This window comes from Streptomyces sp. NPDC091649, assembly GCF_044756785.1.
GTDB lineage: Bacteria > Actinomycetota > Actinomycetes > Streptomycetales > Streptomycetaceae > Streptomyces.
Genome location: NZ_JBIVTR010000018.1, coordinates 114,179 through 159,753 on the forward strand (window position 1 = coordinate 114,179; position 45,575 = coordinate 159,753).

A 45,575-nucleotide genomic window follows, 5' to 3' on the forward strand; every position below is an offset into this window, starting at 1 on the left:
CGACGGGACGGCGGGCGGGGGCGGCGGCCAGGACGCGGCGCCGGGGGGAAGCTCGGGTGCCGCTCCGTAGCCGGGGGCGGCTCCGTACGGGGAGTGGTGCGGCGGCTGCGGCGGCTGGGACGGCGTCGGATGGGCGCCCTGGGCGTACGCGGGCGTGGCCGGGGAGCCCTGGTGCGTGGGGTCGTGGCGCGGTGCGTCGGCGTGCGCCGGGGCCCCCTGCTCAGGGCCTCCCGCACCGGGGGCGTGCGGAGCGGCGTCCGCTGCGCCGCCGTCGTGGGCGGGGAGGCGTGCGGTGTCGTCCTCAGTCCCCCGCGCGGCGTCCTGGGCCGGGGTCGACGACGAGGGAGGTGCGACTCCGCCGTCGGCCGGCTCAGGAGTGGCGGCCGGCACGGGAGGTGCGGACGGAACGGACGGCACGGCCGGTACCACGTGGTCCTCGTTGCCCTCGTTCTCGGTGCTCACAGCTCTTTACTCCTCGGTTCCACTCGGCATCCAGTCGGCATTCGGCAAGAAATCCGCTGTGCGCGTGTCTGCGGTCAGCTTTTCCCACAGCACGTCGGGCCACTGTAAGCAGGAGCTGTGCATCCGCACACCAATCTTTACATCCGACAAAACAGACCTCCAGGGTGACATGTGCTCAGCCACCCCTCCGGCGGTGACACCATGGCGCGGGTGACCCAAGCACGGCAGCGCAGCGCGCACACCTCCATCCAGGTCATCGCCCATCGCGGGGCTTCCGACGACGCCCCCGAGCACACCCTGGCCGCCTATCGCAAGGCGATCGAGGACGGTGCCGACGCCTTGGAATGCGATGTCCGGCTCACGGCCGACGGCCACCTCGTCTGCGTCCACGACCGGCGGGTGAACCGTACGTCCAACGGGCGCGGCGCCGTGTCCGCGCTGGAGCTGGCCGACCTCGCCGCCCTGGACTTCGGCTCCTGGAAGGACCACGAGGAGTCGCCGGACTGGGACCCGGTGCCGGGCGAGCTCACCTCCGTACTCACCCTGGAACGGCTCCTGGAGCTGTTCACCGAGGTCCGGGCCACCGGACGGCAGCTGCAACTGGCCATCGAGACGAAGCACCCCACGCGCTGGGCCGGGCAGGTCGAGGAACGGCTCCTGCGGCTGCTGAAGCGCTTCGGGCTGGCCGATCCGCCCCCCGAAGGGCCCTCGCCCATCCGCGTCATGAGCTTCTCCGCCCGCTCGCTCCACCGCATCCAGGTGTCCGCCCCCACGCTGCCCACGGTCTACCTGATGCAGTTCGTATCGCCCCGGATGCGCGACGGGCGGCTGCCCGCCGGCGCCCGGATCGCGGGGCCCGGCATGCGGATCGTGCGCAGCCACCCGGGATACATCGAACGACTGCACCGCGCGGGACACCGGGTGCACGTGTGGACCGTGAACGAACCGGCCGACGTCGACCTGTGCGCCGAACTCGGCGTCGAGGCGATCATCACCAACCGCCCGAAGCAGGTTCTGTCCCAACTGGGCCGCATCTAGGGGCTGTCCCGTAGGCAAACCGAGCCGCATTCGGCACTGTTTCAGCGTGGATTCAGCAGCATGGGTTCTGTACGAATACCGTACGAACGCGGTACGGCTGAAGGTGCGCCAAGTCCCCCGAACGGCACCGTCACGGGGTGTGCACCGGCGCATTCACCGCGCGTTCGATCGTTACGAGTGCGCCACCGAGAGAGCCTTGGCCGGTTTCCGGTGCAGCTCAGTGGGGCATCCAACCCGTGGCGTGGGGCAAAGGAGGTCTCGGGGGTGGCGTTGGTGATGGCACAAGAGGTGCCTGCGTCGTCGAGCATGGCCGTTCCTCATGGCCCTGCCGGCGTGGGGCGGGCACGACACCGGATGCGTGAGCAGTTGCGCGACCAAGGGGTGTCGGACGCGGTCGTCGACGACGCTGTTCTGATCCTTTCCGAACTCCTCAGCAACGCCTGCCGGCACGGCAGGCCCCTGGGGCGGCACACCGACGTCGGCGACGGAGACGTCCGTGCCGCATGGCGGGTGGACACGGACGGCGCGCTCACCGTGGAGGTCACGGACGGCGGCGGACCGACCCGCCCTGTTCCGGCCACCCCTTCGGTGACGGCGCGCGGCGGTCGGGGCCTCAACATCATCAGCGCCCTGGCCCAGGAGTGGGGCGTCCGGGACGACGCGCCCGGCGAGGTCACGGTCTGGGCCCTGGTCTCCTCGAAGAAGCCACCGGGTGTCAGCGGCAACGGCTCCGGCCCGCGCGGCTCCGACACACAGGGCATCGAGGCACAGGGCATCGAGGCACAGGGCATCGGCGCGCACGGAATCGGCGCGAACCGCCTGGGCGCGAACCGCATCGGCGGGCTCACCGGATTCGAGAGCCTGGACCTCTCCGACGCCTTCGACGACGTGGGCTGAGACCGCGCACCCGTGCGGGCCGAGCGCATACGCGGACAGAGCCCGCAGGGACGACTCGGGCCTGGCGCGCGTACGAGGCCCTGGCCCGCGTAGGCGTACGAGGCCCTGGCCCGCGCGGGACAGAGCCCGTACGGGGCCGAGCCCGTGTCGACCCGGGCGGGCCGAGCGGGTACGCGGGCGGAGCCAGGCTCCCCGGGCGGCTAGGCTCGCGCCGAGTCCGCACTGTCGCAATCGGGAGAATGCCCACCATGGCCAAGAAGCGCCCTCAGTCCAAGGCCGGGAAGCAGCAGCTCAAGGACGGTGAGATCCCGGTCGTCGGAGCCCGTGAGCCCTGCCCCTGCGGATCGGGCCGCCGTTACAAGGCGTGTCACGGACGCGCCGCCGCCCAGGCCGTGACCGAGCTCGTGCACCGTCCCTTCGAGGGACTCGCGGGCGAGTGCGACTGGGTCGCGCTGCGCGAGCTGGTGCCCGCCGCCACCGTCGAGCTGACCCTCAAGGACGGGCTGCCCGAGGGGGTTCCCTCGGTGACGCTCGCGACGGTCCTGCCGATGGCCTGGCCGGCGCTGCGCCGCGACGACGGTTCCGTCCTGCTCGCCCTGCAGAACGACACCTCCTCCGGCGACCTCAGCCGCGACCTCGCGGACACCCTCCAGCGTGCCCTGGAGGCCGAGCCCGGCTCCCCGGTCGCCGCCCGTCGCGTACCGGCCGATGGTCCGCGCCTCCAGGACCTCCTCGCCCCGGACGCCGCGTTCAAGCCGGACGTGCACTCCGGGTTCGAGTTCTGGGTGCCGGACGCGGAGAACGCCACTCCCGAGGTGTCCGCCTCCCTGGAGCGCGCGAACGCCGCCGCGATCCCGACGACGCTGCTGTCCGGCGTCGACGCCGCCTACTGGTGCGAGACCCCGGAGAAGAACCACCTGCGCTGGGTCATGCCGCACCCCGAGGAGCAGCTCCTCGACGCGCTCGCCCGGCTGCACGCCGCGGGCACCTCCTCGATCGGCGACGACACCCGCCTGGTCGGGTCGTTCCGGGCGCACGGGCTCGTGGTTCCCGTCTGGGACCTGCCGAGCTCGATGGGCGCCGAGGCGTGCGAGAAGCCCGCCGTCGAGTTCGCCGAGCGATTGGCGGCGGCGCTCGCGTCCGACGCCCCGCTCACCGCCGAGGAACGCCGCGCCCGGGGCGGTCTCACCAACCGACAGGTGACCCTCAGCTGACCGTCACGACGAGTCGTCGCCTACGGTGACCCGCGTCACAACTCGCCGTACTCGTAAGTAAATCGGCGTCCCCAAGGGCGAGATCGAATTTGCGAACGGCAGATCTCTTGTTACGGTTCTAGAAGCCCGGTCGCTGGTGCATCCCCCGTCGCCAGCGACCGGGCGTCCTCGTTTCCGGCTGCGGCCCGCCTGTGAACACCCCGGGCACGCCAGGCCGCCCCGCTCCCGCGACCCTGTCGGTCACCTCGGATTCCGTGCCCGTCGGAGTCGTCCCCGAGGAGCGGCCGGACAGCGTGTGCACGGGTCGGAGTTCCTCACCGTTCGCGCACCGGGCGGCGAGCACGCGCCCGGGTCTCATCGCCCCCGTCTCCAGACAGCGCCTCAGAAGCCTTGACACTCCGGCCTCCTGGCGAACCGCCAAGAAGATTCCACGGCGGCCGGAACACCCATCGGAGTCTCCATCGAAGCGTCCATCGGAGCGTCCGGAGCAACGGCGGTACCCGGGCGTCCGTCGGAGCGCCCCGGGCAACGGCGGTGTCCAGGGAAGCAGCCGGCCGGGCCGGGCGCGCGAACACAGCGGCGACCGGACCGGCCGCGCCGGGGTGCAACGGGACCCGCCATGCCGAGCGCCGTGGCGGCGGCCGTACCGCCTGGTGCTCGGCGGGGTTCCGGACGGACGGGACGGCGACCCCGGCGACGGAGCGCACGCCGGCGCAGGGGACGCGCGGGGCTCAGGGCACAGGGCACCGGGGAACGGCGGGCCCGGTACGGCCCGGACGGCTTCGAGAGCCGGGCGCGTCCCCGGGGCCGCGCGCCCCGTGCGCCGTGTCAGTAGGCGAGCCGGCTGCCGCCGCCCGGGGCGCCGGTGCTCGACTCGACCAAGGCGTCCAGGACGGCTTCGACGTCCGGAAGCCAGGGGGCCGCGGGCGCGGGACGCCCGCCCTTCGCCCGCCTGCGGGGCACCGGGGCAGTCGAGGAGGCTTCCGCCGGCGCGGGGGGCCGCTCCCAGCGGACCTGGCCCGCGCCGATCCGGGACGGGGGCAGGACGAGGTAGCCGCCCTCGCCGTGGAACCGGAGCGAGCTGGGCACCCAGTCCTTGGCGTACAGCAGCTCGCCGAGCCGTTCCAGGGTGTACGGGGCCACCAGCAGCGACCACCGGGTGGGCGTCGCCACCACGGGGCCGAGCCGCATGCCGAGGAGGTCGAGGGCGCTGAGCGCTCTGGCCCCGGCAACCGCGGGCAGGCTCACCGCGCAGGGCGCGCGGCCCCCGGTGGCCAGCATGACGGGGGCGGCCGGCCGGTGGGTCCACCACCAGCGCACCATGCGCTCGTCCGTGGTGGCCGCCAGCAGGCCGGGGTCGAGGGGGTGTGCGCCGGGTACGGCGCAGTCGGGTTCGGGGCAGGCGCAGCCGAGGCCGCCGCTCTCGCCGCGCGGGGCGGCCTGCGCCGTCCCCACTCCGGGGAGCACGGGCCATTGCCATACGGTGGCGCAGGTCAGGGCCGCGTCGAGCCGGGCGGCCCCCTCCTTGCGCCGGAGCCGGAGCCTGCGTCGCCTTCCGAGGATCTCGCGCATGAGCGCTCGTTCCTTTCCGTTGAACGCCGAGTCCACATGACACCACGCGTGCGTGACACCACGTGCGTATCTCTTCGCTGTGCGTTCGTGCTCATCAGTTCTGCGGTACGGGCGTGCCGTCGATGCCGAGCGTGAGCCGAGCCGAGCCGAGTGGAACCGGTCCGAATAGAACCGATCTTGGGTGGAACAGAGCCGAACCGAGCAGAGTCGAGCGGGTCGTACCGAACGGGGCCGAACTGGCCGAGCGGAGTCGTTCTCCCTGGCGGGGTCGAGCGGGCCGAACCGAGCGGGCCGAGCCGGGCCGACGACCGCCGTGCGAGGGTGGCGTGCGCCTCGCCTGCCGTCCCTGGTGCGAACCCCGTCGTCCGGGCGGGGCGTCACCGTCACGGGTAAGGACGCCCGTACCCGCTGCCGGGTTCCTGGTCGATCATCACCGCACCCGCGCGCCACCGTTTAGGTACCCAGCATGCCCCGGATGACGCTCCTCCGGCGATGTGACCCCGGAGGCACCCCTGTGAAGCAGCCCCAGTCGATCGCGAATAGCGTTCATAGGGTGCACTTTTCAGCCAAGTTGACCGACACTGGGAGGGCGCGAATCGCCCGGCCCCCGAAGGGGACAATGCTGGACATCGGGTTACTTGTGCGTGTACATGTGGATGCATTGATAGTGGCGCAGAATCACATGGGGGTTTGCGATGCTATTCGACGAATCACACCGGTCGGAAAGCTGGCTGCCATGAGCGCCCCACACCTGCCGAAAGTGGCTGGAATCGATCCTGAGGTTCCGGTTTCGACGCACACTCCCGCTCCTCTGAGGGAGGTCCCGGGGCCGCCCGGAGCCTTCCTCCAGGACCGGCTGGCCGGCTGGGTCTCGGACCTCACGACCCTCCACGAACTCACCGAGCGGCTGGCCGGGACGAGCACCCTCGACGAGGCCCTCAACGAACTGCTGCGCGCCGGAGCCGCCCTCGTCGGCGCCCGTCGCGGACTTCTCGTTCTGGAACCGGCGAACGGCGAAGGCCCCTCCGCCATCCTCGGCCTCGGCCTCGGCCTCGGCCTCGGCCGCGCGGAGATCGGGCACATCGAGACCGTTCCGCGCGCGTCCACCGCCCTCGGCCGCGTCCTCGACGGCCTGCCGGACACGGCCGACGGGGTCATCACCCCCGATCTGCTCGACGAGCCGGACCTGGACCCCCGGCACCGCGAGGTCGCCCTCCGGCTGGGCTACGCCGCCAGTTACGCCCTGCCTCTCTCCTCCGACGCGGCCGGCCGGCTCGGCGCGGCCGTCTGGCTCTACGACGAACCGGCCGAGCCCGCACAGAAGCAGCGCCATCTCGCCGGTCTCTACGCGCGCTACGCCGCCGAGCACCTCGCCCGCCTGATCGAGCTGGAGCGCGCCCGCGCGGATGTCGCCGCCGTCGCCGAGGAGCTGCTGCCCAGCCGGCTGCCCCGGATCCCCGGCGTCCGGCTCGCCGCCCGGCACCGCACCGGCCCCCGCGGCGGGGGCGACTGGTACGACGCGCTGCCGCTGCCCGACCGCACGCTCGGCCTCGCGGTCGGCTCCGTGGGCGGCTCCGGGCCGAGCGCGATGGCCGCCATGGGCCGACTGCGCGCCAGCCTGCGGGCGTACGCCGTGATGGAGGGAGAGGACCCCGTCGCCGTCCTCTCCGACCTGGAGCTGCTGCTGCGGCTCACCGAACCCGCGCGGACCGCGACCGCCCTCTTCGCCTACTGCGAGCCGGCCGCGCGCAAGGTGGTGCTGGCCGGGGCCGGGCACACCCCGCCGCTGGTGCTCGGCGAGCGGCGCTGCGAGTTCGTCGAGACCACGCTCTCCGCCCCGCTGGGGATGCTCGCCTGCTGGGAGGCGCCGAGCGTGGAGCTCAGCCCCGCGCCAGGCGAAACGGTGCTGCTCTACACGGACGGCCTGCTGCGCCGCACGGGGGACACGATGGACCGCGCTTTCGCCCGGCTGCACTCCGCCGCCGCCTCCGTACCGAAGCGGGACCGGCACGATCCGGCGGCCGTGGCCGACCACATCCTGCGCACGATGCTGCCCGGCGGCCTGGACCGGAGCGATTCGGCCGAGGACGTCGTGATCCTCGCCGCCCACTTCGACTGACCGGCCCTCCCGGTCGGCCACCGCTCCGGCCGACCGCCGCTCCGGCCGACGCCCACCGCGTCCGACGCCTCACGCGGCCGGCGTCCTCGGCGGCGTCACCCCGGTCCCGGCCGGCCCCGGTCGCGGTCGACGGCTCCCGCGACCGAACCCGGTGACGGCCTCCGCGGTAACAGGCCCTTCGACCCTGGGCCCCCTTCCGTACGCCCGTACGATGGGTGATGGTCCAGTGTCGTATCAAGGAGAGACAAATCGTGTCCGAGGAGCTCATTCCGGAGAACCCGGAGCAGGAGACCGAAGAGAACGAAGCGGCAGAGCCGGTCAAGCAGCGGAAGAACGGCCTGTACCCGGGCGTCTCCGACGAGCTCGCCGAGAACATGAAGTCGGGCTGGGCCGACACGGAGCTGCGCGGCCTCCAGCCGATCGCCCAGGCCGAGCACACCGCCGCCCGGCGCGCGGCGCTCTCCGCCCGCTTCCCCGGCGAGCGTCTGGTCATCCCCGCGGGCAACCTGAAGACCCGCTCCAATGACACCGAGTACGCCTTCCGCGCCTCCACCGAGTACGCGTACCTCACCGGTGACCAGACCCAGGACGGCGTACTCGTCCTGGAGCCGACGGGCGACAGCGGTCACGAGGCGACGGTCTACCTGCTGCCGCGCTCCAACCGCGAGAACGGCGAGTTCTGGCTCGACGGCCAGGGCGAGCTGTGGGTCGGCCGCCGGAACTCCCTCACCGAGGCCGAGCAGCTGCTCGGCATCCCCGCGAAGGACGTCCGCGAGCTGGCCGCCGCCCTGGCCGAGGCCACCGGCCCGATCCGGAGTGTCCGCGGCCACGACGCCGGCATCGAGGCCGCCCTCACCGACAAGGTCACCGCGGAGCGCGACGAGGAGCTGCGCGTCTACCTCTCCGAGGCCCGCCTGGTGAAGGACGCCTTCGAGATCGCCGAGTTGCGGAAGGCGTGCGACGCCACCGCGCGCGGCTTCGAGGACGTCGTGAAGAGCCTGGACAAGGCCGAGGCGACGAGCGAGCGCTTCATCGAGGGCACGTTCTTCCTGCGCGCCCGCATCGAGGGCAACGACATCGGCTACGGCTCGATCTGCGCCGCCGGCCCGCACGCCACCACCCTGCACTGGGTCCGCAACGACGGCGCCGTCCGCGCGGGCGAGCTGCTGCTGCTGGACGCCGGGGTCGAGACCAACGAGCTCTACACCGCCGACGTGACGCGCACCCTGCCGATCAACGGCACGTTCACGCCGCTCCAGCGGAAGATCTACGACGCGGTGTACGAGGCCCAGGAGGCGGGCATCGCCGCCGTGAAGCCCGGCGCCGACTTCCGCGACTTCCACGACGCCGCGCAGCGCGTGCTCGCCGAGAAGCTCGTCGAGTGGGGCCTGCTCGGCGACCTCTCCGTGGACAAGGTCCTGGAGCTGGGCCTCCAGCGCCGCTGGACCCTCCACGGCACGGGCCACATGCTGGGCATGGACGTCCACGACTGCGCCGCCGCGCGCACCGAGGCGTACGTCAACGGCACGCTGGAGCCGGGCGTCTGCCTGACGGTCGAGCCCGGCCTCTACTTCCAGGCCGACGACCTGACCGTGCCCGAGGAGTACCGGGGCATCGGCGTCCGGATCGAGGACGACATCCTCGTCACCGAGGACGGCAACCAGAACCTCTCCGACACGCTGCCCCGCCGCTCGGACGAGGTCGAGGCGTGGATGGCGCGGCTGAAGGGCTGAACCCACCCCCGCACGCGCGCGAGGGCGCGCTGCTCACTACACCGTGAGCAGCGCGCCCTCGCGCCATTTCAGGACCTTGTCGAAGCTCACCACCGCGCCTCGGCCCGGCCGGTTGCCGAACTGGACGTGGTCGGAGAGCTGCTGGATGAGGTCGAGACCCCGGCCGCTCTCGGCTTCGTCGTGCGGAGAAGGGGAATGGGCGGCTGGACGAAGCGCGCGCCGGGCGGGAAAGCCCGGCCCCGAGTCGCTGACCTCGATACGGCATTTCTCACCGTCCAGATAGGCCGTGACCCGGTACTGCCCGGAGTCCGCGGCAGGGCGTCCGTACCCGGTGTCCACCGGCTCCCCCGGAGCCGTCCGCTCGCCGCCGTGTTCGACGGCGTTCGCACAGGCTTCGCTGAGCGCGACCGACAGGTCGAAGGAGATGTCCGGATCCACCCCTGCGGTTTCCATGGTGCCGAGCAGAAAACGACGGGCGAGTGGAACGCTCGCAGCTTCGCGCCGCAAATGAAGAGACCACCAGATGCTCATCTTTCAGCCTCCTGGCTGCGGCTCGACGTATCGATACGTATTGCCGCCCTCGGCACTTCGTAAGCACGGACCGGGTGGGAGAGCCCTCGTTCGGCGGATGCGGATATTCGGCCGCCCGGTGTATGGCTCCGGTCGACCGCAGGTCACGGGGGGCGTACGCCCTCGGCGCGGGTCGCGAGGACGCGCCCATGGCCCGCTTCGTCCGCTCCCCGGTCCGTACATCCCCCGCGAACAGGCGCAACAAGCACGGTTGCGGACGGAGCCTGATCTTCCGGACCTGCCGAACCGCGCAGGGGGGTGCAGTGCGATGATGTCCCGGCCATGTCCACGCCTCTCGCACGCGCCGGAGCCGGTCTGCGGCTCATGAGGGCCGCGGTGTTCACCGCGGCCTGCGTCGCGCTGTCCGCGGCCGGACACGCGTTCGCCGCCGGATCGGCCGTCCCGGCGTGGACGCTGCTCGCCGGATTCCTCGGCGTCCTCGCCGCCGCCACGGTCCTCGCCGGACGGGAACGCACCCTTCCGTCGATCGTGGGCGCGCTGGCCGGCGGGCAGGCCCTCCTGCACATGCTCTTCGCGTACGGCGGCCACGGCGGCGCCCCGGCCGCCGCCGCACCTCCGGGCGGCGACAACACGCTCATCCGGTTCGCCGCCGGCCTGGTGTGCGGCGCCGGACCGGACCGGCTGAACACGGCCGACGCCCACCGCATCGTCTCCGACGCGGGCATCAACCCGTCGACGCTCGCGCAGGGCCACGGCCATCTCGCGGCCGGAATGGCCCCGGCCGCCGGGCCGGAGGGCGGGGACGGCGGATCCGGCATCGCGGCGGTCTGCGCCGCGGTGTCCGCGCTGATGCCGAGCCTGCCGATGTTCCTGGCCCACGTCCTCGTCGCGCTCGCCACCGGCTGGCTGCTGCGGCGCGGCGAGATCGCCCTCTTCGGGCTGGCCCGGCTCTCCGCCCACAGCGCCCAGGCGCTCGCGGCCGGCGCCCGGCTGCGGTCCCTGCGGGCCGCGCTCGCCCTCGTCCGCGCGCTGCGGGCCGGGGAGCGCGAGCAGCTCATGGCGGGGCCGCGCGTTCCGCGCTACTCCCACGACGTACCGATACCGGCCGTCGGGGACCCTCTGCAGCACCTGGTGATCAGGCGCGGGCCTCCGCCCCCGTACGCCCTCGCAGCCTGACGCGACGCCTCCGCCCACCACCGCGGGCCCGTCCGTGCACGTCGATGTGCACGCACTCCCACGGGACCGGACCACGAGGTGTCGTGCCGCCGCCGCGCACCCGCGCGCCGGACCACCGTGTTCCGCATCCCCGTGGAGATTCCCGCCATGAAGCTTTCCCGTATCGCCCTCGCCGGCGCCGCCGCCGCGTCCACCGTCCTGCTGGTCGCCGGCCCGGCCGCCGCCCACGTCAGCGTCCAGCCGGTGGGCGAGGCCGCCAAGGGCGGCTACGCCACGCTCAACTTCAAGGTCCCCAACGAACGCGACCAGGCATCGACGGTGAAGCTCGAGGTCAGCTTCCCGGCCGAGCACCCGCTGTCGTCCGTCACCCCGCAGGCCGTCCCCGGCTGGAAGATCACGATCGACAGGAGCACGCTCGACAAGCCGCTCGAGGTGCACGGCAAGAAGATCACCGAGGCCGTGTCCAAGGTGACCTGGACGGCTGACGAGGGAGAGATCGCCCCCGGCTACTTCCAGCAGTTCCCGGTCTCCGTGGGCGCGCTGCCCGAGGACGCCGACCAGCTCGTCTTCAAGGCGGTCCAGACGTACGACAACAAGGAAGTCGTCCGCTGGATCGAGGAGCCCACGGCAGGTGGCGACGAGCCCGACAGCCCGGCCCCGGTCCTGAAGCTGACCGCCGCCTCCGAGGACCACCACGGGGGCGCGGCCGGCGACGCGGAGAAGGCCGACGACCACCAGGCCGCCGGCGCCGAAGCGTCGTCCAAGGAGACCAGGACCGCCGCGTTCTCCTCCTCCAGCGACACCACCGCCCGCACGCTGGGCATCATCGGCATCGTCATCGGCATCGGGGGCGTCGCGTTCGGCGTGCTCGCCGGACGCCGCCGCTCGGCCTGACCCGCCGGTTCCATCACCCGCACCACGTTCAGGAAACCCCTCTCATGCGCACCAGAAAAGCAGTGACGGCCGTGGCGTTCGCCGCCGCGGCCGCGCTGGCCCTCTCCGCCTGCGGCACCGGTGACGACAAGGCGGACTCGCCCGTCGCCGACGTCAGCGCCGCACCGGACAAGGCCGCGACCGTCCTCGACCAGCCGTTCACCAAGCCGGACCTCGTCCTCACCGACACCCACGGCAAGGAGTACGACCTCCGCGAAGCGACCAAGGGCAAGCCGACGCTGATCTACTTCGGCTACACCAACTGCCCCGACGTCTGCCCGCTGACCATGAGCAACATCTCCCTCGCCAAGCGGGAGCTGTCCAAGGCCGACCAGGAAAAGCTCCAGGTCGTGTTCGTCACCACCGACCCCGAGCGCGACACCCCCGCCTCGCTCGGCAAGTGGCTCTCCGCCCAGGACCCCTCCTTCACTGGTCTCACCGGCGACTTCCCGGCCATCCAGGCCGGGGCGCGGCAGATCGGCATCGGCATCGACGCGCCGAAGAAGGAGAAGGACGGGACCGTCGTCTCGATGCACGGCGCCCAGGTCATCGCCTTCTCCCCGAAGACGGACAAGGGCTATGTGCTGTACGGCGAGGACACCACCGCCGAGGAGTACACGAGGGACCTCCCCAAGCTGATCAAGGGTGAGGCTCCGTGAACCACCGGGCAGCCCTCGCCGGCGTCCTCGCCCTCACCACGGGGCTGACGCTGGCCGGGTGCTCGTCGGGGAGCGAGCCTGAGCTGAAGGTCGTCGGTGGGTTCATGCCGCAGCCCGTCAGCGACATGGCCGCCGGTTTCCTCGTCGTCCAGAACAAGGGCGGCACGGGAGACCGGCTCACCTCGGTGACCAGTCCGCTCTCCGACGACGTCACGATCCACGCGACGAAAGACCAGAAAATGCGCGAGGTCTCCTCCTTCGAGGTGCCCGCCAACGGCGAACTGGACCTCGAACGCGGTGGCAACCACATCATGTTCATGAAGCTCAAGCAGAAGCCCAAGCAGGGCGAGAAGGTCTCCGTCGAGCTGCACTTCGAGAAGGCCGACCCGATCACGGTCGACCTGCCGGTGAAGGAAACCACCCACAACCCGAAGAAGCAGTGAGGGACTGAACCGATGTCTGCCGCCGCCCCGTACTCCGGCACCTCCCCGATACGACGGTCCGTCGCCGCCGCGCTCCTCGCCGCGCTGGTCAGCCTGGTGTTCGGGCTGCTGCTGGCCGGCGCGGGCCCGGCGTCCGCGCACGCCGCCCTCACCGGGAGCGATCCGCAGGACGGGGCGGTGGTGGACACCGCGCCCGAGGAGGTCACCCTCAGCTTCTCCGAGACCATCGCCGTGGGCGACGACTCCATCCGGGTCCTCGACCCCAGCGGCAAGCGCGCGGACACCGAGGCCGGACCGCGCGACCTGTCGGCGGGCGGCACCGTCCGGTACGGCGTCGCACTCCACTCCGGACTGCCGGACGGCACCTACACGGTGGCCTGGCAGGCCGTCTCCGCCGACAGCCATCCGATCTCCGGCGCCTTCACGTTCTCCATCGGGGCCCCGTCCGAGACCACGGTGGCCGTGCCCTCCCGGGCGGCCGGCGGCGGCCCGGTCGGCCTCGTCTACGACATCGCGCGCTACGCCGCGTACGGCGGATTCGTCGTGCTCGTCGGCGGCAGCGCGTTCGTCCTGACCTGCTGGCGGCGCGGCGCGGCCGTGCCGCCGATGCAGCGGCTCGTGGTCCGGGGCTGGCTCACGCTGACCGCGGCGACCCTGGCGATGCTGCTGCTGCGCCACCCGTACACCGGCAGCGGCAAGTTCGCCGACGCCTTCGACCTCACCGGGCTCCAGTCCGTCCTGGACACCAAGCCCGGCGCCGCCCTCGTCTCCCGGCTGCTGCTGCTCGGGGCCGCCGCCCTGTTCATCGCCGTACTGTTCGGCACATACGCCCAGCGCGAGGACGAGCAGGAGAAAAAGGACCTCACCTTCGGCCTCGCCGTCGGGGGCGGAGTGGTCGCGGCGGGCATCGCCGCCACCTGGGCGATGTCCGAGCACGCCTCGACCGGCATCCAGACGGGCATCGCCATGCCGGTGGACGTCCTGCACCTGCTGGCCGTCGCCGCCTGGCTGGGCGGACTCGCCGCGCTCCTGATGGCGCTGTACCGCGCCCCGGACATCGGGAGCGCCGCGGTCCGGCGCTTCTCCGCGGTCGCGTTCGTCAGTGTCGTGGTCCTGGCGGCGACCGGGGTCTACCAGTCCTGGCGGCAGGTCGGCTCCTGGTCGGCGCTGACCGGGACACGCTACGGGCAGCTGCTGATCCTGAAGGTGGCGCTGATCGCCGTCCTGCTCGCCGTCGCCTGGTTCTCCCGGCGCTGGACGGGACGGCTGACGGACACCGCCGCCTCCACCTCCGCCTCCGCCGCCGCCTCCGCCTCCGCCTCCGCGAAGAATGGGGAGGAGAACGAAGCGGCGGAGAACGCCGGGGCCGAAGAGGACGCCGCACCGTCGTCGGTGGAGGCATCCGACGGCGTCGCCCCCGAGCGTGCCGCGCAACTGGCCCGTCAGCGGGCCCTCCTGACCGCGACGAAGAAGAAGCGGATACGGGACGCCGACCCGGAGCGCTCCGGGCTGCGCCGCTCGGTCCTGGCAGAGGCCACCGTCGCCGTCGTCCTGCTGGCCGTCACCACCATGCTGACGTCCACCGAACCGGGGCGCACGGAGGAGGAGGCCGCGGGCGGTGCCACGGCGGCGACCGCACCCGCCGCGGGCGGCCCGGTCAACCTGAGCATGCCGTTCGACACCGGCGGCCGGAACGGCAAGGGCACCGTCCGTGTCGACCTCGAACCCGGCCGCACCGGCTCCAACGATCTGCACGTGTGGATCGACGGCAGCGACGGCGAGCCCATGGACGTCCCCGAGCTGAGACTGGCCCTCACCCTGGAGGCGAAGGACATCGGCCCGCTGCCGGTCGTGCCGGACCGGCTGGCCGAGGGGCACTGGTCGGCGAGCGGGGTACGGATCCCGATGGCCGGGGACTGGAAGGTCGACGTGACAGTGCGGACGTCGGACATCGACCAGGTCACCATCAACGAGAACGCGAAGATCGGCTGAGCACGGTGAGCAAGACCAAGAAGCAGGCCCCGGACGAGACCGCTATCACCGGCTCTCCGGGCAGCGGCACCAGCGGCTCCTCGGGGCACGACAGCACCGGCGGCCCCGGCGTATCGCGGCGGCGGCTGCTGGGCACGGCGGGTGCCGCGGGCGCCACGGGACTGGTGCTGGGCGCCGGGGGCGGGGCCGCCGGATATGCCGCCACCCGCCCGGAGGAACCGGTCGCGCTGACGACGGTCGGGGCGACCGAGGCGATGTTTCACGGGAAACATCAACCGGGGATCACCACTCCGCTTCAGGCCAGGGGCCATCTCGTCGCCTTCGACCTGGCGGCGGGCGCGGGGCGCAAGGAAGCGGCGGCGCTGCTGCGCCGCTGGTCAGCCGTGGCGACGGAGCTGATGGCGGGCCGCCCCTCGACGGGCGGGACGGACGGCCCCGGGCACGACACCGGGATCGCCCTGGACGCGGGGCCCTCGTCCCTGACCGTCACCTTCGGCTTCGGCCGTACGTTCTTCGCGCGTACGGGTCTGACCGACCGCCTGCCCGCCGCGCTCGACCCGCTGCCCGCGTTCTCCGCCGACGCCCTCGACGCCAAGCGCTCGAACGGCGACCTGTGGGTGCAGATCGGCGCGGACGACGCGCTGGTCGCCTTCCACGCGCTACGGGCCGTCCAGAAGGAGGGCGCGGGCACCGTACGGGTGCGGTGGCAGATGAACGGCTTCAACCGCACGCCCGGCGCCACGGCCCGTCCGATGACCGCCCGCAACCTGATGGGCCAGATCGACGGGACCGGCAACCCGAAGCCGACCGACGAGGACTTCGACCGGCGCGTCTTCGTCCCGGCGTCCCCCGGAAAGCCGCAGGAGTGGATGGAGGGCGGTTCGTACGCCGTCGTCCGCCGGATCAGGATGCTCCTGGACGACTGGGAGAAGCTTCCGGTGGACCGCCAGGAGCGGGTCATCGGGCGGCGCAAGGCGGACGGGGCGCCCCTGAGTGGGGGGACCGAGACGACCGAGATGGACCTCGACAAGTCGGGTCCGGACGGCAGGCTCGTGATCCCCGACAACGCCCACGCCCGGATCTCCTCGCCCGAGAAGAACGGCGGGGCCGCCATGCTGCGTCGTCCGTTCTCGTACCACGACGGCATCGCGGAGGACGGTGCTCCGGATGCCGGGCTCCTCTTCATCTGCTGGCAGGCGGACCCGTTCCGCGGGTTCGTGCCGGTGCAGCGCAAGCTCGACCGGGGCGACGCGCTGTCGCCGTTCCTCCGGCACGAGGCGAGCGGGGTTTTCGCGGTGCCGGGCGGGGCGGCGGAGGGCGAGTACGTGGGACAGCGGCTTCTGGAGTCGTAGGAACCCGCGCGGCCCGTCGCGGCCCGCGCACCCACTCCCGACCGCATTCCGAGACAGCGCGGCGCACCTCACGGGGCGCATTAGGGTGACCGTATGTCAGCCACGCGCTACGCCTATCTCGGCCCCGAGGGCACCTTCACCGAGGTCGCCCTCCGCACGCTCCCGGAAGCCGCCACCCGGGAACTCGTCCCGATGGTGTCGGTGCCGGCCGCCCTGGACGCCGTACGCGGCGGCGAGGCCGCGGCGGCGCTCGTGCCGATCGAGAACTCCGTCGAGGGCGGCATCACCGCGACGCTGGACGAGCTGGCCGGCGGGGAACCGCTGATGATCTACCGCGAGGTGCTGCTCTCCATCACCTTCGCGCTCCTGGTGCGGCCCGGGACCAAGCTGTCGGACATCAAGACGGTCACCGCGCACCCGGCCGCCCAGCCGCAGGTGCGCAACTGGATGGCGGCCCACCTCCCGGGGGCCCTGTGGGAGTCGGCGGCGTCCAACGCGGACGGGGCACGGCTGGTCCAGGAGGGGCGGTACGACGCCGCGTTCGCCGGGGAGTTCGCCGCCGCCACCTACGGCCTGGAGCCGCTGGTGACGGAGATCCACGACGCGGAGAACGCCCAGACCCGCTTCGTCCTGGTGGGCCGGCCCGCCCGGCCCTCCGCACCGACGGGTGCCGACAAGACGTCCGTGGTGATCTGGCTGGGCGACGACCATCCCGGCGCCCTGTTGGAGCTGCTCCAGGAGTTCGCCGTGCGCGGTGTCAACCTGATGCTGATCCAGTCCCGTCCCACCGGCCAGGGCATCGGGAACTACTGCTTCGCCGTGGACGCCGAGGGACACATCGCGGACCGGCGGGTCGGCGAGGCCCTGATGGGACTGAAGCGGATCAGTCCGAAGGTGCGGTTCCTCGGCTCGTACCCGAGGGCGGGTGTCTCCCCGGACGAGGTACGGCCGCTGCGAGCGGGCACCTCGGACGCCGCGTTCACGGAAGCCTCCGACTGGCTGGCCCGCAGCCAGGACGGCCGGATCTGACGGAGACGCGGGAGAGCTCCTGTGTGCAGCCCCTGGGGGCTTCCGCGCGCTCCGCAGCAGTGCGATCTACAGATAGTCACGCACTCCGGAGAGTTATCCACAGGCAACCCCTCGACCTGGGGACAAGTCGACACGCCAATACGACATCGTCGACAAATCAACCCAGTCACCCCGGAGCCGTCCACAGCGGCACGAGGCGGCACGAGGCGCCCGCGTCCCTTCAATTCTCTTGATCAACCCATTGGGCCGACGAATTCCCACCCGAACGAGCACGCCGAAGGGGTTTGGGCGGGGATTGCGCGGCACTTCGTCCGAGTTCCGGAACAATGCCCTCCGGCATCCACAGAACTTCCACACAGCCTGTGGATAACTATTCCGAAAACTAACCCCCTGTGGACAACGTCGACCGACCCGCCCCCAACTACCGCCCCGCTCAAGGCCGGTGCGTCAAGGCGGGCCGCACCTTCTGCCCTGTTCAGGGGAGTCAACCGCCACTATCGCCCCCACCCCGCTCTCCGATCCCAACGCCACCCGCGATTCCCCCTCAGGAATATCAATCCCGGCAATTCGGTCATAGTGACACGCTCGGCAATATCGGTTCGAGTGCGAGAACCGCGCACCGGTAGCCTGGAGGGGTGATTGACCTTCGCCAGCTCCGTGAGGACCCCGACCGTGTTCGCGCCTCCCAGCGCGCCCGTGGAGAGGACGTCGCCCTCGTCGACGCCCTGCTCTCCGCCGACGAGCTGCGCAGGTCGTCCGGCGTCCGCTTCGACGAACTCCGCGCCGAACAGAAGTCGCTCGGCAAGCTGATCCCCAAGGCCACCCCCGAGGAGCGCGCCGAACTCCTCAAGAAGGCCGAACAGCTCAAGGCCGACGTCAGGGCCGCCGACGCCGCCCAGGACGAGGCCGACGCGGAAGCCAAGCGGCTGCTTCTCCAGCTCGGCAACATCGTCCATGAGGACGTGCCGGTCGGCGGCGAGGAGGACTTCGTCGTCCTGGAGACGCACGGCACCGTCCGGGACTTCGGCGCCGAGGGCTTCGAGCCCAAGGACCACCTGGAACTCGGCGAGGCGCTCGGCGCCATCGACATGGAGCGCGGGGCCAAGGTCTCCGGCTCGCGCTTCTACTACCTCACCGGCGTCGGCGCGCTCCTGGAGCTCGCCCTCGTCAACGCGGCGATCGCACAGGCCACCGAGGCCGGCTTCGTACCGATGCTGACCCCCGCGCTGGTCCGCCCCCGCGCCATGGAGGGCACCGGCTTCCTCGGCCAGGCGTCGGAGAACGTGTACCACCTGGAGAAGGACGACTACTACCTGGTCGGCACCTCCGAGGTCCCCCTCGCCGCGTACCACATGGACGAGATCATCGACGCCGACAAGCTGCCCCTGCGGTACGCCGGGTTCTCCCCGTGCTTCCGCCGCGAGGCCGGCACGTACGGCAAGGACACCCGCGGCATCTTCCGCGTTCACCAGTTCGACAAGGTCGAGATGTTCTCGTACGTCGACCCGGCCGACGCCGAGGCCGAGCACCGCAGGCTCCTGGACTGGGAGAAGCAGTGGCTCACCGGTCTCGAACTGCCCTTCCAGGTGATCGACGTCGCCACCGGTGACCTCGGCGCCTCGGCCTCGCGCAAGTTCGACTGCGAGGCGTGGATCCCGACCCAGGGGAAGTACCGCGAGCTGACCTCGGCCTCGAACTGCGACGGCTTCCAGGCCCGCCGCCTGTCCGTCCGGATGCGCGAGGGCAAGAAGGTCCAGCCGCTGGCCACGCTGAACGGCACGCTCTGCGCCGTACCGCGCACGATCGTGGCGATCCTGGAGAACCACCAGCTCCCCGACGGTTCGGTCCGGGTGCCCGAGGTGCTCCGTCCGTACCTGGGCGGGCGCGAGGTCCTGGAACCGGTCGCCAAGTGACCTTCCCCTACAAGCTCGTCGCGACCGACCTCGACGGCACGCTCCTGCGCGAGGACGACACGGTCTCCGAGCGCACCCGCGATGCCCTGGCCGCCGCCACGGCGGCCGGCGCCGCGCACATCATCGTCACCGGACGCGCGGTCCCCTGGACCCGGCACATCCTGGACGACCTCGGTTACGAGGGGCTCGCGGTCTGCGGTCAGGGCGCGCAGGTCTACCACGCGGGCGAGCACAAGCTGCTCACCTCCCTGACCCTGGACCGGCAGCTCGCCGGTCTCGCGCTGTCCAAGATCGAGGCGGAGGTCGGTCCGCTGCACCTGGCGGCCAGCCGCGACGGGCTGGACGGCGAGGTCCTGGTGGGCCCCGGCTACCGGGTGCAGGAGGGGCCGCTGCCGTACGTCTTCGTGGACGACGCCGCCGAGATGTGGACCGCCCCTCTCAACAAGGTCTACATACAGCATCCGGAGCTGGACGACGACGCGCTGGCCTTCGCCGCGCGGGCGGCCGTGGGCAGCCTGGTCGACGTGGTCATGGCCGGGGCCGGGGTGGTCGAGATCCTGCCGCTGGGCCTGAGCAAGGCGACCGGCCTCTCGCTGGCCGCCCGCCGGCTCGGCGTGAAGGCGGCCGACACGATCGCCTTCGGCGACATGCCGAACGACATCCCGATGTTCGGCTGGGCCCACCACGGCGTGGCCATGGCCAACGCCCACGACGACCTCAAGGCCGTCGCCCACGAGATCACCGCGTCCAACGAGAACGACGGCATCGCGCTGGTGCTGGAGGAACTGCTCCGCGCGGCACCCGTGCAGTAGGACGCCCACCTGGCAGCTCGACAGCGGCCCGGCACCGTTTCCCGCGGTCCCGGGCCGCCGGTCTCAGCGCTGCCCGCTACGGCGGCGCAGATCCTTCAGCTGCCGGGCGAAGGAGTCCAGCCGTCCGTCCAGGCGCGCGACGTCCTGCCGCACATCGGTGAGCCGCAGGCTCATCGCCCCGACCACCTGGTGCGTCAGCTCCACCTTGCGGTCCAGACTGTCGAGCCGCTCCGACATGCGCACCAGCACCGGCCCCAGCTCCTGCAGCGCACTGCCGACGCCGGTGAGGCAGCTCTCGATGCGCGTGACGCGCCGGTCGAGGGAGGCGTACTGCGTGCGCAGCGACTCCTCGGCGTCGAGGAGGTACGTACGCACATCGGGCGATGTCGCTGTCGCGAAGAAGCATGGCGATGTTGAGGACCGTGCGGTGGGTGTAAAGGGTCAACTGCGTCGCCGCCTGTGGATAACTTTCCACTCCCGCCCCCTCCCATAGGGACAACATGTCCCTATGGAAGAGACGCAGCTCAGAGCCTCGCAGCAGAATGAGACCGTTCTCCTCGACCTCCGCCCGGTGCCGCTGGGTCACCTTCTTCACGGCCTCTGTGGATACTTCGAAGTAGCGAGCCACGTCCTCTGTGCGAACGTGAATTCCGTCCGGGAGCATGACCAGGCTCTTCACCTTGTCGAGGACGTCGACGCGCCCCATCTGCTCCCCGCGCAGCGCGCGCGATTCGAGCAGGGCGACTTCCGAGGGCATGGGTGTGCCTTTCGTACGAGGGAATGACGAGGACGGCCCACACCCCGGGCTTCAGGGGTGGAGGACGCTCACGGTTGCCACTCACTCGACGACCGGTCCGGTGGGCTGGGCCTCACCCGGTGCCGGCATTCCCCGATCTCACGATCGCTACGACGCCACGGATTCCAGTTGCCTCCACGCAGCCTGCCCAACGACCCGATAAACGTACGGTCACGCGCACATCTGTCTGCTCATACGACGACCCCCGCCCATGTCCGAAAGGGCGGGGGTCGTCGACGCGCGCGGAGGCTCAGGCCGGAAGGCTCACTCCTCGCCCGCCAGCTTCAGCGCCCGCAGCTTCTGGCCGGCGTACCAGGTGGCGACGACCGTGACCGCGACCAGCAGGACCGTGGCGAGCGGCAGCCCGACCTCCGAGGTCACCGCGCCCTCGCCCGCGACCTTCTGGGCGACAGCCAGGGACCACTGCTGGACGCTGAGCGTCCGCGCACCGGCCACCAGGCTGCCGAAGAGGGCCTCCCAGACCAGGGCGTAGACCAGGCCGAGGACGACCGCGTGCCGGCTGACCGTGCCGAGCAGCAGGAACAGCGCGCTGTACGCGATCGAGGCGACCAGCGCCGCGATCGTGTAGGCGATGGCGATCTGCTGGCCGTTGCCATTGAGGATCAGGCCCGCGAGGAACGTCGGCAGCGCGGAGAACACCATGGTCACCGCGATGGCCACGATCAGCTTGGTGAAGATGATCGTGGGCCGCTTCACGGGCTTGGAGAGCAGGTAGACGATCGAGCCGTCGTCGATCTCGGGGCCGATCGCCCCGGTGCCCGCGATCACGCCGATCAGCGGCACCATCGTGGCGATGGCGAAGCCGCCGAGGACGTTCGCGGCGACCTGGTCATCGGCTCCGGCGAACATGCGCACGGCGGCCGCGATCATCAGCAGCAGTGCGGGCAGGACGAACAGGATGGCGGCCCGGCGCCGGCCGAGCAGGGCCCGGTAGGTGAGCCGGGCGACTGTGGGGTCGTACATGACGGTGCACAGCTCCTTTCAGGCCACTACTCAGGCCGCTACGAGGTAGGAAAAGACCGATTCGAGGGACTCGTCGGACGGTGAGACGGTGAGCAGCCGGATGCCCTGCTCACGGGCCACCCTCGGCAGCAGTTCGGTGAACCGCCCGAAGTCGACGGCCTGGATGCGCAGCGCCTTCTCGGTCAGGTCGACCTCGATGCCCGCCGTGGACGGGTCGGCGATCAGCGCGGCCGCCAGGGCCCGGTCGTCGCTGGAGCGGACCAGGTAGCGGTGCGGCCGGTCCGTCATCAGCCGGCGGATCCTCCGGAAGTCGCCGGACGCGGCGTGCCGGCCCGCCACGACCACCTCGATGTGCGAGGCCAGCTGCTCGACCTCTTCGAGGATGTGGGAGGAGAACAGGACCGTGCGTCCCTCGTCCCCCATCCGCCGCAGCAGTTCCATCAGCTGCATCCGCTGGCGCGGGTCCATCCCGTTGAACGGCTCGTCCAGGAGCAGCACCGAGGGCTCGTGGACCAGCGCGGACGCCATCTTCACCCGCTGGCGCATCCCCTTGCTGTACGTGGAGATCTTGCGGTCCTGCGCGTACTCCATCTGGACCGTGGCGAGCGCCTTCCGCGCCTCGGCCCCGCCCAGGCCGTGGAGTTCGGCGTTGGCGACGACGAACTCCCTGCCGGTGAGGAAGTCGTACATCCCCTCCCGCTCCGGGACGATGCCGATCTCCTTGTAGACCGCCTCGTTGCGCCAGATCGGCCGGCCGTCGAGCGTGACCTTCCCCGTCGAGGGGGCGAGGAATCCGCCCATCATGTTGATGAGGGTGGACTTTCCGGCTCCGTTCGGGCCGAGGAGTCCGGTGACGCCGGGCGCCACGGTCATGGAGACGTCGTTGACGGCGACCACGTTGCCGAACCAGCGCGAGGTGTGGTCGATCTCGATGGTGGTCACAGCCCGACCTTCCGGTAGCGGCGCATGAGGACGGCGTACGAGCCGGCGACGAGCGCGAGAACAACGAGCAGGTAGACCACGCCGGTCCCGGCCCCCGGGCCTTCCCCTCCGGGGAAGGCGGAGGTCGCGCCGAGGAACGCGGTCTGGACGCCGTCGATCAGCGTGATCGGCGAGAACAGGCCGAGCCACTGCACGGCCCCGTCCGAACCGGTCTCCCAGGCGATGGCCTGGACCGTGGAGACGGCGCCGTAGGTGATGGTCAGGAGGGCGATCACCGCGGCGACGCCGAAGCCGCGACGGGGGGTCAGGGCGGCCATCACGAGGCCGAGCCCGGCGAACAGCACGGACAGCAGCGCCACCGACACCAGCCCCTGGCCGAACCACTTGGTCTGATCGGCGAAGTCGAACTTCGCGAGCAGCGAGCCGACATAGAGGACGAGCAGCGGCGCACCGGTGAGGATGAAGAGCGCGGAGGCGGTGGCGGCGAACTTCGCCAGCACGTAGTCGGCTCGCTCGATGGGCCGCGAGAAGTACAGGGGGACGCTTTTGAAGCGGAGGTCCCTGGATACCGCCTGCGGTGCCTGGGCGGCGATGAAGAGGCCGATGACGGCCTGGAGGTAGATCGCGTACGAGGTGTACTCGACCACCAGCTTGGTGCTGTCCGGCGCGGCCATGGAGACCGCCACCAGGATTGCCGCGACCAGCGCCATCACGCCGAACAGCAGCATGGGCAGCACCTTGGACTTGGCGGAACGGCCCAGTCCGAAGGAGCCCCGCAGGGTCTGCGAGAACAGGGAGCGGCGGGCGTAGGCCCGGCCGAGCCGCGGTCCGTCGTAGGAGCGGTAGCCGATGTTGTGGATGCGGGAGGCGTCGCGCCCGGCCGCGGTCCCGGTCTCAGTGCTCATCGCGACCGCTTCCCTTCTGCTGTACGGCCCCGGCGGTGGCGGCCGCGGCCGGGGCGGTGTGCGCCGCGTCCTGTTCGGTACGGAAGACCTCGGCGATGTGGTGGCGGCGCTGCTCCATGCGGACCAGGCCGAGCCCGAGCCCGGCGACGCTGTCGCGGACCAGGTCGTACGTGTCCTCCCCCACCGCCTCGATCAGCAGGATGTGGCCCGCGCCCGGCAGCCCCTCGGTGTCGATCCCGTCGTGGCCGATGAGCGTGACCCCGGCGTCGGTGAGGACCGTGCGCAGCGCGCCGGTGCCGTCGGGGTGGGCGTCGCTGTCGGTCACCTCGACCGCGAGGGTCGCGGTGGTCTGGGTGAAGTCGCTGGTGGAGCTGGAGCGCAGGAGGGTTCCGCCGTCGATGACGACCACGTGGTCGCAGGTGCGTTCCAGCTCGCCCAGGAGGTGCGAGGTCACCAGCACGGAGATGCCGAAGTCGGTGTGGATCCGGCGGATCAGGCCGAGCATCTCGTCACGGCCGACGGGGTCCAGGCCGTTGGTCGGCTCGTCGAGCAGGACCAGCTGAGGGTCGTGGACCAGGGCCTGGGCCAGCTTCACCCGCTGTTTCATGCCGGTCGAATAGCCGCCGATCGGGCGGTAGCGCTCCTCGTAGAGGCCGACGTGGCGCAGGGTGTCCGCGGTGCGCTCCCGGGCGGCCGTCGGCGGGAGTCCCGACATACGAGCCATGTGCACGACGAACTCGGTGGCCGAGACGTCGGGCGGCAGGCAGTCGTGCTCGGGCATGTACCCCACCCGTTCCCGGATGGCGGCCCCGCTGGTCGCTACGTCGAGCCCGAGCACTGCGGCCCGGCCCTCGGTGGCGGGGGAGAGACCCAGCAGGATCTTGATCAGTGTGGACTTGCCGGCTCCGTTGGAACCCACCAGACCGGTCACACCCGGTCCGATGTCCAACGTGAGCCGGTCGAGTGCGGTCACCCGGGGGAACCGCATGCTCAGGGCTTCGGTAGCGATAACGGCTGTCACGGAAACGACGTTAGTGGCGCGGACCACAGGGGTCGTCAGCCCTGACGGCTGGATCCGGGTCAGACTCCAGGCGTACGCGCCCGTAGGGGACTGCGTGCGGGCCGGTGCCCGAACCCCGGGACGGGGAGCGTCCGCGCCGTTGTCCACAGGCGGCCGACCGGGGTTGTCCACAGGCGGTGCAGCCCCCTTGACGCAGCCGTTGGACATTGTCACATTCATCAGTGTCACGTTACGGACGCGTACCGCACACGGCAGGGAACGGACGGTGGCATGACCGGCATCACTTCGGCAGTGCGGCACCAAAAGGCCCCGGAGCTGCGGGGGTTCAGGGAGGTCCAGCGGCTGGCCTACGCCTGCGCGGAGGCGGTCGCCGGTCAGCTGCGGTCGGGGGTGACCGAGCGCGAGGCGGCCCGGATGCAGCGCGGGTGGCTGCGCGAGCGCGGTGTGCGGGACTGGTTCCACCTCCCGTTCGCCTGGTTCGGGGACCGTACGGCGTTCGCCGGGTTCAAGGTGCCCCTGCAGTTCTTCCCGACCGACCGGAGGCTGGAGCCGGGCATGCCCTTCATCCTCGACATGGCCCCGGTGTACCAGGGGTTCACGGCCGACGTCGGGTATGCGGGGTGCCTCGGCCTCAATCCGCTGCACGACAGGCTGCTGGCCGATCTGGAGGCCCACCGCGAGCTGATCCTGCGGGAGGTGCGCGAGCGCCGTTCGCTGCGCGAGATCTACGAGGACGTCGAACGCCTCATGACCGCACAGGGATACGCGAACCGGCACCGGGCCTACCCCTTCGGCGTGATCGCCCACAAGGTCGACCGCGTTCCCGAAGGCCGTTGGTCGCCGACGGTGTTCGGATTCGGCGCCCGGTCGCTCAGAGGGCTGGTGAGTGACGCCCTGCACGGCCATCGGGACGGCTGGTCACCGCTGTGGAGCCCCTACCGCTTCTCCGACCACCCGCCGCGGCCGGGCCTGTGGGCGGTCGAACCCCACCTCGGATTCCGGGGTACGGGCGCGAAGTTCGAGGAGATCCTGGTCGTCACCGACTCCAGGGATCCGGAGCAGAGCGCCTTCTGGCTGGACGACGATCTGCCGCACGTGCGGCGCTGGGCCGAGGAGAAGGTGGCGGCGTGAATCTGTCCCAAGCGCGTGAGCGACGCGTGTCCACAGGCGGCGTCGAGCTGTGCGTCGCCGAGCTGGGCGACGCGGGCCGGCCGACCGTGGTGCTGGTCCACGGCTATCCGGACAGCAAGGAGGTCTGGTCGAAGGTCGCCGTGCGACTGGCGGAACACTGGCACGTGGTGCTGTACGACGTGCGGGGGCACGGCCGGTCCACCGCCCCGAAACCGCTGCGCGGCGGCTTCACCCTGGAGAAGCTGACCGACGACTTCCTCGCCGTGATCGACACGGTCAGCCCGGACCGGCCGGTGCACGTCGTGGGTCACGACTGGGGGTCCGTCCAGGCGTGGGAGTTCGTCACGGTCGCCCGGACCGAGGGCCGGATCGCCTCCTTCACCTCGATGTCGGGGCCGTCCCTGGACCACTTCGGGCACTGGATCAAGCGCCGGATGACCCGCCCCACCCCGCGCCGGGTCGGCCAGCTCCTCGGCCAGGGCGCGAAATCCTGGTACGTGTACATGCTCCACACCCCGGTCCTGCCGGAGCTCGCCTGGCGCGGGCCGCTCGGGAAGCGGTGGCCCCGGATCCTGGAGCGGCTGGAGCGGGTGCCCGCGGACGACTACCCCACCGCCTCCCTGCCCGACGACGCGGCACACGGCGCCTGGCTCTACCGCGACAACGTCCGCGCCCGGCTGCGCAGGCCCCGCGCGGACGCCTACGCCCACGCGCCGGTCCTGCTGATCACACCGACCGGGGACTCCTTCCTCTCCGAGCGGCTCTACGACGGTCTGGAGGACTGGGTCCCCGCGCTGGTACGCCGATCGCTGCCGGCCAAGCACTGGGTGCCCCGTACCCGGCCGGACCAGCTGGCCTCCTGGATCAACGAGTTCGTCACCGCGAACGAATCCGCCGGGCGGGACGGCGCACCCGTGCGGCAGCCCCTGGCGCAGGGCCCCTACGCACAGCGGTTCGGCGGTCAGCTGGTCCTGGTGACGGGGGCGGCCTCGGGGATCGGGCGGGCCACGGCGTTCGCGTTCGCCGAGGCGGGCGCCCGGGTCGTGGCCGTGGACCGGGACGCGGAGGGAGCAGCCCGGACCGCGGAGATGGCCCGGCTGATCGGAGCGCCGGCGGCCTGGGGCGAGACGGCCGACGTCGGTGACGAGGCCGCGATGGAGAAGCTCGCCGCCCGGGTCGCCGCCGAATACGGCATCGTCGACGTCCTGGTCAACAACGCCGGGATCGGACTCTCCGGTCCCTTCCTGGAGACCACGAGCGAGGAGTGGAAGAAGGTCCTCGACGTCAATCTGTGGGGGGTCGTCCACGGCTGCCGGATCTTCGGCAAGCAGATGGCGGACCGCGGCCAGGGCGGCCACATCGTCAACACGGCGTCGGCCGCCGCCTTCCAGCCCTCCCGAGCCCTGCCCGCGTACAGCACGTCCAAGGCGGCCGTGCTGATGCTCAGCGAATGCCTGCGCGCCGAGCTCGCGGAGAAGTCGATCGGGGTGAGCGCGATATGCCCCGGCATCGTCAACACGAACATCACCGCCACCGCGCGGTTCGCGGGGGCCGACACGGCGGAGGAGAAGCGGCTGCAAAAGCGCACGAGCAGGCTCTACGGGCGGCGCAACTATCCGCCTACGAGGGTCGCCGACGCGATCCTGCGGGCGGTCGTGCGCAACCAGGCCGTGGTACCGGTGACCCCGGAGGCGCGCGGCGCCCGGCTGCTGTCCCGGCTGAGCCCCGGGGCCCTTCGCTCCGTCGCCCGGCTCACGCCCCCGCTGTGACCGGGGCGGGGGCGGGGGCCGCCCAGTACCGGATCGAGGACCTGGCGCACGCCAGCGGGGCCACGGTTCGCACCATCCGCGCCTATCAGGACCGGGGGCTGCTGCCCACGCCCGAGCGGCGTGGACGGGCCAATGTCTACCGGGAGACCCATCTGGCCCGGCTGCGGCAGATCGCGGACCTGCTCGACCGCGGCTACACCCTGGCCAGCATCAAGGAGCTGCTGGAGGCGTGGGACGCGGGGCGCGGGCTCGGCGGGGTGCTGGGTCTCGTCGCGGAGGTGCACGGCCCGTGGACGGACGAGCAGGCCGACCGGATCAGCCGCCGGGAGCTGGACGCGAAGTTCGGCGGCCGGCAGGACGACGAGGCCGTCGCCGAGGCGGTGGAGCTCGGCATCCTGGAGCGCGTGCCCGGCCAGGTCGACGAGTTCCTCGTCCCCAGCCCGCAGGAGCTGGCTGTGGCCGTCGAGTTGCACGCCGCCGGGGTGCCGCTGTCCGCCATCTCCGGCCACCTGAGGGAGTTGCGCGGCCAGGTGGAGCACATAGCGTCCCGCTTCCTGGAGTTCACCACCGAGCACGTCTTCGCCCGCTACCTCGGTCATCGGCCGCCCACGGACGCCGATGCCGGCGAGGCGGCATCGCTGGTACGCCGCCTGAGGCCCCTCGCGCAGCAGACGGTGGACGCCGAACTGGCGCGTGCCATGCGGACGTTCGCCACCCGTCACCTGGACCACCACCTCGGCCCGAAGGGGGCCGAGACGGCCGAGGGAGCGAGCCGCCTCGTTCCCGTGCTGCTCCCGGCGCGCACGACTCGGGCCGTGCGCGCGCTGGTCGGTGCGGAGCGGGTGGCCGCCTTCGTGTCGGCGGCAGCCGAACGAGAGGTGCAGGCAAGGACCTTGGACGGCCTGGCGGCAACTCACGCGGAAGACAGCTGAATACGCGAAAGCCACTGAAGCCAGGTCGAGTTGTCCACAGAGCCGTCATCCAGCCTGTGGATAAGCCGTGTTGGCTGTGGATCAAACCTTGCGGAGGAGAAGACCCGAAGAATCACAGGAGAACGAAGAACGGACGGGGCGAAGCTCCGACGAGCCGAAATGCGGATGCGCCGACAAACTGACCGGGGGCACTCTGACGCCATGGACGAACGTCGCACCGTCAAGGTGTCCAAGTACCTCTCGAAACATCTGCGGCACCAGCCGGAACGCATCGGCCTCACCCTCGACGAGAACGGCTGGGTGCCGGTCGAGGAGCTGTTGGGCGCCGCGGCCCGGCACGGATTCGCCTTCTCCCGCGCCGAGCTGGACCACGCCGTCGCCGTCAACGACAAGCGCCGCTTCACCGTCGAGGGCGACCGCATCCGCGCCGACCAGGGCCACACCGTCGCCGTCGACCTGGATCTGCCGCCGGCCGAACCGCCCGCGTACCTCTACCACGGCACGGTCGCCCGGGCGATGGACGCGATCCGGGCCGAGGGACTGCGCCCCATGGCCCGCCACCACGTCCACCTGTCGCCGGACCGGGAGACGGCCACCCGGGTCGGCGCCCGCCGCGGCCGGCCCCTCGTCCTCACCGTGGACGCGGGCGCGATGCACCGCGACGGCCACGTCTTCCGGGTCAGCGCCAACGGCGTCTGGCTCGCCGACGCCGTACCCCCGCGGTTCCTGCGCCTGCGCGGCTGAGCGGGGCGCGTCCGAGGGCCTCGGGCCCTCCGGGGGCCTACGCCAGCTGTGCGGGCGCCTCCGTCGCGATGCGCTCGAAGACCTTCGGGTCGGTGGCGAAGTCCGAGTCCGGGATCGGTGCGTGGACGGCGATCTCGGTGAAGCCCAGTTCCGCGTGACGGCCGGCGAAGTCGACGAACGCGTCCACGGACTCCAGCGGCGCGTTGCGGTCCGGTGTGAAGCCGGTCAGCAGGACCCGGTCCAGCGCGGAGGCGTCCCGGCCGATCTCCGCGCAGGCCGCCGTGAGCTTCTCGTTCTGCGCCCGCAGGGCCGCCCGTGACTCCTCCGCGGTCCCGTTCTCGTACAGCTTGGGGTCGCCGGTCGTGACCCATGCCTGCCCGTGGCGGGCGGCGAGCTTCAGGCCGCGCGGCCCCGTCGCGGCGACCGCGAAGGGCAGCCGGGGGCGCTGGACGCAGCCGGGGATGTTGCGGGCCTCCTCGGCGGAGTAGTACGTGCCGCGCCCGGTCACCGCGTCCTCGGTGAGCAGCCGGTCCAGGAGGGCGACGAACTCGGCGAAACGGTCGGCCCGCTCACGCGGTGTCCAAGCCTCCTGGCCCAGGGCGGTGGCGTCGAAGCCGTTGCCGCCCGCGCCGATGCCGAGGGTGATACGGCCCCCCGAGATGTCGTCCAGGGAGATCAGCTCCTTGGCCAGCGTGACCGGGTGGCGGAAGTTCGGCGAGGTCACGAGGGTGCCCAGCCGCAGGCGGTCGGTGACGGTCGCCGCGGCGGTGAGCGTGGGCAGCGCACCGAACCACGGGCCGTCCCGGAAGGTCCGCCAGGACAGGTGGTCGTAGGTGTAGGCGGTGTGGAAGCCCAGTTCCTCCGCGCGCCGCCAGCGGTCGCGACCGCCCTCGTGCCAGCGGTGGACGGGAAGGATCACGGTGCTCAGGCGGGGACTCATGCCCCTGAGCCTACGACCGCGCGCCTGCCCGGCGGCCCCTCGATGGCGGTGGCATATGCCGGAGGAACGTTCCGCAGATCAGCGTCCTACGCACTCACATGTGCGCCCCTCCGCACGCCCGTGCACCTTCGTGGGCGAGAATGGCCGGGTGACCTCAGTGACCGATACGCCTCTTCCCGCCGCCACCCGGCTGATCGCCACCGACCTCGACGGCACCCTGCTGCGCGACGACAAGACGCTGTCCGCGCGCACGGTCGCGGCCCTGGCGGCGGCCGAGGAGGCCGGGATCGAGGTCTTCTTCGTCACCGGCAGGCCGACCCGCTGGATGGGCGTCGTACGCGATCACGTCCAGGGGCACTCCACGGCGATCTGCGCCAACGGTGCCGTGGTCACCGATCTGCGGACGGACGGCGAGCTGCTCACCGTACGCCCGCTGGACCGGGAGGCCGCCCTGCACGTCGTGCGTACCCTGCGCGAGGCGGCCCCCGGCACCTCCTTCGCCGTCGAGATGACCACCGGCATCAACTACGAACCGGCCTACCCGCCCTTCCACCTGGATCCGGGCGCCACGGTGGCCGTCGCCGAGAAGCTGCTGCACGAGGACGCCCCGGGAGCGGGCGCTCCGGTGCTGAAGCTGCTCGCCCACCACACCGAGCTGGCGCCCGACGCCTTCCTCTCCCTGGCTCGCTCGACGGCCGGCGACCGGGCCGCCATCACCCGGTCCAGCCCCTCCGCGCTCCTGGAGGTCAGCGGGTCCGGCGTCTCCAAGGCCACCACGCTCGCCGCCTGTTGTGCCGAACGCGGCATCTCGGCCGCCGAGGTGGTCGCCTTCGGCGACATGCCGAACGACATCGAGATGCTCAGCTGGGCCGGCGCCTCCTTCGCGATGGGCAACGCCCACCCGGACGCGCTGGCCGCCGCATCGGGCCGCACCGCCACCAATGAGGAGGACGGGGTGGCACTCGTCATCGAGCGGATCCTCGCCGCCCGCGCAGAGGCCCGCTGAAACCGTTCACCACACCGGCCCCGGGGGCGGGCCGCGGGATGCCGAGGGCCAGGCGGCGGGAGGCCGGCCACTGGACCGCAGGACGCCGGGCACCGCGGGGCGCCGGCCACTGAGCCGCGGGGCGCCGGGCACTGGACCGCGGGACGCCGGGCCGCAGCGCCCGGCCCGCTCGCACCACCAGTCCTGGCGGGCCCCCACCGCCGAGTCGAAGCGCACCGCGGGCCGCTGTCACAGCGGCGCTTCCCACACCACGGTCGTACCGCGGCCGTCCTCCCCGATCCCCGGGCCGATCCGACTCGATCCGCCCAGGGACTCCGCTCGGCGGGCCAGATTGCGCAGTCCGCTGCGGCGGCCGCCCTCCGGGACGCCCACCCCGTCGTCGGCGACCGAGAGCCGCACCGCCCCCCGCCCGTCCGGCAGGGCCACCGTCGCGTCGACGACCACGTCGATCAGCGACGCCCCCGCGTGCCGGAACGCGTTGGAGAGGGCCTCGCGCAACGCTGCGACCAGGTTCTTGCCGGTCAGCTCTCCGACGAGCGAGTCCACCGGCCCCAGGAAGCGGTGCGAGGGCCTGAAGCCGAGCGGGACGGCCGCCATGTTGATCTCCCGCAGTACGCGGGTGCGCAGCCCCGAGGGGGCTTCGGCCGGTTCCTGCTGGAGCGCGAAGATCGCCGTACGGATCTCCTGGATCGTCACGTCCAGCTCGTCGACCGCCCGGCCGACTCCGCTCCGCACTTCGGGCGCCACCGATCCGCGCTGGGCGCTCTCCAGCATCATCCCGGTGGCGAACAGCCGCTGGATGACCAGGTCGTGGAGGTCGCGGGCGATCCGGTCGCGGTCCTCGTACACCGCGAGGCGCTCCCGGTCGCGCTGTGCCTCGGCCATCATCAGCGCGAGCGCCGCCTGGGAGGCGAACTGGGTGGCGAGGGTCCGCTCCGTCTCCGTGAACGGACGCGCGCCCCGGGACCTGGGGGTGGCCAGCGCGCCGAGCACCCGGCCCCCGCTGTGGAGCGGCAGCATCATGCTGGGGCCGAACCGGTCGGCCAGCCTGGTGACCATCCGGCTGTCGGTGGCCGAGTCGTCGATGAACACCGCGTCGCCGGCGAGCAGTCGCGCCGCCACCGCGCTGCGGGGCGGGATGATCACGCCGAGCGAGGACGCGGGGTCGTCGGACGAGACGGCGACGATCTCCAGACCCCCTTCCTCGGTGGGCAGCAGCACGATCCCGGCGGCGGAGTCGGCGAGCCGGCGCGCCTGTTCGGCGACCACGGACAGCGCCTCGTCGGCGTCCCCGCCCGACAGCAGCGCCGTGGTGACCGCGACCGAACCGTCGATCCAGTGCTCCCGCTGCCGCGCCGCCTCGTACAGCCGGGCGTTGCCGATGGCGATCCCGGCCTCCGTGGCGAGCACCCGGACCATGTGGAGGTCGTAGTCGCTGAACTCCGCGCCCTCGCGCTTCTCGGCCAGATAGAGATTGCCGAAAACCTCCCCCTGGACCCGGATCGGCACCCCCACGAAGGTCCGCATCCGGGGGTGCCCGGCCGGGAATCCGGCTGAGCGGGGGTCGGTGGACAGGTCGGCCAGGCAGAGCGGGGCGGGCTCGTGGATCAGCGCGCCGAGCAGGCCCCGGTGGCCGTCCGGCCGTCTCCCGATCTCCTCGGCGACCTCCTGCGGTACGCCGTACGTCACGAAGTCCGAGAGCCCCTCGCCCAGCTCGTCGACGACGCCGATGGCGGCGTACCGGGCGTGGGCCAGTTCGGCGGCCGTCTCGCAGATCCGGTCCAGGGTGGAGTGCAGTTCCAGCCCCGCCCCGACGGAACGCATGGCCTCCAGGAGCTGCGGCACCCGGGCGGTCAGCTCGGTGGACAGCCCCTGAAGGCTGCGGGTGGCCCGAGTGGCGGCGTCGAGGGAGTCCTGCGGGTCGGGCTCTGCCATGGCCTGAGCCTAGTTAGTGCCGATAGGGGGCGAAAGTCGAGAATGCGCGGGATGGCCGGAAGAGGACCCGTCGTCCGGAGCCCGACCCCGGCCGCCGACAGCCCGGAGCGGGCGGACCGGCACCCCCGGTGCCGCTGAGCCCGGAGCGGGGAACTGGCAACCCTGGTGCCGCCGACAGTCCGGAGCGGCGGACCGGCCCCTACGCCGGCGCTCCCGCCGTCTCCCGTTCGCGCTCCAGCATGCGGCGCAGCGGGCCTTCCTCGGCGGCCAGCTCGGCGTACGCCCCGCGCTGCACGACCCGGCCCGCGTCCAGCACCAGCACCTCGTCGACCGCGTCGAGGCCGGTCAGCCGGTGGGTGATCAGGACCGTCGCGCGGCCCCGGGTCGCGTCCAGCAGGTCGGCGGTGAGGGCGTCGGCGGTCGGCAGGTCGAGGTGTTCGGCCGGCTCGTCGAGGACGAGTACGGGGAAACCCGCGAGCAGGGCGCGGGCCAGGGCGAGGCGCTGGCGCTGGCCGCCGGAGAGCCGCGCGCCGTGCTCGCCCACCGGGGTGTCGAGCGTCTGCGGCAGGTCCAGCACCCAGTCCAGGAGACGGGCCCGGGAGAGCGCCTCGCGCAGTTCCGCCTCGGTCGCCCCGGGGCGGGCCAGGCGCAGGTTCTCGCGGATCGTGCTGTCGAAGACGTGCGCGTCCTGGGCGCACAGCCCCACCGAGCGCCGGACCGTGTCCGACCCCAGCGCGGACGCCTCGACGCCGCCCAGTCGGTACGTCCCCGACGAGGCGTCCAGGAAGCGCAGGAGGACCTGGGCGAGCGTCGTCTTGCCCGAGCCGGAGGGTCCCACGACCGCGATGCGCCGCCCGGGTGCCAGTGTCAGGTCGAGCGAGGCCAGCGCGTCGTGCCGGGCCCCCGGGTAGCGGGCGCTCAGCCCCCGTGCCTCCAGCGGGAACGGGGACGCGGGCTCCTCGGCGGGGGCCTCGGGTTCGCGTACGGGCACGGGGGCGTCCAGTACCTCGAACACCCGCTCCGCGCTCCGCGCCACCCGTCGGCGGTACTGCACGGCGAGCGGCAGCCCGGCGACGGCCTCGAAGGCGGCGAGCGGGGTGAGCACCACCACGGCGAGCGCGACGCCGGACAGCCGGCCGTCCCGCACGGCGGGAACGGCGACGATCGAGGCGGCCACCACGGTGAGTCCGCAGACCAGGGTGGAGAGGCCGCCGCCCAGGGCCGTCGCGGCGGCCGCGCGGGAGGCGATCCGGGTCAGCAGCGCGTCGGTGGCGCGCAGCCGCGTCCGGCGGGCGGGCAGTGCTCCCGCGACGGTCAGCTCAGCGGCGCCGCCGAGCAGGTCGGCGACCCCGGTGGCCAGGGCGGCGCGGGCGGGCGCGAGCCGGCGCTCCGTACGGCGGGCGCAGGCGCCGCTGACGAGCGGGACGCCGACCCCGGCGAGCAGCAGCCCGACCGCCAGGACCACGCCCGCCTCCGGAAGCAGCCAGCCGGTGAACCCGACGGCCGCGGCCCCCACCACGACGGCGGTCCCGGCGGGCAGCAGCCAGCGCAGCCAGTAGTCCTGGAGGGCGTCCACGTCGGCGACGAGCCGGGACAGCAGGTCTCCGCGCCTCGTGGTGCGCAGACCTGCGGGGGCGATGCGTTCGAGCCCCTGGTAGACGGCGACGCGCAGCCCGGCGAGGAGCTTCAGGACGGCGTCGTGCGAGACGAGCCGCTCGGCGTAGCGGAAGACCGCCCGGCCGATGCCGAAGGCACGGGTCGCGGTGACCGCCATCATCAAGTACATGACCGGCGGCTCCTCGGACGCGCGGGAGATCAGCCAGCCGGAGACCGCCATGAGCCCCACCGCCGACCCGACCGCCAGACTGCCCAGCAGCAGGGCCAGGGCCAGCTGTCCGCGCTGCGCCCCGGCGGACTCGCGGACGCGGGCGAGCACCCGTCCGGGCCGGGCCCCGGCCTCCCCCGGTCCGCCGCCGGCCGCGCCCGGTTCCTCCGCCCGGCGGGCGTCCAGTGGTTCCCCTCCGGCGAGCGGCTGAGGGACGGCCGGCCCGGAAACGACGTGACGCGAACCGGGGTCCGTGCCCTCCGTCGGCGTACGGGTGCCGGTACGCGGCTCCAGCGCCACCACGCGGTCGGCTACCGCCAGCAGCGCCGGGCGGTGGACGACCAGCAGCACGGTCCGCCCGGCGGCCAGCCTCCGTACGGCGTCGACGATGCCCGCCTCGCTCTCGCCGTCCAGGCTCGCGGTCGGCTCGTCCAGCAGCAGGAGCGGCCGGTCGGCCAGGAACGCCCGGGCGAGGGCGAGGCGCTGGCGCTGGCCCGCGGAGAGCCCGGCGCCGTCCTCGCCCAGTGCCGTCCCCATCCCGTGGGGCAGCGCCGCGACGAAGTCGTACGCGCCCGCGTCCCGCAGCGCCGCGAGGACCGCGTCGTCGTCGGCGTCGGGCCGGGCGAGGCGGACGTTCTCGGCGATCGTGCCCGCGAAGAAGTGGGGGCGCTGGGGGACCCAGGCGATACGGCTCCGCCAGCGTTCGAGGTCCAGGTCCCCGAGGTCCCGGCCGCCGACCCGGACGTGCCCCTCGTCGGGTACGGCGAATCCGAGGAGCAGGTTCAGCAGGGTGGACTTGCCGACCCCGCTCGGGCCGACCAGGGCGACGGTCTCCCCCGGCTCCACGGTGAGCGACGCGGCGTCCAACGAAGGTTCGGCGCGGCCCGCGTGGCGTACGGTCACGTCCGCCAGTTCCAGGCCCAGCGTGTCAGGGACGTCCTCGGTACCCGTGCTCCGGGGCTCGGTCTCCAGGACCGTGAAGATCTCCTCGGCGGCCGAGAGGCCCTCGGCCGCCGCGTGGTACTGCGCCCCGACCTGGCGGATCGGCAGATACGCCTCCGGGGCCAGGATCAGGACGACCAGGCCGGTGTAGAGGTCGAGTTCGCCGTGGACGAGTCGCATGCCGATCGTGACGGCGACGAGAGCCACCGACAGGGTCGCCAGCAGCTCCAGGGCGAACGAGGACAGGAAGGCGATCCGCAGGGTGCGCAGGGTGGCCCGGCGGTAGTCGGAGGTGATCGTGCGGATCGACGCGGCCTGGGCCTTGGCCCGCCCGAAGACCTTCAGGGTCGGCAGCCCGGCGACGACGTCCAGGAAGTGCCCCGAGAGCCGGGACAGCAGCTGCCACTGGCGGTCCATCCGGGACTGCGTGGCCCACCCGATCAGGATCATGAAGAGCGGGATGAGCGGGAGGGTGACGACGATGATCGCCGCCGACACCCAGTCCTCGGTGACGATCCGGGCCAGCACCGCCACGGGCACGACGACGGCGAGACCGAGCTGCGGGAGATAGCGGGCGAAGTAGTCGTCGAGCGCGTCGATCCCCCGGGTGGCCAGGGCGACGAGCGAACCGGTGCGCTGCCCGCTCAGCCAGTCGGGCCCCAGCCGCGCGGCCCGCTCCAGGAGCCGGCCGCGCAGCTCGGACTTGACGGCCGCGCTGGCGCGATGGGCCGCCAGTTCGGTGAGCCAGGCGACGAGGGCCCGGCCGATGGCCACCGCGGCGAGCAGAAGAAGGGGGGTGCGCAGCGCGGTGACCGTGAGTCCGCCCTCGAAACCGCCCACCACGATCTCGGCGACGAGCATCGCCTGGGCGATCACCAGCAGGGCGCCGACCAGGCCGAGCGCCACCACGGCCGCCAGGAAGAGGCGGGTGGCGCGGGCGTAGTGGAGCAGACGCGGATCGATCGGTTTCACGTGAAACATCCCCCCGGCGGGGTCGGGTCGGTGAGCTCTGCGGGATCGGCGGCCGCTCCGGCCCCGCGGGAGAGGCGGGACCGGAGCGGTCCGCCGGACTCAGTGCGCGTCGGCGATGTGCTGGGTGCCGATGCGCTTGCGGAAGACCCAGTAGGTCCAGCCCTGGTAGAGCAGCACGACGGGCGTGGCGATGCCCGCGCACCAGGTCATGATCGTGAGCGTGTACGGGCTGGACGAGGCGTTGGTGACCGTGAGGTTCCAGGCGTCGTCCAGCGAGGACGGCATGACGTTCGGGAAGAGCGTCAGGAAGAGCATCGCGACCGCCGCCGCGATCGTCACGCCCGAGAACGCGAACGACCAGCCTTCGCGGCCCTTGGCGATGGCGCCGATGGCGGCCAGGAGCGCCACCACCGCCACGGCCATGGCGCCCAGGCTCCAGCCGTCACCGTTCTCGGTCTGGGTCCAGAGCAGGAAGCCCAGCGCGAGCAGCGCGGTGACGGGTCCCAGCTTCAGGGCCAGTGCGCGGGCCCGGACGCGAATGTCGCCCGCCGTCTTGAGGCCGGCGAACACCGCCCCGTGGAAGGTGAACAGGGTGAGCGTGACGAGGCCGCCGAGGATCGCGTACGGGTTGAGGAGGTCGAGGAAGGTGCCGACGTACTCCATGTCGGCGTCGATCTTCACGCCCCGCACGATGTTCCCGAACGCCACGCCCCACAGGACCGCGGGGATCAGGGAGGTCCAGAAGATCGCGGTCTCCCAGTTCGTCTGCCACCGCTCCTCGGGCCGCTTCGCGCGGTACTCGAAGGCGACGCCGCGCACGATCAGGCAGAACAGGATGATCAGCAGCGGCAGGTAGAACCCGGAGAAGAGGGTGGCGTACCACTCCGGGAAGGCCGCGAAGGTCGCGCCGCCGGCGCTGAGCAGCCAGACTTCGTTGCCGTCCCAGACGGGCCCGATCGTGTTGATCAGGACCCGGCGCTCCTTGCGGTCGCGGGCCAGCAGCCTGGTGAGGACCCCGATGCCGAAGTCGAAACCCTCCAGGAAGAAGTAGCCGGTCCACAGGACGGCTATGAGCACGAACCAGACGTCGTGGAGTTCCATCTCTCTCAGCTCCTGTGCTCAGTACGAGAAGGCCATCGGCCGGTCGGCGTCTTCTTCGTCATGGCCGCCGATCCGGGTGGGCGGGTTGAGGTCGTTCTCGGTGAGCTCCGGGGGCCCGGCCTTGATGTACTTCACGAGCAGCTTCACCTCGATCACGGCGAGCACCGCGTAGAGCAGGGTGAAGACGATCATCGAGGTGAGGATCTCGCCCTGCGAGACGCCGGGGGAGACCCCCGCACGGGTCTGGAGCACCCCGTAGACGACCCACGGCTGGCGGCCCATCTCGGTGAAGATCCAGCCCCAGGAGTTGGCGATCAGCGGGAAGAGCAGGGTCCAGAGCGCGACGACCCAGTAGAGCTTGGTGAGCCTCGGGCTCAGTGCCTTGTTCCGGAAGAGGACCAGGTTCGGCACCTCGTCCTCACCGGTCCGCATCGCCGGTGGCAGCAGGAACCTCTTCCGGGTCAGCCAGAGTCCCAGCAGGCCGAGGCCGAAGGAGGCCATGCCGAAGCCGATCATCCACCGGAAGCTCCAGAACGCGACCGGGATGTTGGGACGGTAGTCGCCGGGACCGTACTTCTCCTCAAGGCTCTTGTTGATGTCGTTGATGCCCGGGACGTGCGAGTTCGGGTCGTTGTTGGCGAGGAAGGAGAGCACTCCGGGTATCGAGATCTCCACCGAGTTGTGGCCCTTGCTGACGTCCCCGTACGCGAAGATCGAGAACGGCGCCCCGTCCTCCCCGTCCCACAGGGCCTCGGCGGCGGCCATCTTCATCGGCTGCTGCCGGAACATGACCTTGGCGAGGCTGTCGCCGCTGACGGCGGTCAGCATGCCGGCGATCACGACGGTGATCAGCCCCAGGCGCAGCGAGGTCCGCATCACCGGGATGTGCTTCTTGCGCGCCAGATGGAAGGCGGCGATGCCGACCATGAAGGCTCCGCCGACGAGGAACGCCGCCGTGATGGTGTGGAAGAACTGGGTGACCGCGGTGTCCTGGGTGAGCACCCGCCAGAAGTCCGTCAGCTCGGCGCGTCCGCGCTCCTCGTTGATCCGGTAGCCCACCGGATGCTGCATCCAGGAGTTGGCCGCCAGGATGAAGTAGGCGGAGAGGATCGTGCCGACCGAGACCATCCACATGCAGGCGAGGTGGATCTTCTTCGGCAGCTTGTCCCAGCCGAAGATCCACAGCCCGATGAAGGTGGACTCGAAGAAGAAGGCGATCAGCGCCTCGAAGGCGAGCGGAGCGCCGAAGACGTCACCGACGAAGCGCGAGTAGTCGGACCAGTTCATGCCGAACTGGAACTCCTGGACGATGCCCGTGACGACGCCCATGGCGATGTTGATCAGGAACAGCTTGCCCCAGAACTTGGTCGCCCTGAGGTACTTCTCGTTGTCGGTCCGCACCCAGGCGGTCTGCAGGCCGGCGGTGAGCGCGGCGAGCGAGATCGTCAGCGGGACGAAGAGGAAGTGGTAGACGGTGGTGATGCCGAACTGCCATCGCGCCAGGGTCTCCGGCGCCAGAGCGAGGTCCACGTCGTCAGTCTCCTTACATCGCCGTGGTCATACCGGCGCTACGCCCCTTTGATCCCACCGATCACGGGATAAAGCAGGCGAGCTTGTGAACGCGTTCACATTCACAAGCAATTATGGCGCACACACTTTCGGACCGTTCGCCGGGGGTACCCCTTTTCGGCCCCGGCCCCACGCGAAGGGCCCCGGACCTCGGGGTCGAGGTCCGGGGCCACCCAGCCGTACAGGCGCCGCGGCGCCGACCGCGAGCGGGGGCTACAGCTCCGCGCGGAACGCCTCCGCCGCCTTCAGGAACAGGTCATTGGCCTCGTTCTCGCCGACCGTGACCCGCACGCCCTCGCCCGCGAACGGCCGTACGACCACGCCGGCCCGCTCACAGGCACGCGCGAAGTCGACCGTCCGTTCGCCGAGCCCGAGCCAGACGAAGTTCGCGTGCGACTCCGGCACCGTCCAGCCCTGGCGCACCAGCTCCGCGCTCACCCGGGCGCGCTCGGCGACCAGCGAGCCCACCCGGCCCAGCAGCTCGTCCTCCGCGCGCAGCGAGGCCACCGCCGCGTCCTGGGCGAGCTGGCTCACACCGAAGGGGACGGCGGTCTTGCGTAGCGCCGCGGCCACCCGCTCGTGCGCCACCGCGAAACCGACCCGCAGCCCGGCCAGGCCATACGCCTTGGAGAAGGTCCGCAGCACGGCCACATTGGGCCGGTCCCGGTAGATCTCGATGCCGTCCGGCACCTCGGCGTCGCGGATGAACTCCTTGTACGCCTCGTCGAGCACCACCAGCACATCGCTCGGCACCCGGTCGAGGAACCGCTCCAGCTCGGCCCGTCGCACCACCGTGCCGGTGGGGTTGTTGGGGTTGCAGACGAAGATCAGCCGGGTCCGGTCGGTGATCGCCTCCGCCATCGCGTCGAGGTCGTGCACCTCGCCGTCGGTCAGCGGGACCTTCACCGAGGTCGCCCCGCTCACCTGCGTGATGATCGGGTACGCCTCGAAGGACCGCCAGGCGTAGATGACCTCGTCGCCGGGTCCGGAGGTGGCCTGGAGCAGCTGCTGGGCCACCCCCACCGACCCGGTGCCGGTGGCGAGGTGCGCCAGGGGCACACCGAAACGGTCGGCCAGCTCGTTCATCAGGCCGGTGCACGCCATGTCCGGGTAGCGGTTGAAGCTCCCCGCCGCGGCGAGCGCCGACTCCAGCACCCCCGGCAGCGGCGGGTAGGGGTTCTCGTTGGAGGACAGCTTGTACGCGACCGGTCCGCCGGCCGCCGCCGGCTTCCCCGGCACATAGGCGGGAACGCCGTCCAGCTCGGCGCGCAGCTTGGGGCTCGTCTCGCTCACCGCAGGTCCTCCTCGACCGTCCGTTCACAGCAATACTGCACACCTTATGAGGATTGGCCCCCGCTGCGAATGGCCCCAGCGGGAAATCGACCGCAGTGCCCGGGAATGGGACCTCACCCGGCGCCGGTCCGAGGACGCCGCCCGGGGGAGCGCTTCCCGTTTCGGCGTGCGCCGGTGGCTCGCGCCGTGGCGCGCGTCCCCCGAAGAGGTGAGTTGAGACCTCTTCGAGACATCGCACATTCAGCAGGCTGCCTGCCTTCAGCACCTGAAACCCTTATGCAATACCTCTCAACCCCCTTATATTCAAAGGGGTTTGATGAACAGTGACCTTGCAGAAACGTGCCTGTCAACGTGTGCATATGCGACCGGACCGACCACCCTCCGGAGCCCTACTATCGGCTCGCCATGACAGCAGCAGGGAAGCACCAGGTGAGCCGGACGGAGACCCCCCGGCGCAGCGGCCGGCCAGGACGTGCGGGGATCCGTGACGTGGCCGCCGCGGCCGGAGTCTCGATCACGACCGTCTCCGACGCGCTCAACGGCAAGGGCAGGCTCCCGGACGCCACCCGCCGCCATGTCCGCGAGGTCGCCGAGCGTCTGGGCTACCGCCCGTCCGCAGCGGCCCGAACCCTCCGTACGGGCAAGTCGGGCCTGATCGGCCTGACCGTGACCACGTACGGGAATGAACCTTTCACCTTCACCGAATTCGCGTACTTCGCGGAGATGGCGAGAGCCGCGACCTCGGCGGCGCTCGCCCGCGGCTACGCCCTCGTCATCCTCCCCGCCACCTCCCGGCACGACGTCTGGTCGAACGTCGCGCTCGACGGGACCGTCGTCATCGACCCCTCCGACCAGGACCCGGTCGTCACCGAACTCGTCCGCCAGGGGCTGCCCGTCGTCTCGGACGGCCGCCCGGCCGGGACGCTCCCCGTCACCGCCTGGGTCGACAACGACCACCGGGCCGCCGTGCTCGACCTCCTCGACCATCTCGCCGCCGCCGGAGCCCGCCGTATCGGCCTGCTCACCGGCAACACCACCGACACCTACACCCGGCTGTCCACCACCGCCTACCTCCACTGGTGCGAGCGGGTCGGCCAGGACCCCGTCTACGAGTCCTACCCGGCCCACGACCCCTGCGCGGGAGCGGTCGCGGCCGACCGGCTGCTCGCCCGCCCGGACCGTCCCGACGCGGTCTACGGGCTCTTCGACCCCAATGGGACCGATCTCCTCGCGGCGGCCCGGCGCTACGGGCTGCGGGTCCCCGAGGACCTGCTCCTGGTCTGCTGCAGCGAGTCCACCGTCTACGCCGCCACCGAGCCGCCCATCACGACGCTCTCGCTGAAACCCCGCCGCATCGGCACGGCCGTCGTCCAGCTCCTCATCGACGCCATCGAAGGGGTCGAACACGACGGGCCGGTGGAACAGGTCATACCGACCGAGCTCATCGTCCGGACCTCCTCACAACGCCGTCCACCACGCACCACGGTCAGCGCGCCGCGCTCCCCCAGCAGGGACTGATCATCTTTTTTCGGACCAATCGGACGGTGAACCGTACGTGCGCCCGGATTCACCACCCCTGGTGCGTCACACAGATCGATCCGCATTCCTATGATGGGCGCACGACACCGCGGACCACCTCTACCAGGCAAGGCCCGTCAGGTGTACGGCGGCGCGACGGTGGTGGAGGGGTCGATGACTCAGGGGGCCGGTCAGGAACCCGTGGTGCGGACGGCGACGTTGCGTGACTTCCGGGTTCCGCCGTATGCGCAGACGCCCGTGCCACCGCAGGCGCGGGTGGCACCTCCTTCCCCGGTGCCGCCGCGTGCGCCGGAACCGGACACGCTCCCGCCGGCCGCCTCCGTACCGCCGCACACGCCGACGCCGCCCCGTCCGCCCCACCCCGGCAACGCCGCTGTGGGCGGCGAGCAGCCGGAGGGCTACACACCGACCGAACGGGACCTCCCGGTCATCCGGCGCGGCGACACGGTCCAGGTGCGAACCGCTCCCGAGCCGAGCCCCGAATCCGGGGACGGCCGCGGCCCGCTCTTCGTGGTCGGCGACGTCCACGGCTATCTGGACGAGCTGCTGGCCGCCCTCGGCGAGCAGGGCCTCATCGACGCCGACGGAAGCTGGGCGGCGGGCAACGCCCGGCTGTGGTTCCTCGGAGACTTCACCGACCGCGGACCGGACGGCATCGGGGTCATCGACCTCGTCATGCGGCTCTCCGCCGAGGCGGCGGCGGCCGGCGGCTACTGCAAGGCCCTGATGGGCAACCACGAGCTGCTGCTGATCGGCGCCAAGCGGTTCGCCGACACCCCCGTCAACTCCGGGGCGGGCACGGCCACCTTCCAGGCCGCCTGGCTGCTCAACGGCGGCCAGAAGACCGACATGGAGCGCCTCCAGGACGTCCACCTCCAGTGGATGTCCCGGCTCGACGCGGTCATCGAGGAGGACGGGCATCTGCTGATGCACTCCGACACGACGGCCTACCTCGACTACGGGTCCACCATCGAGGACGTCAACGACACGGTCCACGCCATTCTCACGCGCAACGACGCCGACGAGTGCTGGGACCTCTTCCGCAAGCTCACCAAGCGGTTCGCCTTCCGGGACGAGGGCGGCTCCCAGGCGGTGCGCGAGCTGATGACGACGTACGGCGGGCAGCGCGTCGTCCATGGCCACAGCCCCATTCCGTACCTCCTGGGCGAGGCCGGCCCGGAGGAGGGCGAGGAAGGCTCGGGACCCGTGATCAACGGCCCGCACGTGTACGCGGACGGCCTCGCCATCGCGATGGACGGCGGTGTGACCATGGCCGGAAAGCTGTTGGTGGTCCAACTCCCGCTGCATGACTGACCGTCGGCGGGGAAGGCGCTTCAGGTTGCGCCTGCGCCGACCTCGTCGATCACCGGGCCCGTCCCAGGGCCCAATTCAGGAAACACTCTGTCACCCCGTGCCGTGAGCGCTCTACCATCGGCCTATCAGTGGCAGGCTCTCCTCCGTTTCCGCCCGATCGCCCGGTCCACGCGGGAGACCGGGCACCGACGGAGCATCGGGGGATGCAGATGACAAGCGCTCCGCACCTGCTGGCCGAGGACGGACCCGAGTACGAGCGGATTCTGGGCGACGCGCTGCGCCACGCTCACGAACGCCCGGACCTGGAGGGCGTCGGCGACCGGCTCAACACCGAACAACTGCGCACCATGGCGCTCGGCGCCACCGCGCTGATCACCGCGTCGGCGGCCACCGAGTACGAGCACTACGTCAGCGCCCGGGGCGAACTGCGCCGGGCGCCGGCCGAAGGGTCCGACGCGTACCCGGCCCTGGACGGGCCGGGGAGCACGGCGCCCGGGGCGGGAGCCGGCATAGGGGCGGTCGTCACGGTCCTGACCCCGCTGCTGGCCGGCACCGCGGCCGTCATCTTCCTGCTCGTCGGCTACCTGCTGAAGGCGGTCGGCCCGTCGGTGGCCTTCGGCGCCTCGATGGTCACGGCCGGGTGGTTCTTCGCGGCGGTCGCCGCCGCGGCGATCCTGGTGGCGGCGATCGGCCTGCTCGTCACCGCCCTCCGCAACGGCGCGACGTCCCTGGCCGCCGAGGCCGAGGAGCAGGACCTTCCGGAGGAGGTCGCGCGGGCCAGGGAGGCGTGGCGCCACGCCCTGCTGGAGCGCGGCATCCTCCCGTTCCTCCGGGACGCCCTGGCCGACCCCACCGCGGGGCCCGCCGCGCGGTCCCCGCACCGTTCGCCCGACCGCATCCCGAGGGTCGGCTACAGCAGGCCGGACTTCTCCGGCCCGGACGACGGCCCGGCGGCCGGACCCCGGCCGACCTTCACCAGCCCCGACTTCACGGGGCCGGACTTCGGCGGACCCGAGCACCGCCCGGACTGATGCCGGCACGGGCGTCGGCATCCGGTTTCGGCCACGGGACCAGGCCGGACATACCGCGGGCCGGGGCGGCAGATGCCGCGCCCGGCCCGGGGAACGCTCCGGAAGGACCGGAGCGGCTGATCAGATCGCCTGCGGGGCGAGCTTCGGGTTGACGCCGTACTGGTTCGTCTCCGGCTTGCCCTCCGAGGCGAGGAAGACGATCAGGATGATGGCGCCGACCAGGGGGATGAGCCCGATCAGCAGCCACCAGCCCGAACGGCCGGTGTCGTGCAGGCGGCGCACGCCGACCGCGAGCGTCGGAACGAGGATCGCGACGGTGTAGATGTAGGACAGGAAGTCCGCACCGATCAGGCCGCCGATGATCGAGAGCACCAGGCTGATGACAAAGCTGATGAGCGCGAACATCCAGTACTCCTTGCGGCGCGCGCGTCCGCTGAAGCCTGCGTAGTTCTTGAGTACTGCCAGGTACCAGTCCATGGTGTTTCCCTCCCCGGGCCCCTGTTCAGGGGCCGCCAAATTTCAGCCAAGCCAGCCGGAAAGTAAGCCACAGATAAGGAAAGGGTCAAGCGCAGGTGAGCCGGGGGCCGGAACGTACATCCAGCTGCCACACGACTGTATCCATACTGTCGCTTAACAAGCGGCGGAACCAACCCAAAGACCAATGAACCGGCCCAAGTTGCCCGAAAGCACGCAAGGCGGTCCCCGGCCACCGGGGTCCGGTGGCCGGGGGCGAGGCTTGGCCGGCCTGCGGGGGGGGGTGCCTCTATGTCGTTCGTCAATCCCGCGCTGCCGGTTTCGTGGGTGGTGGTCTCGTTCATGCGGCGAGGGTGGCGGTGGGTGTGCGGGGCTCGTAGAAGGTGCCGTCGCGGAGCATGGCGAACAGGACGCTGATGCGTTGGCGGGCGAGGCGGAGGAGGGCTTGGGTGTGGGTCTTCCCGCGGGCGCGTTGTTTGTCGTAGTAGGTCCGGGAGGCGGGGTCGGCGTTCATGCAGGCGAAGGCGGACAGGAA

36 protein-coding genes and 2 pseudogenes (1 of these 38 cut by a window edge) are annotated in these 45,575 nt (G+C 71.7%); 22 read left to right on the top strand and 16 right to left on the bottom strand.

The genetic code is table 11. The annotated features are described in order from the left end of the window. Positions 1-462 carry the 5' end (the start) of a S1C family serine protease gene (locus ACIQMU_RS26050; protein WP_402689816.1) on the bottom strand. It extends 1,239 nt beyond the left edge of the window, so only the first 462 of its 1,701 coding nucleotides appear in the window; its start codon is at positions 460-462; its stop codon lies beyond the left edge, outside the window. 201 nt (positions 463-663) lie between these two features. Here ACIQMU_RS26050 and ACIQMU_RS26055 point away from each other — a divergent pair, with 201 nt between their 5' ends. The 3 genes from ACIQMU_RS26055 to ACIQMU_RS26065 all read left to right on the top strand — a co-directional run bounded on the left by ACIQMU_RS26055 (position 664) and on the right by ACIQMU_RS26065 (position 3,611). Beyond that, entirely contained in the window at positions 664-1,500 is an 837-nt protein-coding gene (locus tag ACIQMU_RS26055) for a glycerophosphodiester phosphodiesterase (RefSeq protein ID WP_352239422.1), read from the top strand. Positions 1,501-1,677: 177 nt separating this feature from the next. After that, the gene (locus ACIQMU_RS26060; protein WP_402689817.1) at positions 1,678-2,397 is read left to right on the top strand and encodes an ATP-binding protein; all 720 of its coding nucleotides are present in this window, start codon (positions 1,678-1,680) and stop codon (positions 2,395-2,397) included. A 248-nt stretch (positions 2,398-2,645) separates the two neighbouring features. Continuing rightward, positions 2,646-3,611, top strand: a complete 966-nt coding sequence (locus tag ACIQMU_RS26065) for a DUF5926 family protein (RefSeq protein ID WP_352239149.1) — start codon at positions 2,646-2,648, stop codon at positions 3,609-3,611. A gap of 828 nt (positions 3,612-4,439) precedes the next feature. On the opposite strand, the gene ACIQMU_RS26070 is transcribed toward ACIQMU_RS26065, so the two are convergent. After that, entirely contained in the window at positions 4,440-5,183 is a 744-nt protein-coding gene (locus ACIQMU_RS26070; protein ID WP_402689818.1) for a bifunctional DNA primase/polymerase, read from the bottom strand. A gap of 619 nt (positions 5,184-5,802) precedes the next feature. Here ACIQMU_RS26070 and ACIQMU_RS26075 point away from each other — a divergent pair. Together ACIQMU_RS26075 and ACIQMU_RS26080 are read left to right on the top strand one after the other, a co-directional pair. Then, positions 5,803-7,302 (top strand): PP2C family protein-serine/threonine phosphatase, encoded by a 1,500-nt coding sequence (locus tag ACIQMU_RS26075; RefSeq protein WP_402689819.1) that lies wholly within the window; start codon positions 5,803-5,805, stop codon positions 7,300-7,302. A 251-nt stretch (positions 7,303-7,553) separates the two neighbouring features. After that, a complete protein-coding gene (locus ACIQMU_RS26080) occupies positions 7,554-9,035 on the top strand; it encodes an aminopeptidase P family protein (protein WP_352239152.1) in 1,482 nt (493 codons plus the stop codon). Between the two features lie 36 nt (positions 9,036-9,071). Here the strand turns inward: ACIQMU_RS26080 and ACIQMU_RS26085 are convergent, their stop codons facing one another. After that, the gene (locus ACIQMU_RS26085; RefSeq protein WP_352239153.1) at positions 9,072-9,566 is read right to left on the bottom strand and encodes an ATP-binding protein; all 495 of its coding nucleotides are present in this window, start codon (positions 9,564-9,566) and stop codon (positions 9,072-9,074) included. Positions 9,567-9,887: 321 nt separating this feature from the next. Here ACIQMU_RS26085 and ACIQMU_RS26090 point away from each other — a divergent pair, with 321 nt between their 5' ends. From ACIQMU_RS26090 to ACIQMU_RS26130, 9 genes are all read left to right on the top strand, one after another. Next, positions 9,888-10,742 carry a hypothetical protein gene (locus ACIQMU_RS26090; protein WP_402689820.1) on the top strand — a complete coding sequence of 285 codons (855 nt, stop codon included), beginning with the start codon at positions 9,888-9,890 and terminating at the stop codon, positions 10,740-10,742. Between the two features lie 147 nt (positions 10,743-10,889). Then, positions 10,890-11,636, top strand: a complete 747-nt coding sequence (locus ACIQMU_RS26095; protein WP_402689821.1) for a YcnI family protein — start codon at positions 10,890-10,892, stop codon at positions 11,634-11,636. Positions 11,637-11,680: 44 nt separating this feature from the next. Beyond that, on the top strand, positions 11,681-12,334 hold the full coding sequence (locus ACIQMU_RS26100) for an SCO family protein (RefSeq protein WP_352239156.1): 654 nt from the start codon (positions 11,681-11,683) through the stop codon (positions 12,332-12,334). Next, positions 12,331-12,777 (top strand): copper chaperone PCu(A)C, encoded by a 447-nt coding sequence (locus ACIQMU_RS26105; protein WP_352239157.1) that lies wholly within the window; start codon positions 12,331-12,333, stop codon positions 12,775-12,777. Before ACIQMU_RS26100 ends, ACIQMU_RS26105 begins: the two co-directional genes overlap by 4 nt. A gap of 12 nt (positions 12,778-12,789) precedes the next feature. After that, positions 12,790-14,769 (top strand): copper resistance CopC/CopD family protein, encoded by a 1,980-nt coding sequence (locus tag ACIQMU_RS26110; RefSeq protein ID WP_402689822.1) that lies wholly within the window; start codon positions 12,790-12,792, stop codon positions 14,767-14,769. 5 nt (positions 14,770-14,774) lie between these two features. Next, positions 14,775-16,121: an iron uptake transporter deferrochelatase/peroxidase subunit gene (gene efeB, locus ACIQMU_RS26115; protein WP_402689823.1), complete on the top strand. Its 1,347-nt coding sequence runs from the start codon at positions 14,775-14,777 to the stop codon at positions 16,119-16,121. A 93-nt stretch (positions 16,122-16,214) separates the two neighbouring features. Continuing rightward, the gene (pheA, locus tag ACIQMU_RS26120; RefSeq protein WP_352239160.1) at positions 16,215-17,150 is read left to right on the top strand and encodes a prephenate dehydratase; all 936 of its coding nucleotides are present in this window, start codon (positions 16,215-16,217) and stop codon (positions 17,148-17,150) included. A 635-nt stretch (positions 17,151-17,785) separates the two neighbouring features. After that, positions 17,786-19,063 (top strand): serine--tRNA ligase, encoded by a 1,278-nt coding sequence (gene serS / locus ACIQMU_RS26125; protein ID WP_352239161.1) that lies wholly within the window; start codon positions 17,786-17,788, stop codon positions 19,061-19,063. Beyond that, complete coding sequence (locus ACIQMU_RS26130; RefSeq protein WP_402689824.1) at positions 19,060-19,875, top strand: HAD family hydrolase; 816 nt, start codon at positions 19,060-19,062, stop codon at positions 19,873-19,875. Before serS ends, ACIQMU_RS26130 begins: the two co-directional genes overlap by 4 nt. 63 nt (positions 19,876-19,938) lie before the next feature. On the opposite strand, the pseudogene ACIQMU_RS26135 reads toward ACIQMU_RS26130, so the two are convergent. The 5 genes and pseudogenes from ACIQMU_RS26135 to ACIQMU_RS26155 all read right to left on the bottom strand — a co-directional run bounded on the left by ACIQMU_RS26135 (position 19,939) and on the right by ACIQMU_RS26155 (position 24,490). Beyond that, positions 19,939-20,632 (bottom strand): annotated as a pseudogene (locus ACIQMU_RS26135) (hypothetical protein). A gap of 303 nt (positions 20,633-20,935) precedes the next feature. Then, positions 20,936-21,655 (bottom strand): ABC transporter permease, encoded by a 720-nt coding sequence (locus ACIQMU_RS26140; protein ID WP_352239164.1) that lies wholly within the window; start codon positions 21,653-21,655, stop codon positions 20,936-20,938. Positions 21,656-21,685: 30 nt separating this feature from the next. Then, positions 21,686-22,597, bottom strand: coding sequence for an ABC transporter ATP-binding protein (locus ACIQMU_RS26145; protein WP_352239165.1), 912 nt, complete (start codon positions 22,595-22,597; stop codon positions 21,686-21,688). Next, positions 22,594-23,502 carry an ABC transporter permease gene (locus ACIQMU_RS26150; RefSeq protein ID WP_352239166.1) on the bottom strand — a complete coding sequence of 303 codons (909 nt, stop codon included), beginning with the start codon at positions 23,500-23,502 and terminating at the stop codon, positions 22,594-22,596. Before ACIQMU_RS26150 ends, ACIQMU_RS26145 begins: the two co-directional genes overlap by 4 nt. After that, a complete protein-coding gene (locus ACIQMU_RS26155; RefSeq protein ID WP_352239423.1) occupies positions 23,492-24,490 on the bottom strand; it encodes an ABC transporter ATP-binding protein in 999 nt (332 codons plus the stop codon). The genes ACIQMU_RS26150 and ACIQMU_RS26155 overlap by 11 nt, the downstream gene beginning before the upstream one ends. Positions 24,491-24,793: 303 nt before the next feature. On the opposite strand from ACIQMU_RS26155, the gene ACIQMU_RS26160 reads away from it, so the two are divergent. The 4 genes from ACIQMU_RS26160 (at position 24,794) to ACIQMU_RS26175 (ending at position 29,099) form a co-directional block, all read left to right on the top strand. Then, positions 24,794-25,654 carry a M24 family metallopeptidase gene (locus tag ACIQMU_RS26160; RefSeq protein ID WP_352239167.1) on the top strand — a complete coding sequence of 287 codons (861 nt, stop codon included), beginning with the start codon at positions 24,794-24,796 and terminating at the stop codon, positions 25,652-25,654. Continuing rightward, complete coding sequence (locus tag ACIQMU_RS26165; protein WP_402689825.1) at positions 25,651-27,423, top strand: SDR family oxidoreductase; 1,773 nt, start codon at positions 25,651-25,653, stop codon at positions 27,421-27,423. The genes ACIQMU_RS26160 and ACIQMU_RS26165 overlap by 4 nt, the downstream gene beginning before the upstream one ends. Continuing rightward, the gene (locus ACIQMU_RS26170; RefSeq protein ID WP_402689826.1) at positions 27,420-28,355 is read left to right on the top strand and encodes a MerR family transcriptional regulator; all 936 of its coding nucleotides are present in this window, start codon (positions 27,420-27,422) and stop codon (positions 28,353-28,355) included. Before ACIQMU_RS26165 ends, ACIQMU_RS26170 begins: the two co-directional genes overlap by 4 nt. Before the next feature lie 201 nt (positions 28,356-28,556). Next, positions 28,557-29,099: an RNA 2'-phosphotransferase gene (locus ACIQMU_RS26175; protein ID WP_352239170.1), complete on the top strand. Its 543-nt coding sequence runs from the start codon at positions 28,557-28,559 to the stop codon at positions 29,097-29,099. A 37-nt stretch (positions 29,100-29,136) separates the two neighbouring features. Here ACIQMU_RS26175 and ACIQMU_RS26180 read toward each other — a convergent pair whose 3' ends face one another. Then, positions 29,137-30,039, bottom strand: coding sequence for an LLM class flavin-dependent oxidoreductase (locus tag ACIQMU_RS26180; protein WP_402689827.1), 903 nt, complete (start codon positions 30,037-30,039; stop codon positions 29,137-29,139). 148 nt (positions 30,040-30,187) lie between these two features. On the opposite strand from ACIQMU_RS26180, the gene ACIQMU_RS26185 reads away from it, so the two are divergent. Beyond that, positions 30,188-31,045 (top strand): HAD family hydrolase, encoded by an 858-nt coding sequence (locus tag ACIQMU_RS26185; RefSeq protein ID WP_402689828.1) that lies wholly within the window; start codon positions 30,188-30,190, stop codon positions 31,043-31,045. A 228-nt stretch (positions 31,046-31,273) separates the two neighbouring features. Here the strand turns inward: ACIQMU_RS26185 and ACIQMU_RS26190 are convergent, their stop codons facing one another. The 5 genes from ACIQMU_RS26190 to hisC form a co-directional block, all read right to left on the bottom strand. Next, on the bottom strand, positions 31,274-32,980 hold the full coding sequence (locus ACIQMU_RS26190) for a GAF domain-containing sensor histidine kinase (RefSeq protein ID WP_402689829.1): 1,707 nt from the start codon (positions 32,978-32,980) through the stop codon (positions 31,274-31,276). A 199-nt stretch (positions 32,981-33,179) separates the two neighbouring features. Beyond that, positions 33,180-36,719 (bottom strand): thiol reductant ABC exporter subunit CydD, encoded by a 3,540-nt coding sequence (cydD, locus tag ACIQMU_RS26195; RefSeq protein ID WP_352239174.1) that lies wholly within the window; start codon positions 36,717-36,719, stop codon positions 33,180-33,182. 99 nt (positions 36,720-36,818) lie between these two features. Further along, positions 36,819-37,820 carry a cytochrome d ubiquinol oxidase subunit II gene (cydB, locus tag ACIQMU_RS26200; RefSeq protein WP_402689830.1) on the bottom strand — a complete coding sequence of 334 codons (1,002 nt, stop codon included), beginning with the start codon at positions 37,818-37,820 and terminating at the stop codon, positions 36,819-36,821. Positions 37,821-37,838: 18 nt separating this feature from the next. Then, the gene (locus tag ACIQMU_RS26205) at positions 37,839-39,350 is read right to left on the bottom strand and encodes a cytochrome ubiquinol oxidase subunit I (RefSeq protein WP_352239176.1); all 1,512 of its coding nucleotides are present in this window, start codon (positions 39,348-39,350) and stop codon (positions 37,839-37,841) included. Between the two features lie 252 nt (positions 39,351-39,602). Further along, entirely contained in the window at positions 39,603-40,682 is a 1,080-nt protein-coding gene (hisC, locus tag ACIQMU_RS26210; protein ID WP_352239177.1) for a histidinol-phosphate transaminase, read from the bottom strand. A gap of 405 nt (positions 40,683-41,087) precedes the next feature. Between hisC and ACIQMU_RS26215 the strand changes: the two genes are divergently transcribed. The 3 genes from ACIQMU_RS26215 (at position 41,088) to ACIQMU_RS26225 (ending at position 44,566) form a co-directional block, all read left to right on the top strand. Then, positions 41,088-42,200: a LacI family DNA-binding transcriptional regulator gene (locus tag ACIQMU_RS26215; protein WP_073867403.1), complete on the top strand. Its 1,113-nt coding sequence runs from the start codon at positions 41,088-41,090 to the stop codon at positions 42,198-42,200. Positions 42,201-42,359: 159 nt separating this feature from the next. After that, the gene (locus ACIQMU_RS26220; RefSeq protein ID WP_402689836.1) at positions 42,360-43,535 is read left to right on the top strand and encodes a metallophosphoesterase; all 1,176 of its coding nucleotides are present in this window, start codon (positions 42,360-42,362) and stop codon (positions 43,533-43,535) included. A gap of 203 nt (positions 43,536-43,738) precedes the next feature. Then, positions 43,739-44,566: a hypothetical protein gene (locus tag ACIQMU_RS26225; RefSeq protein ID WP_402689831.1), complete on the top strand. Its 828-nt coding sequence runs from the start codon at positions 43,739-43,741 to the stop codon at positions 44,564-44,566. Between the two features lie 120 nt (positions 44,567-44,686). On the opposite strand, the gene ACIQMU_RS26230 is transcribed toward ACIQMU_RS26225, so the two are convergent. Together ACIQMU_RS26230 and ACIQMU_RS26235 are read right to left on the bottom strand one after the other, a co-directional pair. Next, positions 44,687-45,043 (bottom strand): DUF805 domain-containing protein, encoded by a 357-nt coding sequence (locus ACIQMU_RS26230; RefSeq protein WP_352239180.1) that lies wholly within the window; start codon positions 45,041-45,043, stop codon positions 44,687-44,689. Positions 45,044-45,380: 337 nt separating this feature from the next. Continuing rightward, a pseudogene (locus tag ACIQMU_RS26235) lies at positions 45,381-45,575 on the bottom strand (IS110 family transposase); the annotation flags it as partial.

What these genes read in the sequence shown, in the direction of transcription:
- ACIQMU_RS26075 (WP_402689819.1), top strand. Translation starts at nt 5,803, where the DNA reads ATGCTGGACATCGGGTTACTTGTGCGTGTACATGTGGATGCATTGATA.
- ACIQMU_RS26110 (WP_402689822.1), top strand. Translation starts at nt 12,790, where the DNA reads ATGTCTGCCGCCGCCCCGTACTCCGGCACCTCCCCGATACGACGGTCC.
- ACIQMU_RS26225 (WP_402689831.1), top strand. Translation starts at nt 43,739, where the DNA reads ATGCAGATGACAAGCGCTCCGCACCTGCTGGCCGAGGACGGACCCGAG.
- ACIQMU_RS26070 (WP_402689818.1), bottom strand. Translation starts at nt 5,183, where the DNA reads ATGCGCGAGATCCTCGGAAGGCGACGCAGGCTCCGGCTCCGGCGCAAG.
- ACIQMU_RS26175 (WP_352239170.1), top strand. Translation starts at nt 28,557, where the DNA reads ATGGACGAACGTCGCACCGTCAAGGTGTCCAAGTACCTCTCGAAACAT.
- cydB (WP_402689830.1), bottom strand. Translation starts at nt 37,820, where the DNA reads ATGGAACTCCACGACGTCTGGTTCGTGCTCATAGCCGTCCTGTGGACC.
- ACIQMU_RS26100 (WP_352239156.1), top strand. Translation starts at nt 11,681, where the DNA reads ATGCGCACCAGAAAAGCAGTGACGGCCGTGGCGTTCGCCGCCGCGGCC.
- ACIQMU_RS26065 (WP_352239149.1), top strand. Translation starts at nt 2,646, where the DNA reads ATGGCCAAGAAGCGCCCTCAGTCCAAGGCCGGGAAGCAGCAGCTCAAG.
- ACIQMU_RS26160 (WP_352239167.1), top strand. Translation starts at nt 24,794, where the DNA reads ATGACCGGCATCACTTCGGCAGTGCGGCACCAAAAGGCCCCGGAGCTG.
- ACIQMU_RS26150 (WP_352239166.1), bottom strand. Translation starts at nt 23,502, where the DNA reads ATGAGCACTGAGACCGGGACCGCGGCCGGGCGCGACGCCTCCCGCATC.
- ACIQMU_RS26215 (WP_073867403.1), top strand. Translation starts at nt 41,088, where the DNA reads ATGACAGCAGCAGGGAAGCACCAGGTGAGCCGGACGGAGACCCCCCGG.
- ACIQMU_RS26095 (WP_402689821.1), top strand. Translation starts at nt 10,890, where the DNA reads ATGAAGCTTTCCCGTATCGCCCTCGCCGGCGCCGCCGCCGCGTCCACC.
- ACIQMU_RS26155 (WP_352239423.1), bottom strand. Translation starts at nt 24,490, where the DNA reads ATGCGGTTCCCCCGGGTGACCGCACTCGACCGGCTCACGTTGGACATC.
- pheA (WP_352239160.1), top strand. Translation starts at nt 16,215, where the DNA reads ATGTCAGCCACGCGCTACGCCTATCTCGGCCCCGAGGGCACCTTCACC.
- ACIQMU_RS26190 (WP_402689829.1), bottom strand. Translation starts at nt 32,980, where the DNA reads ATGGCAGAGCCCGACCCGCAGGACTCCCTCGACGCCGCCACTCGGGCC.
- ACIQMU_RS26180 (WP_402689827.1), bottom strand. Translation starts at nt 30,039, where the DNA reads ATGAGTCCCCGCCTGAGCACCGTGATCCTTCCCGTCCACCGCTGGCAC.
- ACIQMU_RS26085 (WP_352239153.1), bottom strand. Translation starts at nt 9,566, where the DNA reads ATGAGCATCTGGTGGTCTCTTCATTTGCGGCGCGAAGCTGCGAGCGTT.
- ACIQMU_RS26140 (WP_352239164.1), bottom strand. Translation starts at nt 21,655, where the DNA reads ATGTACGACCCCACAGTCGCCCGGCTCACCTACCGGGCCCTGCTCGGC.
- ACIQMU_RS26055 (WP_352239422.1), top strand. Translation starts at nt 664, where the DNA reads ATGGCGCGGGTGACCCAAGCACGGCAGCGCAGCGCGCACACCTCCATC.
- ACIQMU_RS26090 (WP_402689820.1), top strand. Translation starts at nt 9,888, where the DNA reads ATGTCCACGCCTCTCGCACGCGCCGGAGCCGGTCTGCGGCTCATGAGG.
- ACIQMU_RS26230 (WP_352239180.1), bottom strand. Translation starts at nt 45,043, where the DNA reads ATGGACTGGTACCTGGCAGTACTCAAGAACTACGCAGGCTTCAGCGGA.